Below are 57,671 nucleotides of genomic sequence, written 5' to 3' on the forward strand. Positions count from 1 at the left end.
TATAGGTCGCCGGGTTAGAACGCGGAGTACGACCAATTGGGCTTTGGTCGATATCGATCACTTTATCGAAATGCTCCAGCCCCTGAATATCGCGATACGGTGCCGGTTCGGCGATGGTCGCACCATTCAACTGGCGTTGGGCAATCGGGAACAGTGTGTCGTTAATCAGCGTCGATTTACCGGAACCTGAAACCCCTGTGATGCAAGTAAACAGACCAACTGGCAGCGTCAGCGTCACGTCTTTCAGGTTGTTGCCGCGTGCGCCTGTCAGCTTCAGCACTTTTTCCGGATTCGCTGGAACGCGTTTCTTCGGCACTTCAATTTTGCGTTTGCCGCTCATGTATTGTCCGGTTAACGACTCTGGCACGGCCATAATCGCTTCCAGCGGACCTTCCGCGACCACTTCACCGCCATGTACACCCGCACCAGGACCGATATCGATCACATGATCAGCCGCGCGAATCGCGTCTTCGTCGTGCTCCACCACAATCACGGTATTACCAAGATCGCGCAGATGGATAAGCGTACCCAGCAGGCGTTCGTTATCGCGCTGGTGCAGGCCGATAGACGGCTCATCCAGCACGTACATCACGCCAACCAGGCCCGCACCAATCTGGCTCGCCAGACGGATACGCTGGGCTTCACCGCCGGAAAGCGTTTCTGCCGAGCGGGAAAGTGTCAGATAGTTCAGACCGACGTTAACGAGAAATTTCAGGCGGTCGCCAATCTCTTTGAGGATTTTTTCCGCAATCTTCGCTCTTTGCCCGGCGAGTTTGAGATTGTTGAAAAACTCCATCGCATGACCAATGCTCATGTCGGAGATAGCAGGCAGCGGCGTATTCTCGACATACACGTGGCGCGCTTCGCGACGCAGACGCGTTCCTTCGCAGCTGGCGCACGGGCGATTGCTGATAAACTTGGCTAATTCTTCACGTACCGCACTGGATTCCGTCTCTTTATAACGGCGCTCCATATTGTGCAGCACGCCTTCAAACGGATGACGACGAATGGAGGTATCGCCGCGATCGTTCATGTATTTGAATTCAATGTTTTCTTTGCCTGAACCGTACAGCACCACTTTATGCACGTTCGCGCTCAGGCTGCCCCACGGCGCTTCGACGTCGAACTTATAGTGATCTGCCAGCGATTTCAGCATCTGGAAATAATAGAAGTTGCGGCGATCCCAGCCACGGATCGCACCGCCAGCCAGCGACAGTTCCGGGTTTTGGATCACACGATCAGGATCGAAATATTGCTGTACGCCAAGGCCGTCACAGGTCGGGCAGGCACCCGCCGGGTTGTTAAACGAAAACAGTCGCGGCTCCAGTTCACGCATACTGTAGCCGCAAATTGGGCAAGCGAAGTTGGCTGAGAAAAGCAGCTCTTCCGCTTTTGGATCGTCCATATCGGCAACCACCGCTGTACCACCGGAAAGCTCCAGCGCGGTTTCAAACGACTCGGCAAGACGTTGGGTAAGATCGTCACGCACCTTGAAACGATCAACCACCACTTCAATGGTATGTTTCTTTTGCAATTCCAGTTTCGGCGGATCGGAAAGATCGCAGACTTCGCCATCTATGCGCGCACGGATGTAGCCCTGACTTGCCAGATTCTCCAGCGTTTTCGTGTGTTCGCCTTTACGCTCTTTAATGATTGGCGCCAGTAGCATCAGACGCTTACCTTCCGGCTGCGACAGCACGTTATCCACCATCTGGCTGACGGTTTGTGCCGCCAGCGGAACATCGTGGTCCGGGCAGCGCGGCTCACCAACGCGAGCGTACAGTAGACGCAAATAGTCGTGGATTTCAGTGATGGTCCCCACCGTAGAACGCGGGTTATGAGACGTCGATTTCTGCTCAATTGAGATGGCAGGAGAAAGCCCCTCAATATGGTCGACGTCCGGCTTTTCCATCAGTGACAGAAACTGCCGCGCGTAGGCGGAAAGGGATTCAACGTAACGACGCTGCCCTTCGGCATATAAGGTGTCGAAAGCGAGCGAGGATTTGCCAGAACCCGAAAGCCCGGTGACGACAATCAGTTTGTCGCGGGGGATAACGAGGTTGATATTTTTGAGATTATGGGTGCGGGCGCCCCGAACTTCGATCTTATCCATTCACCTTTCCCGGATTAAACACTCTCTTGCCCGGCGGCATGGCGCTACCGGCGATCACAAACGGTTAATTATGACACAAATCGACCTGAATGAATATACAGTATTGGAATGCAAAACCCAGAGTGCTGTGTAACAATGTCGGGCCATGTTTGTTTACCGGAACCGAGGTCACATCGTGGTAAAACCGCTATTGGTAATGCTACAATCGCGCGTTTACACTTATTCAGAACGATTTTTTTCAGGAGACACGAACATGGCCAGCAGAGGCGTAAACAAGGTTATTCTCGTTGGTAATCTGGGTCAGGACCCGGAAGTACGCTACATGCCAAATGGTGGCGCTGTTGCCAACATTACGCTGGCTACTTCCGAATCCTGGCGTGATAAAGCGACCGGCGAGATGAAAGAGCAGACTGAATGGCACCGCGTTGTGCTGTTCGGCAAACTGGCAGAAGTAGCCAGCGAATATCTGCGTAAAGGTTCTCAGGTTTATATCGAAGGTCAGCTGCGTACCCGCAAATGGACCGATCAATCCGGTCAGGATCGCTACACCACTGAAGTTGTGGTAAACGTTGGCGGCACCATGCAGATGCTGGGCGGCCGTCAGGGCGGTGGCGCACCTGCAGGTGGCAATATCGGTGGTGGTCAGCCGCAGGGTGGTTGGGGTCAACCTCAGCAGCCGCAGGGTGGTAATCAGTTCAGCGGCGGCGCGCAGTCTCGCCCGCAGCAGTCCGCTCCGGCAGCGCCGTCTAACGAGCCGCCGATGGACTTTGATGACGATATTCCGTTCTGATTTGTCATTAAAACAATAGGTTATATTGTTTTAATGTGGATGATTAAAGCATCCGCCAGCCATAAAAAAGAAGCCTCCGTTATGGAGGCTTCTACATATCAGGTCATAATCATTGGCCATTCGGGTGGCGCCTGATTCATGACTTCTACCATCACTGATTCAATATTGTGCCAGATGGCAGAAATATCCATCATCGTGATGCCCAGCAAGCCTGTGGCAAACCAACATGCTGATACAACACCAAGCCCGCTGCTGATCACTGCCAGTCCGATGTAATCAGATTTGCGAAAACGGATGTTGAGCGTACTGGCCAAAAACATCAAAACCGCACTCAGTAACTGCCAGCGAAGAAGCACCACGCCAGTGGTTATGGTCGCCATGAAAGAAATCCTCTGAAGTTCGCAGGCCCTGGACAGCGCGGCGTTGCTCACTAAAGAGGCTTTACACTCTGGCTATCTACGGGCGTTCACATTGAATGTAATGAAACATTCATTAGTTTCATTATTTTGTGAACTATATCACATTGGTTTATTTGTTCGCCAGCATGGAGCCTGGAAAAACATCAATTTGTGGTGGTGAGGCGGGGGTGAGAATGCCCGCCATCATACCGGCGGACATCAGGTTTACAGGCGGTGGCGATAATCGCTGGGTGTACGATCAAATTCGCGGCGAAATACGCGGGAGAAAGTTTGCTGAGATACGTAGCCCAGATCCATAGCAATATCAAAAATGGGGCGCTCAGTCGTGCGCAGTTCAACGGCGGCCAGTAAAAGACGGCGCTGGCGAATATATTCACCCAGCGTCTGGTGCATCACTGTGCGGAACATCCGCTGCAAATACCACTTCGAGTAACCCGATTTTTTAGCGACCACATCAATGTTCAGCGGTTGGTCGATATGTTCATCAATCCATTCAATAAGTGCCTGAATAATTTGCTGATGGGACATAAAGCTGCCTCTTTTTCAGTGTTCGATTCGTCGTTTAGTCTGTGGGCGAGTATAATTCCTCAAGTTAACTTGAGGTAAAGCGATTTATGGAAAAGAAATTACCGCGTATTAAATCCCTGCTTACACCTGGTGAGGTGGCAAAACGTAGTGGTGTTGCAGTTTCAGCACTGCATTTTTATGAAAGCAAAGGGCTGATAACCAGTATTCGCAATAGTGGCAATCAACGGCGATACAAGCGCGATGTGTTGCGTTATGTCGCAATCATCAAGATTGCGCAGCGGATTGGCATACCTCTGGCAACCATTGGCGAAGCGTTTGGCGTTTTACCGGAAGGGCACACATTAAGTGCAAAAGAGTGGAAACAACTCTCCTCCCAATGGCGAGATGAGTTGGATCGGCGCATCAATACACTGGTGGCGTTGCGTGATGAACTTGACGGCTGTATTGGTTGCGGATGTCTTTCCCGAAGTGACTGTCCGTTGCGTAACCCCGGTGACCGTTTAGGAGAAGAAGGGACTGGAGCACGCTTGCTGGAAGAGGAGCAAAACTAAAGCGCCACAAGGGCGCTTTAGTTTGTTTCCGGTCTTTGTCTTTCTCTCTATCCCGTTGGTTCACGGGAGGGTTTCCCCCGACTTCAACACACCTCATTCGAGCACGTGGTGGAGGTTCCGGCTTGCGTTGATATTTTAATTTTATGCCACCTCCGAATATTCGCCAGCCAACTCTTACTCTTTTTAGCCGCAAAATTTGCGCTATCTTGCGCAATTTTTTGCCGCAACGAAATTCACAGTTTGTCGATTTTATCGATCGATTTGCTACTTAATCGCAGGAAAAATGTTGCAACATTGCGCACCGACGATAACGTTTGCGCATCGCTTGTGTTTTTTTTCATCACGGGTATAAGGAAAGGGCAAAAAAATCGCAATATCAGGTTGAAAATGCCTCTTTGATCGCTGGATAATCGTTTGCTTTTTTTTATCACCCGTTTTGTATGCGCGGAGCTAAACGTTTGCTTTTTTGTGACGCCCCTTATTGTCGCAAACCTGGACCAGGAAGATAACGTGACGCTGGCAGTGGATTGTCCACCTCGCATACCGACGAAATAATAAACTCTCAGGGGATGTTTTCTATGTCTACGCCATCAGCGCGTACCGGCGGTTCACTCGACGCCTGGTTTAAAATTTCACAACGTGGAAGCACTGTCCGTCAGGAAGTGGTTGCCGGGTTAACGACCTTCCTGGCGATGGTCTACTCCGTTATCGTCGTTCCGGGAATGCTGGGTAAAGCGGGCTTCCCGCCAGCAGCCGTTTTCGTTGCTACTTGTCTGGTTGCGGGAATCGGCTCGATTGTGATGGGGCTGTGGGCTAATTTGCCGCTGGCTATCGGCTGTGCGATTTCCCTGACCGCATTTACTGCGTTCAGTCTGGTGTTAGGGCAACAAATTAGTGTTCCGGTGGCGCTGGGTGCGGTATTCCTGATGGGGGTGCTGTTTACGGTAATTTCCGCCACGGGTATCCGTAGCTGGATTTTACGTAACTTACCGCAAGGTGTGGCGCATGGTACGGGGATTGGTATCGGCCTGTTCCTGTTATTGATCGCAGCCAACGGTGTTGGCCTGGTTATCAAAAACCCACTGGATGGTTTGCCTGTTGCGCTGGGTGATTTCGCCACTTTCCCGGTGATTATGTCACTGGTAGGTCTGGCGGTGATTATCGGCCTGGAAAAACTGAAAGTACCGGGCGGCATTCTGCTGACCATTATCGGGATCTCTATTGTTGGTCTGATTTTCGATCCTAATGTGCATTTCTCCGGTGTTTTCGCCATGCCGTCGCTGAGCGATGAAAATGGTAATTCACTGATTGGCAGCCTGGACATTATGGGCACGCTAAATCCACTGGTTCTGCCGAGCGTGTTGGCACTGGTGATGACCGCAGTCTTTGACGCCACCGGGACAATCCGGGCTGTTGCCGGACAGGCGAATCTGCTGGATAAAGACGGGCAAATTATCGACGGCGGGAAAGCGTTGACAACCGACTCCCTGAGCAGCGTTTTCTCTGGTCTGGTTGGGGCCGCTCCAGCTGCGGTTTATATCGAATCGGCCGCAGGTACGGCAGCAGGCGGTAAAACCGGTCTGACGGCGATCACCGTGGGCGTATTGTTCCTGCTGATACTGTTCCTTTCTCCGCTTTCTTATCTTGTGCCGGGTTATGCAACAGCTCCGGCGCTGATGTACGTTGGCTTGCTGATGCTGAGCAACGTGGCGAAAATTGATTTTGCTGACTTTGTCGATGCGATGGCAGGCCTGGTGACAGCGGTGTTTATCGTGCTGACATGTAATATCGTGACCGGCATTATGATTGGCTTCGCGACGCTGGTGATTGGTCGTCTGGTTTCCGGTGAATGGCGTAAACTGAACATTGGTACAGTCCTGATTGCTGTCGCTCTGGTTGCTTTTTATGCAGGAGGCTGGGCAATCTGATTCTGATTTTATACAGAAATCCGAAAACGGGCGGCTTTTGCTGCCCGTTTCTATTTTCTGCGCACATCGCGGGAGCTTTTGCGATATTCTGAAAACGCGAGAAATCAGGCATAACGCCTTTCTCTGATCATAAGAAACATTGCAAACAGGGAACGCATGGAAATTTTCTTTACCATACTCATCATGACCCTTGTGGTCTCGCTGTCCGGGGTGGTCACACGTGTACTGCCCTTCCAGGTCCCCCTTCCATTAATGCAAATTGCCATTGGTGCGCTACTGGCGTGGCCAACGTTTGGCCTGCATGTGGAGTTCGATCCCGAACTTTTCCTGGTGTTATTTATCCCGCCACTGCTGTTTGCTGATGGCTGGAAAACACCAACCAGAGAGTTTCTGGAACACGGGCGAGAGATATTTGGCCTGGCACTTGCGCTGGTACTGGTCACTGTGGTCGGTATCGGTTTTCTCATCTACTGGGTGGTGCCGGGGATCCCGTTGATTCCAGCCTTTGCCCTGGCAGCGGTACTTTCTCCTACTGATGCGGTCGCTCTTTCGGGGATTGTCGGTGAAGGGCGTATCCCGAAAAAAATCATGGGCATTTTGCAGGGCGAAGCGTTGATGAATGACGCCTCTGGTCTGGTGTCATTGAAATTTGCTGTTGCGGTGGCGATGGGCACAATGGTGTTTACTGTTGGTGGTGCCACCGTTGAGTTTCTTAAAGTCGCCATTGGCGGCATTCTTGCGGGCTTTGTGGTGAGCTGGTTGTATGGGCGTTCACTGCGCTTCCTGAGCCGCTGGGGTGGTGATGAGCCGGCAACGCAAATAGTATTGCTGTTCTTGCTGCCGTTTGCCTCTTACCTGATTGCAGAACATATTGGTGTTTCTGGCATTTTGGCTGCGGTCGCCGCCGGGATGACGATTACTCGCTCTGGAGTAATGCGCCGGGCGCCGTTGGCAATGCGATTGCGTGCTAACAGTACCTGGGCGATGCTGGAGTTTGTCTTTAACGGCATGGTGTTCCTGCTGTTAGGGCTGCAATTGCCAGGAATTATGGAAACCTCACTGATTGCTGCAGAGGCCGATCCCAACGTCGAAGTCTGGATGTTGTTTATGGATATCGTCCTGATTTATGTCGCTCTAATGCTGGTGCGTTTTGGCTGGCTGTGGACGATGAAAAAACTCAGCAAGCGCTTCCTGAAGAAGAAACCGATGGAGTTTGGTTCGTGGAGTACGCGCGAAATCCTGATCGCTTCTTTTGCCGGCGTGCGTGGGGCGATTACCCTTGCGGGTGTGCTCTCAATACCGCTGTTATTGCCGGATGGCAATGTCTTCCCGGCACGCTACGAACTGGTGTTTCTTGCGGCGGGTGTCATCCTCTTCTCGTTGTTTGTCGGCGTGGTGATGTTACCGATCCTGTTGCAACATATTGAAGTTGCTGATCACTCACAGCAACTGAAAGAAGAGCGTATCGCCCGCGCAGCGACTGCAGAAGTCGCAATTGTTGCGATCCAGAAAATGGAAGAACGTCTGGCGGCAGATACCGAGGAGAACATTGATACGCAGCTACTTACGGAAGTGAGTTCGCGTGTTATTGGTAACCTGCGGCGTCGTGCTGATGGGCGAAACAATGTAGAAACGTCGTTACAGGAGGAAAACCTTGAGCGCCGTTTCCGCCTGGCCGCATTACGCTCTGAACGAGCTGAACTTTACCATTTGCGCGCCACACGTGAGATCAGTAATGAGACGCTGCAAAAGCTGTTGCACGATTTGGATTTGCTGGAAGCGTTATTGATAGAGAATCAATAAATTTAATCTGCCGGAATGGGCGTTAATACGCCCTCCGGCATTTTTAATCAGTAGGTGGTGAGATTAGTTCTTCTTCACAAATTCAGATTTCAACTTCATCGGGCCAAAACCATCGATTTTGCAATCAATGTTGTGGTCGCCTTCAACCAGACGAATGTTTTTCACTTTCGTACCGATTTTCAGCATTGAAGAGCTACCTTTTACTTTCAGATCTTTGATAACGGTGACGCTGTCGCCGTCTGCCAGCAAATTGCCGTTCGCATCTTTTACGATCAGCTCATCGCTTTCTTGTGCCGGTTCTGCATCGTTCCATTCGTGAGCGCATTCCGGGCAGATATACATGCCGTTATCTTCATAGGTGTATTCGGAGTTGCATTTAGGGCAGTTTGGTAATGACATGGTGATTTCCTCAAAAGTCAGTAGGGCAAAAGCACCTAAAATGGGGCAGATTGCCGCAAAAGGCCGCAATTATACACAAAATCCCTGTAGTTGTCGGGGATAATTATTGATTTAAGGTTACGCTATTTGGGGCCGATAATGAGAAAAAGATGTAAATAAATTATTTTAGACCTTAAATTGCCTATCTTTATTATTTGCGTTATGGTTGTCATTTATAAGTAATTTGATGTCTTGCATATGATTTTATTACAATCATAAATTATAGAATTTATTACTGAATAACCATAAAGCCATATATAACAAAAACTTAGTTAAATTATTTAATTCCAGGCGTAATTATCAAAGCTGTAAACACAATATTAATAATAAACGGCTTAGTAAAATAATTAAAATTTGCGTTAAGGAAGTATTTTATGTACACACAAACAATATATGAATTAAGCCAGGAGGCTGAGCGATTATTGCTGCTAGCCATTGAACAGCTTGATGGCGCGCAACATTCATCTGCCAGCCAGCAAGATACGGGTGTACCCACGGTAACTGAAGTAAAAGCCCAACGAGAAATGCTGCAAAACGAGTTATGCAAAGTGACGCGGCTTGAAATGGTGTTAGCCATTGTAGGCACGATGAAAGCAGGTAAATCGACGACAATCAATGCCATTGTTGGCACAGAAGTATTACCTAACCGCAACCGGCCAATGACCGCGCTTCCTACTCTTATTCGCCATACTCCAGGGCAAAAAGATCCCATACTGCATTTTTCACACGTTGCCCCTATCGATCAGTTAATGGCGGAGTTGCAACAGCGAATGCACACTTGTGATTATGCTTATCTGACCGAAGTCCTTGAGATCGATAAAGATATGCAGGCATTGCTGCAGCGAATAGAAACCGGGCTGGGGTTCGAAAAGCATTATCTTGGCGCACAGCCTATTTTTCAGTGTCTGAAAAGTCTTAATGATCTGGTGCGCTTATCAAAAGCGCTACGGGTGGATTTTCCCTTTACCGACTATGCCACCCTTGAACATATTCCAGTAATAGAAGTGGAGTTTGTTCATCTCGCCGGGCGTGCAGATTATCCGGGGCAATTGACGCTTCTCGATACACCTGGGCCAAACGAAGCCGGGCAACCTCACCTGCAAAAAATGCTGAGAGAGCAACTGGCGCGAGCATCTGCGGTACTGGCGATTATGGATTACACGCAACTTAAATCGGTGTCGGATGAAGATCTCCGCCAGACAATTGCCGCTGTTGGAAAATTGGTTCCGTTGTATGCGTTAGTGAATAAATTCGATCAACAAGATCGTAACAGTGATGATGAAGATCAAGTCAAAGCATTAATATCGGGCACGCTGATGAAGGGCTCGATTTCCCCAGGGCAAATTTTTCCAGTGTCGTCGATGTGGGGGTATCTGGCGAATCGTGCACGGTACGAACTACAGCAATATGGGCGATTACCGGATCCTGATGAACAGCGTTGGGTGCGAGACTTTGCAGATGCAGCGTTGGGCAGGCGTTGGCGTAATACTGATTTGACCGATAGCACCGCTATTCGCCAGGCTGCTGACCAGTTGTGGGAGGATTCGCTACTGGAATGCCCCATTCAGGCATTACTTCACGCAGCTTATGCAAACGCCTCGCTTTTTGCCTTGCGCTCGGCATCACATAAGATATTGAATTATGCGCAAACGAGACGTGATTCGCTTAATTTTCGTGAGCGAGCACTCAGTGTGGCCACTGAACAGTTACAGCAGCACATTGCACAGCTGGAAGATGATTTGCAGTTATTGAAAGTGAATCAGATGCAGGTTAACGATGAAATTAACCATGAAATCGTGCTGGCGCTGGCAGCTGCGGACCACTATTTGCAGCAACGCCAGAGCGATATTTTGCGTCAGTTCGTCGCGTTGTTTAATCGGAAAAATGTTCACGATAAGGCCATGCGAGAAGGCTGGCTGCCGCAAGCAGACATCACTGACGAGACCTTAGTCTTACCCGACGAAGGCCAGGCGCAGATCGTGCTAAGTAAAATTCGCGCGTCGTGTGAAGGCGTTTTGCTGGCGGCACAGGACGAGATTAGCCGTGATATGACGCTTCGATTCACCCAACTGGAATCGACCCTTAACCGGACCTTAACTGAAGCCGTGCGTCCCATTGAACAGCGGGTGGTATCAGCGTTGAATCATTCAGGATTTCATGCCCGTATACGTTTAGCACCATTGCACAGAACGATATTTAACTTCAATATCCGGCCATTTTTCGTGGAGGCGATAGCGGAGGAAGCTCCTCCTGATCGCCAGGGACGAATGCGTGAAACCTTCTCCCGTTGGTTAAATCAACCAGACTGGAGTGGTAACGAATATCTCAAAGAGAAGAGACGCTATACCCTGGAAATAACACGCCTGCACCAACACCTGGCAGACTATGTTCAACTGTTTTGCCAACAAATCAGCAAAGCTTTAACCGCTCACATCGATGTTTCTGTTACCGCCGCAATGGCAGCTTTCTTTAGCGATTTCACGCGCGAACTGGCTGAAATTCAGCAAAACCTGCGCGAAAGCCTGGTTGTGCGTCAGCACAATGAATCAGCACTCAATGTGTTACGAGAACAGTTAAAACAGACAATTTCCTCTACCGGATGGATGTTCGAAGATGCCCGTTTGCTTCGTGATGATATCCAGACACTTTTATTAACCGGGCATAATGATGACTAACGCGATACTGACCGGGCCTGGACGCGTACTGGAATCGGTGCAGCCAAAGTTTATGGTCTCGCTGCTACAGGATGATGACGCTACGGGTGAGATGCCGCAGCAGCAGTTTCGCCAGCGTTTAACGCAGGAGATCCTTGTCCAAACGCAACAACAGTGGGTTGCGCCCGGTGTCTACAGAAAGCAACTGGCGATGTCACTGCAATTGATGGAAAAACTGGTCGCGATACATGATCCCGGGCATCTGGCACTCACTCTGATTAACCAGCGTTTGCAGCATCTGTTGAATACAGAAAGCCCAGGCGCACTGCATTACCCAATGCTTATCCTGCTTCATGAAAAATTCGTAGCCCGTTGTGCCTGGAAAGAGAAAGCACTGATGCAGCGTGGGCTGACAGTTCAGGCGGGTAACCACTGCGAGCAAATTTTCACGCGCTGGCGTGCAGGTGTGTATGACACATGGTCTTTGTCCGGGCGCTGTTTTATCGCCCTGGAGGAGCTGCGCTGGGGAGCGTTTGGCGATGCTTGTCGTCTGGCGGGGCCTGATGTGGCGACCCTGCTGATTGATAATTTGCGTTCGATGGCAACGGAGTATCTGGCACTCAGTATTCATGCCGCGCCTGCAACACGCCATTTTTATCACCACTGGATAACGCCGATGAACGGGAAAGGGGAATATAGCGAGTTATTAAGCTGGATGGGTGACTGGTGTGATGTGGACAAACATCCGGTGTGCTGGTCGGTGAGTCAGCGTTGGCAAAACGTTGCGTCGGGGATGCCCCGGCTCTGTTCCGCCGGGCGTCTTGCAGCTGCCATGATTGAGGAAATGTTTTAACTGTAAACTCATTGTGAATAATTGTTTACACCACTGAAATTGAATACGGTTTTTGGTGTGAAGTTGATCACAAATTTAAACGCTGGTAGGGTAAAAAGGTCATTAACCGCCCGCCTCAGGCGTCAACAGGTTCGGTTGTACAGTCCTTAACCGGACCGTGTAAGTAAACCTGCTACGCTTGTTTCAACGATTGCACCCTGCAATTCCCGCTTACCGTTAGCGGACGCCACGCTGAGTCATTTGGCGTGTGCGTACTCGGGCTTAGTCTGCGAGGACAGCTATGCTGAAAAAGAAAAAAGTAAAACCCATTACGCTTCGTGATGTCACGATTATCGATGACGGAAAATTGCGAAAAGCCATTACCGCAGCCTCGCTGGGTAACGCAATGGAATGGTTCGATTTTGGTGTTTATGGTTTTGTTGCTTACGCATTAGGTAAAGTGTTCTTTCCGGGAGCCGACCCCAGCGTGCAGATGGTTGCCGCACTTGCCACTTTCTCCGTTCCCTTTCTGATTCGACCGCTTGGCGGACTTTTCTTCGGTATGTTGGGCGATAAATATGGTCGCCAGAAGATCCTTGCGATCACCATTGTGATTATGTCGGTCAGTACTTTCTGTATCGGTTTAATTCCTTCCTATGCCTCCATTGGTATTTGGGCGCCGATCCTGTTGCTGCTCTGTAAGATGGCGCAAGGTTTCTCCGTCGGTGGCGAATATACCGGGGCATCGATATTTGTTGCGGAATACTCTCCTGACCGTAAACGTGGCTTTATGGGCAGCTGGCTGGACTTCGGTTCCATTGCCGGGTTTGTGCTGGGGGCAGGCGTGGTGGTCCTTATTTCGACCATTGTTGGCGAGGAGAATTTCCTCGACTGGGGCTGGCGTATTCCGTTCTTTATCGCTCTGCCGTTAGGGATTATTGGCCTTTACTTGCGTCATGCGCTGGAAGAGACACCCGCGTTCCAGCAACATGTTGAGAAACTGGAGCAGGGCGACCGTGAAGGTTTGCAGGATGGCCCAAAAGTTTCATTTAAAGAGATCGCCACTAAACACTGGCGTAGTTTGCTGGCATGTATTGGTCTGGTGATCGCGACGAACGTCACTTACTACATGTTGCTGACTTACATGCCGAGTTATCTTTCGCATAACCTGCATTACTCGGAAGATCACGGCGTGTTGATTATCATCGCTATTATGATCGGTATGCTGTTTGTGCAGCCAGTGATGGGGCTGCTTAGCGACCGGTTTGGCCGTCGTCCGTTTGTTATTCTCGGCAGTATTGCGCTGTTTGTGCTGGCGATTCCGGCGTTTATTTTGATTAATAGTAATATTATCGGCCTGATTTTTGCCGGGCTGTTGATGCTGGCGGTGATCCTCAACTGTTTTACCGGGGTCATGGCCTCCACGCTTCCGGCGATGTTCCCGACGCATATTCGCTACAGTGCACTGGCAGCTGCGTTTAATATTTCGGTATTGATTGCTGGTTTGACACCAACCGCAGCAGCCTGGTTGGTGGAAAGCTCGCATAATTTGATGATGCCAGCGTACTACCTGATGGTGGTGGCGGTGATTGGTTTAATTACTGGCATTACCATGAAAGAGACGGCGAATCGTCCGCTGAAAGGTGCGACACCAGCGGCGTCAGACTTGCAGGAAGCGAAGGAAATTCTTGGTGAGCATTACGATAATATTGAGCAGAAAATCGATGATATCGATCTCGAAATTGCCGATTTGCAGGCGAAACGTTCTCGCCTGGTGCAGCAACATCCGCGCATAGTGGAGTAACCTGACGCGATGCTGCACGCTTAAGGTTCACTTAATCTCCAGGATGCATACTCTCCTCCAGTTCAACGGAGGAGAGTGTCATGAAAAACCGTGTTTATGAAAGTTTAACGACTGTGTTTAGCGTGCTGGTGGTCAGCAGCTTTCTCTATATCTGGTTTGTGACTTACTGATTTTTTTAACTTGACCCAGGCTCTTGTGCCGCTGGCATCTTTACGATTTTGCAGGAAAAATTGCCCGTGATGCAGTTGCGTAATGCGGCTGACAATACTTAATCCCAGGCCAATTCCACCATAGCGGCTGTCCATGCGCACAAATGCTTTGCTCAGTTCCCCACATTTACTTTCGTCAATGCCGGGGCCTTCATCTTCTACCGCCATAATGACACCATCATCAGCATCATCGAGATAAATCGTAATACTGGTTTCTTGTGGGCTATAGCGGTACGCATTTTCCACCAGATTTCGCAACAGCATCCGTAATAACGTTGCATCTCCTTGCACCACAAAATCAACTGCACTTTCCGGGAGTAACAGCGTTTGCTGGCGTTGATCCAACATGGTGCTTAGCTCCTCGTAAGAAGGCACAATCACATCCTCAAGCAGTTTTACTTGTTGATAATTGCCCGAAGAAAATGACTGCCCGGCACGCGCCAGTTGTAGTAGCTGCGAGACGCTGGCCATCATTTGATCAAGGCGTGCCAACAGAGGGGATACATCCACATGATGCGTTTTTGCCAGTAACTCCAGATGGAGGCGCACGCCAGCCAGTGGAGTGCGCAGCTCGTGAGCGACATCAGCAGTGAATAACCGTTCATTATCCAGCGTGTTGGTCAGGCGAGTGACAAGGTCATTCAGCGCCGTCACCACTGACATAATCTCCAGAGTCGAACTTTGAATATCAATAGGAGCCAGGTTATCTGCCGTGCGGGCATCCAGCTCTTTTTGCAACTCAGCCAGTGGGCGAGTAATACGATGAACGGCCTGATAACAAATAAACAGTGTCAGACCCACCATAAACAAGCCGGGAACGATCAGGCTGGCCACTGCCTCACGGACTTCTTCCATAATACGATGGTCATTATTACGGTTGTCGCGGATGGCTTGCTCGAAAAACTGAATTTGCTCAATGCTTTCATGCCATAGCCAAATAGAACTAATAAGCTGAAAGACAACCAAAATCAGCCCAACGGTGATCATCAGCCGTTGACGGAGTGTCATTGGGTGATTCAAAAAGCGCTTCAGATTCACTTAGCTTCCTCAGAGGTAACCAGCATATAGCCAAAACCGCGCACGGTGCGGATTCGCTCCTTGCCGATTTTGTCGCGCAGGTTATGGATATGCACTTCCAGCGTGTTGGTGGAAGGCTCGTTATCCCAGTTATAAATATCGTTGTAGAGAATTTCCCGGTGTACAGGGCTACCTGCTTTGAGCATTAACCGCGACAGCAGCGCGTACTCTTTTGGCGTCAGGATCAGTTCTTCATTCCCCATCCACACCTGGCGTCGTCCCATAATCAGCTTAAGATTGCCAATATTGAGTTCACTTTCACCCTGGGTATTGTGTCGGCGTAACAAGGCGCGGATGCGGGCATGTAGCTCCTCCAGCGCAAAGGGTTTCACCAGATAATCATCTGCACCGACATCCAGCCCGGCGATTTTGTCAGTGAGCGTGTCGCGTGCAGTCAGAATCAGAACTGGCAGAGTGTGTTTTTTCTGCCGGATACGAGCAAGAAAGTGCAGGCCATCTTCGTCGGGCAAGCCGAGATCGAGCACAACCAGGCTGTAATGCCCGCTCTCCAGAAACTGCTCGGCAGCGCGAGCCGTTGAAACACCGTCGCAGGCATAACCTTCGGTTTGCGCAGCAAGGATTAATCCCTGTAGTAACAATGTATCGTCTTCAACAATTAAGATTTTCATCGAGCGTTTCTCCGGCATTGCTGCAAAATATCATCTGTGGCCTGGTAATACGATGTTTGTACGCCCGTAAGTCCCAGCATGGTTGAGAATAAATTGTCCTGCGAATAATGCTGTGTCGCGGCCTGTTTTTGCAGGCAACTCTGGTCGACACCATAGCGTTTTTGATAGTCCTCTGACAGCCAGAGCAGCATCGGTACCTGTTTTTGCACATCCGGGGCGATGGCATATGGCAACCCATGCAGGTAAACACCGTTATCCCCCAGAGATTCCCCGTGGTCTGAGAGATAAACCAGGCTGGTGGTGAATTTGTCCTGATGCGCTTTCAGAAAATTAATCGCTTTATCAACAATATAGTCAACATACACCAGCGTATTGTCATAGGTATTCACCAGTTGTTCCTGCGAACAAGTCTGGATTTCGTTGGTATCGCAGGTGGGGGTAAATTTCCTGAACTGCGGTGGGTATCGGTTGAAGTAGGTGGGGCCGTGGCTACCAATAGTGTGTAACACGATGACGCCATCGCCTTGCAGATTATTTATGTAATCTTCAAGCCCATGGAACAGCACTTCGTCATAGCATTCGCCGTTAATACATTGACCGGGCAAATTCAGTGCAGTCATATTCTGATGCGGCACACGGTCACAGGCACCTTTACAGCCACCATCATTGTCATTCCACAAAACATTGATACCCGCACGCTGAATCACATCCAGCAGACCTTCCTGATGCTGCGCCAGTTCTTCATCATAATGTTTGCGCGGCATATCTGAGAACATGCAGGGTACGGATACTGCTGTCGCAGTTCCGCAGGATGCAGTATTCGGGAAGTAGACGACATTATCTTTTGCCAGACGAGGGTTGGTATCACGGGGGTAACCGTTAAGTGAGAAATTCTCCGCCCGCGATGTCTCGCCAACGATCAGAATGGTCAGGTTTTTACGCTCCCCTTGTTGCATCAGTGGGTTGCGATGCGCATCTTCGCCAATACGCACCAGCGGCAAGTGCGCCAGGCGCTGATGAGAGTACCATGACCAACTGGCAACGATGCTGTTCGACGGGCTGAGCGATTTCACCAGCTCTTTATTATTGCGAAAGAGTGACGCGTAATCTTTATAGAACAAGGCTGCAATAAGCAGAATGATTAGCACTGAGACCAGTACATTTGCACCACGAATTAGCCCGCTGCGTAACCGTGATGGCGCTGGCGTAATTTTGATCCAACACGCAATGAACACGGCCAGAATGCCACTCAGACCCAGAGTCAGCAGCATTTGTGGTGTCATTAATGCAAAGGATTCGGCGGGAGTGGTATCGACGATATTGGCAATCATTGAGCGGTCAATGACGATACCGTAAGTCATGATGAAATATTGTGCTGATGCTGCAACCAGAATAAACACACAAGCCAGCAGGCGGTGCAACCACAAGAACGACGCCAGTGTCAGTACTATATTGATCACGCTAAAAGCGACAAACGGCATGGAGATGAAGACCAGCACATTACGCGTTGAATCGAGGGGCAGCACCCGCATCACCTGGTTGTAAAAGGCGACGTTCAGGCACACGGAAATATAGACTGAAACCAGAAGTAGCCAGCTTGTCAGGCTAAGAGAAGGTCTTTTTAACAGGAGCTTAAACATTACGGTCTTTCCATCGAATAGATGGCGATATCTTTTCAGAGTAAAATTAAGCCAACCTTAAGATCTTAAGGTTGGCTTAAAGACAGCTTTCAATAACACGTTGCTTACTGACGAATCCGATGTTCGGCAACGTAGTGCAATGGCGTCATACCATAAAATTCTTTAAATACGGCAATAAAATAGGATGTGCTGTTGTAACCGCAGGACTGTGAAACCTGAGAAATATTTTTATCATCCATCAATAATTGATTTACCGCATAGCGCATTCGGCAGGTGGTGATTATTTGACTGTAACTGGTGTTTTCACTTTTAAGCTTTTTCTTTAACAAACTTGGACTGAGACATAAACAGCTGGCTACCATACTAAGATTCCAGTCTTTATGGATATCGCTCTCGATAATATGATAAACGCTGTCACTGACGCAGCTGCGTAGCATATACATCAACAGCGGGATAAATTTTTTACTTTCGAGGAAACGGGATAAAACAGTGAATAACAGTGAGCGGGTACGTTCTTTTTCAACTTCGTTCTCGGGGTCTTTTGCGCTGTGCTGCGCGGCGACACGAAAGACGTCGGGAGTCAGGCTGGTCGCGGTGAGAAGCGGGGTTGCACTTCGTTGCCAGAGAGGAAACTGAGAGAGGTCTTTATTCAGAAAGCGGAGATAATCTTTGATGATGTCGAGACTTATGTGGGCAACAAGCTCATTATTCAGTGAGGAGATATCGACAATATTATTATCACAAGCGATTAACGCCATGTTATTCGCTTTTAAATTTACAGGCTCCTTGCCATTTACCCTAAGCCAAACATCCTTCTCGGTTAATACCACGACACAAGGTTGACTGCTGCAAATTCTCATACCCGAACTCCAGGAATAAGTATTAAAAAGTGATCTCACCAGAAGGATAAGATAACAAAATGTTAGATTTGTATGATGATTCAAAGATGCATAAAATAGCGCGTTAATTTTTAAATGCAATATTAAAAAAGGCAAATGTTCTGTACAAAAATTTTTACGCTATTGGCAATGCATTAATATCAGGCAAAAAAAAGCGCGGGGTGGGACCGCGCAAAGAGGTATGACGTGTGATGTATTTGCAGCAATACTCAGGACATGCTTGTCATACCAAAATCGTCTTTACCAGGTTTGAAGGAGTGTTTATTGTTGGCAATTATTAATCGCTAATTTTTAGCTGTAAAGTGGTTGAAATTAAAGCGTTTTTATATATTTGTTATTATTTACAGCGAGTTAAATCGAAATTAATGGCTATTTCATTCGAAGATTTTCGACAGCAAAACTATTTTTTTATCTGATAGTGATATTAAAAATCAGGCGACGTTGTTGGTTAAGTTTTACCGGCGACTGACTGCACCGCTAAGGTGCAGTCACTTCTGGTGCTCAGGTGATTAAGCCATAGCGCAGGAGCTGGCGGCAATGAAGGCGGGCAAGCAATAACACCGTCGTTAATGCCCCCAGCAGTGCGCAGAACATATCGGATTGCGTGTCCCACTGGTCGCCCTGTGTACCGAGAAAATCATCCGCTCCCTGGCCCATTGCCAGCGCCGCCCACCACTCGATTAATTCATACATCGCGCTTATCGCCAGTGCCACGCAGCAGACCAGAAACGCTACCATCTTACGTCCGCGAACGTACATCCCACGCACGAGGATCTCTCGTGCCACCAGTGCAGGCACCAGCCCCTGGAAAAAATGCCCCAGCTTGTCATACGGATTACGGCTCAATCCCAACCATTCTTGCACCTCAAAACCAACGGGGACTTTCGCGTAGGTGTATTGTCCGCCGACCATCAGGATGATGGCGTGAAAGAAAATGAGCGTATAGAGCAGCGGCGTTAACGGATAACGTCTGGCGGTGGCAAGCAGTAGCGGCACCACGATAATCACCGGTGTCACTTCCATCAGCCAGGTGAGTTTGTCATGGGTCGAAATGCCGGTATAAATCAGGATTAACGTTAGCGCCAGTGCGCCGGTGTTAAGAATTAATGGCTTGAGTGAGCGGGTCATGGTGAGTTCGCAAGTCAGGAAAAATACTGACTATTCACCAGCAAGCGTGAAATTACAATCGCAAAAGAGGTGGCCCAGGGGGATCACCTGGCAGCGTGCCGCCAGGCGCTGGGCCGAAGAGGTTACTTAGTGCAGTTCGCGCACTGTTTGTTGACGATTTGCTGGAAGAAGTCGTTACCTTTGTCATCGACCAGGATAAACGCCGGGAAATCTTCTACTTCGATTTTCCAGATAGCTTCCATACCCAGCTCCGGATAGGCGACACATTCCAGATGCTTGATGCTCTGCTGTGCCAGTACCGCCGCCGGGCCGCCGATGCTGCCGAGGTAGAAGCCGCCGTGTTTATGACATGCGTCGGTGACCTGCTGACTGCGGTTACCTTTTGCCAGCATGATCATGCTGCCGCCGTGGGATTGCAGCAGATCCACGTAGGAGTCCATCCGGCCTGCGGTGGTTGGGCCAAGTGAACCTGATGGATAACCGGCAGGCGTTTTCGCCGGACCCGCATAGTAGATTGGGTGATCTTTGATGTACTGCGGCAGTTCTTTACCGGCGTCGATCAGCTCTTTCAATTTGGCGTGTGCAATATCGCGACCCACGATAATGGTGCCGGTGAGCGACAAGCGGGTGGATACCGGGTATTGCGAAAGCTGGGCGAGGATCTCTTTCATCGGGCGGTTAAGGTCGACTTTCACCGCTTCGCCTTCACCTGCCTGACGCAGTTCTTGTGGAATGTACTGGCCTGGATTGTGTTCCAGTTTTTCGATCCAGATACCTTCGCGGTTGATTTTCGCTTTAATGTTACGGTCAGCGGAGCAGGAGACGCCCATACCTACCGGGCAGGATGCGCCGTGACGTGGCAGACGGATCACGCGGATATCGTGCGCGAAGTATTTACCGCCAAACTGCGCACCAGGGCCGAGTTTCTGTGCTTCTTCTAACAGTTCCTGTTCCAGTTGCACATCGCGGAACGCCTGGCCGTGTTCATTCCCTTCCGTCGGCAGTTCATCGTAATAGTGAGCGCTTGCTAACTTGACGGTTTTTAGGTTGGTTTCAGCAGACGTACCGCCAATCACAAACGCGATATGGTACGGCGGGCAGGCTGCAGTACCGAGGGTACGCATTTTCTCAACGAGGAAGTTTTTCAGTTTGCCGGGAGTCAGCAGAGCTTTGGTTTCCTGGTAGAGATACGTTTTGTTGGCAGAACCACCGCCTTTCGCAACGCAGAGGAATTTGTATTCGTCGCCATCTACCGCGTACAGGTCGATTTGTGCAGGCAGGTTCGTGCCGGTGTTGACCTCTTTGTACATATCCAGCGGCGCGTTTTGTGAGTAACGCAGGTTATCTTCGATATAAGTGTTATAGACACCTTTCGACAGCGCTTCTTCATCGCCACCGCCGGTCCAAACTCGCTGACCTTTTTTACCGACGATGATCGCGGTGCCAGTATCCTGGCAGGTTGGCAGCACGCCTTTGGCGGCGATTTCTGAGTTTCTTAAGAATTGCAGCGCCACGTACTTGTCGTTTTCGCTGGCTTCTGGATCGTGAAGAATAGCAGCAACCTGTTTCTGGTGTGCCGGGCGGAGCATGAACGAAGCGTCATGGAAGGCTTGCTGCGCCAGCATGGTCAGGGCTTCTGGTTCCACTTTCAGGATAGTTTCGCCGTCGAATTCGGCAACGCTGACGTAATCGGAAGTGAGCAGATAATACTCAGTATTGTCTTTCCCCATCGGGAAAGGTTCCTGATAGATAAAGGGTTTGTTTGACATAGCTTCCAGCCTGTAACTCTGTATCTGTTATACGAAAAATGACGTGCCGCGTGGTGACGAGCGGCACGCAGAGTGTTTTATAAAAAACCGTACATTGCGGCGAAGATCCAGCCAAAGACACAGGATACGCTCACGCCGATCAACCCTGGCAGAATAAAGCTGTGGTTGATAACGAAGCGTCCGATGTGGGTAGTACCGGAACGGTCAAACTGAATCGCTGCCAGATCGCTCGGATAAGTCGGCAAGATGTAATAACCGTAACAAGCCGGAGCGGAAGCGACGATATAAGCCGGGTCAACACCGATTGCCAGGGCTAATGGCACAATCGCCGCCAGCGCTGCCGCCTGCGAATTAACAAACTTGGAGACCAACAGCAGGACAATGGCGTAGGCCCACGGGTACTCTTTCACCATTTCGCCCAGCACTGACTCGATTTCAGCCATATGTGCGCCAAACATGGTTTCTGCCATCCAGGCAATTCCATATACCGCCACGATAGCGATCATACCGGAGCGGAAAACCTCATTTTTTGAAATTGCCGCAGGATTGGTTTTAGTGAGGATGATAATCAGCGCCCCGGTCAGCAGCATAAACATCTGAATGACCAGAACCATCGACAATGCTTTGCCACCAAAGACAGGGCGTAGCTCAGAAAACGCCCCCAGCAGTGCTACCACAGCAATTGCCGCCAGGAAAATCCACATTGCCAGCCAGTTGCTCTTCGGCAGTTTTTTATCCAGCAGCGTAGCGGTATCGCCGTAAACATACTGATAGTTTTCTGGTACAGAGATAAATTTCTGAAACTCTTCGTCTTTATCCAGATCTTTACCACGGAACCAGCTAAAGATACCGATCGCCAGGATACCTAACAGTGTCGAGGGAATAGTAATAGAAAGCAGGTCGAGGAACTCAAGATGACGACCATCGAAAGTGACATTGCCCAGCATTGCGACCAGTGACACGACCGCAACCGACACCGGGCTTGCGATAATCCCCATTTGCGCGCCAATAGAACTTGCCGCCATCGGGCGTTCCGGGCGAATGTTGTTCTTGATAGCGACGTCATAGATGATTGGCAAAATGGTGTAAACCACGTGACCCGTACCGCAAAGAATGGTCAGCGTGCAGGTTACAAACGGTGCGACGATGGAGACATATTTCGGATTGCGGCGCAGCATTTTCTCTGCGATTTGCAGCATCACGTCCAGCCCGCCTGAGGCCTGAAGTGTCGCAGATGCTGCCACCACCGCAATAATTACCAGCATCACATCAACGGGCGGTTTACCCGGCTGAAGATGAAAAACGAAGACCAGAATAACCAGACCGATACCGCCTAATAAACCCAGAGCGATCCCGCCTTTTCTGGCGCCATAGAAGAGACAGATTAATATTATGAGTAGCTGTAATGTAAATAACATTTATAAACCCTCGCGATAAGCATGTAATTTTTGTTAAATAGATCACAGTCTCTTTTTGTCGGTTATGCTTTGTAATGAAGAGACTGGTGTTTATATTTTTATCGTTTTGTGATTAATATCTGCCCTGGTGTTGAGAGATAATAAAAATATTCTGGCGATGGATTTATAAACGAAGGCAGGAGATGCATTGTCTTCTATCTGGCTGAAAACTAGTGATTATTATTGTGTATGTTGTGTTGTTGGCATTGTTCTGTCATACCAGATGAATTAAAGACTACTCCTTTGGGATTAAAAATAAATGCCAAAACGATGCTAAAATAGTTAATTAACTTTTGTTAGCGATTTTGTAATTAAAAACAGCATGAAGAATGAGCCGCTTCTACTAATAGAAATAGTGCGACAGGTTTTTTGATCTGCCGCAATATTTCCCCAGGAGTTGAATTAAGGATATAACAGAATATATACGCTAAATAATTCAAGTTGCAGGAACGCAGTCGCAGCACATGCAACTTGAAGGATGACGAGTATGCGTAATGTTAGGAGTGGTTTTGCTGTTGATTATTATCCCTGACAATATTGTTTCAGCAACGAATAATGTTCAGGTTGAACGCGATAACGATAAACCGGGCGGCCCGTCACACCGTAGTGAATACTGGTAAATAAAATATGGCAATTCACCAACCAGATAAGGTACTTACGGCATGAGACGCGGGAGATATTCACTTCGTTAGCCAGTTCATCAGTGGAAAACTCGTAGTCCTGATGAGCATCTATCCATTGACAAAGGGTACGTAAGGTTTGTGATGTTAATCCTTTTGGCAGGCGGCGGGCATCTTGTTCTTTGTTTGTGCTGCCATGGATTAACTGATCTAATTCCGCCTGGTCGAAATACTGATGCTTCTCCATTGCCTGTTTCTTTTGCCGCCAGTTATTGAGCGCTTCTTCAAAACGGGTCGCCTGAAAGGGCTTGATCAAGTAATCGACGACACCGTAATGCAGTGAATCCTTGATAGTTGCTGCATCTGCCGCAGAAGAGATCACGATAACGTCTATTTTACGGCGTGCGCCATGCAGTATTGGCAGCAAATCAAGACCATTTTCTTTATGCATATAAATATCCAGCAGAATCAGATCAATGTGGATATCGCTGTTGAAAATAAGGTCTTCTGCCTGGACGAGTGTTGATACTGTGCCACAACACTGAAACCCAGGGATCTGCGTGACATAGCGGCGATTTAATTCCGCAACCATCGCATCGTCATCGATAATTAATACATTCATCATCTACTGGTTCTCTCCCTATCCCAGGGTATCTGAACAAAAAACTGGGTGAAAACACCGGGCTCGGATTCAACGGTAATACTTCCGCCAAGCCCTTCGACCTGCTGTTTGACGAGTGCCAGACCGACACCTCGTTCGCTTCCTTTTGTTGAGATACCTTTCTCAAAAATATGACTAATACGATCAGCCGTAATACCCGGACCATCATCACTCACTTCGCAGTGCAGCCAGCCATGGCGATAATGCAGGGCAACACTGATTTCACCACCCTTTTGTGAGCCTGATGCCTCCAGCGCATTTTCAATCAGGTTACCCAGTACGGTAATCAGGACTGCTTTTTGCTCCTCACTGGCGGTGTCCGGGACCAGGCTTTCATTGCTGATAATCAGCGAATGCCCGGCATCGGTAGTACGACTGATTTTGCTGATTAAGAATCCTGCAATCTCTGGCGGTTTAATTTTACCCAGTAGAGAACCGATCTCTTCCTGGTAATTATTCGCCGTTTTGAGAATGTACTCTTCCAATTGTTGATAACACTTCAGATGTAATAATCCGAGGATCACATGCAATTTATTCATAAATTCGTGGGATCGTTCACGAAGTGCATCTGCGTAGTTCACCAGGCCATCCAGACGCTGCATCAACTGCCGAACTTCGGTTTTATCCCTGAACGTTGAGATGGCGCCAATAATTTCGCCATCGATCCGTATGGGAACGGTGTTGATCAACAACAAACGGTCTTTTACTGTTTTTTCTTCATCCCGACGTGAAATCCCGTCGCGCAGCACATCGCTTAAATCAACGACCTGTGCCCAGGCATGGCTTAAAGTTGAAAGATGCGCATCATCCTGCGATGTGTGATAGTTGAGTAGCTGCTGCGCGGCGTCGTTTATCAGCGTAACTTCACCTTTATGATTAACAGCAATAACCCCTTCTTTCATGGATTGCAGCATCGCCTGACGCTGTTCGAAAAGGGCTGATATTTCATAAGGTTCAAGACCGAAAAGAATACGTTTGAGAACTTTTACCAATACCAGGGAGCCAATTAATCCAACCAACATGCCGAATAAAATCGACCAGATAATGCTCCAGCGACTATTGTTAATTTGCTCAGCAACGCGACTCAACTCCATGCCGATAGCGACGACACCAATCTGACGGTGATTTTCGTCATACACCGGGGTAAACACCCGTAACGCCTGAGCGAGAAATCCACGATTAACATCAACGTTTTCCTGGCCTTTTAACGCCAGTAAAATATCGTCGCCTTTAAATGGCTGACCAATCCGTTGAGCTTCCGGATGGGAGTGGCGCAATCCTTGCATATCAGTGACCACAATAAACAGTAGATCGTTACGTTTGCGTACTGCTTCGGCGAATGTCTGGATGCCACTTTCAGTGGGAGATTTCTGTAAACCATTACGAATTTCAGGCGAATGAGCTAAAGAACGTGCCACCGCCAGCGCTTTGTCGGTCAGCGCATCTCGGGTCATGTCGCTGATTTGGGAAAAATAGATCAGATGGACGACTAGCAATACGGAAAATAGTACGGCGCTGACCATTAACATCACCGTCGTACCGAGTTTCATCGGTCGCTTACGTAACATACGGCAGGGTAAGGAATGTCTCATCGCGATCCCGAAAATTCTTATCGTGAGGGTATTATCACTGATGAATCACGTAATTCAAAGGGAGTACGCCGTTTCTATGCGCCAGCGCATATCCCCGCCATATATCAGGATGCATATGCTGCAAAGACGTCAGTTCACCCTGGTCATTGGCTAATGTAAGATTCTGAAGACCTGCCTGTAACACGAATTGCTGAGAGCATAATAAGACAAGATTTCATACGAAAATTTCACTTTGCGGGAGATTACACTTTTTAAATTATCACCTGCAGGATAATTAATTGAAATTTAGATTAACGCTGCGTGATATTTAATCTCAAATGATAATAAAGATGCGTTATCATTTATATTTTGATAATGACCACAAATATTTATATTTGTGCTAAGCACCAAATCTCACTTGATCATAATCAATCATGATGAATTACTAATTCTTTATGATTACCTCATATGTCGTATTAATAATAATTATGAAAACAATGTGAGAAAATAAAATGAAAGAGTTGTTAAATACAACAATCTCCCGACGTGATGCGGTGACTACAACTGCAAAACTGGGAGCTGCCGTTGCACTAAGCAACGCCATCACTTTGCCTTTTTCCACAACCGTCAGGGCCGAAACATCGGATACCGGTAAAACCAACGAAAATGCTGAAACCGTCAGGCATAGTGCTTGCCTGGTGAATTGCGGAAGTCGTTGTCCATTAAAGGTTATCGTAAAAGACGGACGCATTGTTCGTATTGAAGCCGAGGACGCTAAGGACGACTCTGTTTTTGGTGAACATCAGATTCGACCTTGCCTACGTGGTCGTTCCAGCCGCTGGCGTGTTTATAGCCCCGACCGTATTAAATATCCCATGAAACGAGTAGGAAAACGTGGCGAGGGGAAATTCCAAAAAATTTCCTGGGATGAAGCGACAGCATTAATCGCTGCTGAATTAAAACGTATCACTGAAAAATATGGCCGAGAGGCAATTTATTATAATTATCAATCTGGCGCTTACTATCAGACTCAGGGTAGCCCGGCATGGAAACGTCTGCTGAATATTACCGGCGGTTATTTGCGTTACCATAATACTTACTCGACTGCGCAAATTGGTGCTGCAACACCTTATACACACGGTGTATATGTTGGCAGCCATTTCACCGAAGTTGCTAATTCCGATTTAGTGGTACTTTTTGGTCTTAACCTGTCAGAAACGCGTATGTCCGGTGGTGGACAGGTGGAAGAGCTGCGTCGTGCGCTCGATAAATCCAAAGCCCGTGTCATTATCATTGATCCTCGCTATACCGACTCTGTTATCACTGAACATGCTGAGTGGTTACCTATTCGTCCAACTACTGACGCCGCACTGGTGGCGGGTATTGCACACACACTGATCACCGAAAACCTGATCAACGAAGAGCAGGTAAATAAGTACTGTGTGGGTTATGACCGCTCTACACTGCCAGAATCGGCGGCACCGAACGCCAGCTATAAAGACTATGTGCTGGGAACCGGGGAAGATGGTGTGGAAAAAACACCTGAATGGGCGGCAAGTATCACCGGATTACCCGCGACGCGTATTCGCCAGTTAGCAAGGGAAATGGTTGCGGCGAAAGCCTGTTATATCTGCCAGGGCTGGGGGCCGCAGCGTCATGCCAACGGTGAACAAACTGTTCGTGCAATCCAGACTTTGCCAGTACTAACCGGTCATTTCGGCTTACCTGGTACGAACAATGGCAACTGGCCTTACGGTACGCCGTATGGTGTTCCTTCACTGCCTGTGGGCGAAAACCCGATTACCACCTCTATTCCGTGCTATCTCTGGACCGATGCGATCCAAAATCCTGAAAAGATGACGGCCAATACAATGGGCGTAAAAGGCGCGGAGAAACTCAAAACTGGGATCAAGCTAATTGTTAACCAGGCGGGTAACGCTCTGTTAAACCAGCATGGAGAAACCAATCGTACCCGTAAGATTCTCGCCGACGATACATTGTGTGAAACCATCATCGTTATCGAAAACCATATGACCCCAAGTGCAAAATATGCAGATATTTTGCTGCCGGAAACCAGCTACCTTGAGGCCGAGGATCTGGTAGACAGTTCATACTCTGCAGGATCGCACAACTATATGATTGCGCTGCAAAGAACCATCGAGCCGATGTGGGAAGTGCGGAGTACTTATGATATTTGCGCCGATATTGCCGGGCATCTTGGTTTGCGCGAGCAATTCACTGAAGGAAAAACTCAGGCGCAATGGGCAGAGCTGCACTATCAGCAAATCCGTGAAAAACGCCCGTACCTGCCGGAATGGCAGGTAGCAAAAGAGATGGGCGTTATCGACCAGCGTATCGCGACAGAGAAAGAGAGCATTGCTTTTGCCGATTTCCGCGCTGATCCGCAGGCGAATCCGCTAAAAACGCCATCCGGTAAAATCGAAGTGTATTCCCAGGCACTGGCTGATCTGGCGCAGAAATGGATCTTGCCAGAGGGCGATCGTATTCCTGCTGTGCCTGAGTTCTGTGTGGTGAAAGAGTCACATCTGAATAAAGAACTGACTGCGAAGTACCCGTTACAACTCAGTGGATTCCATACCAAAGGCCATACTCACTCAACTTACACCAACGTGCTAATGCTGCACGAAGCGGTGCCAGATGAAGTATGGATCAACCCGATCGATGCCAGTGCGCGGCAACTGTCGTCTGGTGATCTGGTACACGTGTTTAATGATCGTGGTGTGGTTGAGATCCCTTGCAAAGTGACCCAGCGTATTTTACCTGGCGTTGTTGCCATGCCTCAGGGAGCGTGGACGCGTCTGGACAGCAATGGTGTTGATGTTGGTGGCTGTATTAACACGCTGACAACTCACCTGACCTCGCCGCTGGCGAAAGGGAACCCGCAACATACCAACCTTGTTGAAATTAAACGCGCTTAAGGAGTGATCCACAATGAAACAGTATGGTTTTTACGTTGACTCCTCGCGTTGCTCTGGCTGCAAAACCTGCCAGGTAAGCTGCAAGGATAATAAAGATTTGGATGTCGGACCGAAGCTGCGCCGCGTGTATGAATATGGTGGCGGTAGCTGGGTGAAAGAAGGTGAAAGCTGGCACAACAATACCTTCACTTACTATTTGTCGATTGCCTGCAATCACTGCGATGAACCGACCTGTGTGGCAGGTTGCCCAACCGGCGCGATGCACAAACGCGAAGAAGATGGCCTGGTGCTGGTGGATGACAGTGTTTGTGTGGGCTGTCGTTACTGCGAAATGCGCTGCCCTTATGGTGCACCGCAGTTTGATACACAAGCTAAAGTGATGCGTAAGTGTGATGGTTGCCTTGACCGACTGGAGAAAAATCTCCCGCCTATTTGTGTTGAGTCCTGTCCACAGCGAGCTTTGGATTTTGGTCCTATCGACGAATTGCGGGCGAAATATGGCAGCGAAAATGAAATCGCACCGTTACCTGCCGCTTCGTTTACGCATCCTAACCTGATAATTAAACCGCATCCGCTGGCGCGACCTACGGGCGACAAAGAAGGGGCGATCATGAACATTCGGGAGGTGCGCCATGCATGAGTTACCACTGGTCTTTTTCACCGTATTTACCCAGAGCGCAGTGGGGGCGTTTATTCTGCTGCTGATTGGCGGTGCCATGGGGTTAATTGAGCCACGTCGTATGGCGATTGGTCTCTTTTCGGTGATGTGCTTGTTTGGTGTGGGTGTTGTGCTTGGCACCATTCATGTCGGGCAGCCGCTGCGAGCGCTGAATATGCTATTCCGTGTCGGCAGTTCTCCTATGAGTAACGAAATCGTGCTTTCGGCATGTTTTGCCGCAGCCGGAGGACTGGGATCTCTCGGTTTGCTGTTAAATCGCGGTGGTGCAATGCTTTGTAAAGTACTGGTATGGCTGGCCGCTGCGATTGGAGTCGTGTTTATCTTTGCCATCCCGCGTATTTACCAGTTGGCAACGGTAGCGACCTGGAGTACCTCTTACACCACCATGATGATGGTGCTAACTGCACTTATCGGTGGCGGCATGTTGGCGGCGTTGTTTGGCGTTCGTCGTCTGGGGCTGCTGGTAAGTGTACTGGCGATTCTGGCGAGTTTCTGTTTGCGTCCGGGTTATATTTCCACGCTAATGAGTGCTGATGGCGTTATTACCGCTGCGCAGTCCACCTGGTTTACCGCTCAGGCCATTCTGTTGGCGCTGGGTGTTATTGGGGCACTGCTCTATGCACGCATGAAAAGTGGGCAAGCTGTGCTGGTGATGACTGCACTGGTGGTTATTGCTGCTGAACTGGTTGGTCGGATCGGTTTCTACAACCTCTGGACCATCCCTATGTAACCTGTGAGTGGCCGGTGTCTGCCCGGCCACCTCTGCTTTCAGGAGTGTTTAATCATGCCTTCCCCAGCCGTACTGGTGCGTATTCTTGGTGCCCTGTTTTACTATTCTCCCACGCGTCCTGAAGTTCGGGCACTGTTTGACTGTCTGCCGACATTGGATGAGATATACGCCTGGCGCGATCCCCGCCAGGTGGCTGAATTATGCTCTGACTGGTCAATCCCGGATGAGGAGCAGCATCTCTGGCAATTTTCTGTTCTTTTTGAAGGACAGGGTGAAATGCCAGCACCGCCCTGGGGTTCGGTATATCTCGAAAAAGATAATCTGTTGATGGGTGACAGCACTGCCGAGTACCGGAAGTTCCTTCGTGATCAGGGAATGACGTTTGATTCCTGTATAAATGAACCGGAAGATCAGTTTGGCCTGATGCTGCTTGCCTGTAGCGCCTTGCTGGCAGAGGGGAAAGAACGTGCAGCTAATCAATTGCTGGAAACGCATTTGCTGCCGTGGGGATATCGTTATCTGGAGTTATTACAGCGCAACCCTGTCAGTGCGTTTTACGCGAAGTTGGCGCAGATTGCGACACTGTTTCTGCAGGATTATCAGCAGCAACAGGCACTAAATCCTCCAACCAAACGGCTCTTTCTTGGATGAGTAAGTCAGAAAAATATTATCAGGAGTTAATGTCTCATCGGTATGTTAGCCGACGTGGGCTATTTCGGGCCTTTGTCAGCGCGGCACGCCCGGTAACAACACCGATATTACCTGTGCACTCCTTACCTCCCGGCGCGTTACCTGATGCGCAGTTTCGTGTGCAGTGCACGCAGTGTGATTTGTGTATTAATGCCTGTCCCATGGGCATTCTCAACCGGCATGAAGATGGCTATCCGCAATTGGTGATTGAATTTGCCAGTTGTGACGGCTGCGGCTTATGTATCGCTGCATGTTCTACTGAGGCATTACGTCCGCAGGCTCGTTTCGACACCGGATTGCGTCCCGTTTTTAAAGCAAATTGTGTTAATCCGGTGCGCAGTTGCAAACAGTGTGTCGATCTATGCCCACTTCAGGCGTGCTCAATCAACGAAAGCGGAATGCCTGTAATCGATGCTGCAATATGTAATGGTTGCGGTGAATGTTTGGTTCAGTGTGGTTATGACGCGGTAAAACTTGAGATGGTGTGAGGGGCAGGGAGGAACACTCTGTGTATTAATAGATTTCACTTGATGACCTGGAAATTATTATTTTTAGGAATGAGGATTCTTATCTGCATGGAAAATATGTGCACAATTATCCTGCGATAATAATGAAAATCATCTGCTTTTTTTAGCAAAAAACATCACAATAATTACGATAATAATTAACTCAAGTAACATATTGTCATGTGACTCCTCTTTTTGAGTGTGGCGTATTGTTGTTGTTAAATCGGCATGACAGATTGAAAAATATTAGTAAATAGCTGATGATAAAAGCAATAATCCTTGCTGGCATTTTTATTTTCTTATTTTCAATCTTTTTCCGTTGAAGGCCTTATATTATTTCTTATGTGGGAGGACGGGAATAAATTACTTAAATTTTTGCTCTAAATAATTCGCGATGCAAGATTATCCGACGTGAATAATTTGAGCGTGGTTATCGGCCTTTTGGGATTTTTGTCTTTGGCTAAGGGCGTTGGTTTGAATTATTCCAGATACGATTCCATGGGTCCAGAAAGCAAAAACCCGCCTTGTGGGCGGGTTTTCAGGAATTAGTGGTGCCCGGACTCGGAATCGAACCAAGGACACGGGGATTTTCAATCCCCTGCTCTACCGACTGAGCTATCCGGGCAACGGGGCGCATTAAACCGTAATCTGCACATCTCGTCAACTCAATTTCACGTTTTACTGTCTGGTTGCTTATCTTTGCGGCAGTTTGTACAGTTCTGGACCACTATTGCGGAAAATTACATCACTCCCATATCACCTTAACCATGATGGCTGGCAACGGTGCCTATGTAATATTTGTTATTCAACCAGACGGGAATGACGGCAACACGTTCAAAGGCGTAATGCAGAGGCTTTCCAAAGCGGTAGTTATCACCATAGCCCGCTGCGCGGCAAGTGCCGGTGTTGTTGCAGGCGAGTTTCTGGTCTTTATGGCTGAAAGTAAGGCCACTTATGGCATTGGCAAAAAAGGGTATAACGAAAAGACCGGCAAGTGTGGCGTGGTGAAGCAGGCGCATATAATTCCCTTTTACCTATCCGTGTTGGTGGAATTATATGCGTATACGAAAGGACCAGAAATCCGAATTACGTCAGCGCTCCACCCTGGCGGCAGCGGGCGAAGCGCAGGATATCTTCCGCCAGCCGATGTGCGGTATCGACATCGGCCTGGCTGCGATTTACCAGCATCCGGCTCAGGCAACCTTCCAGTACCAGTTCCATCTGCTTTGCCACCATGGCGGGATCATCTACCTCCAGGGTAGTTAATAGCTCGTGAGTGAAATCAAAAGCTGCCTTTTTTTGTTGCTCCGCCAACTGATGAATAGGGTGATCCGGATCAGGATAGAAGGTACAGGCAGCGATAAACAGACATCCGGGGTAGCGGTTATTACTCACGCACTCCGATAATGCCTGGTAACGGGCCAATAGTTTTTGTTCAGTAGACAGCGTTTCATCCAACATTAACTGACGACGCCAGATATCTACCTTTTGGCTAAGGTAGCGCAGAGCATCGTACAGAATGGCCTCTTTGTCTGGCCAGAAACGTTGCAATTCATCAAGTGGATAATCAATGCGTTCAGCGACCATTTCTGGCGTCGTGTTAGCAATCCCTTGAATTTCTAATAATTTCAGGGCTTCTCCCAGAACATCTTCACGTTGCACGCTATTTTCCTCCGTCTTTCCTTTTGCAAGTGTTGCTCACGGTTGGCGATCACGCAAATGTGCGTCAAAGGTTGTCGCGTCCATATAGCCCGTAACTCTGGCATTTGGTTGTTCATTTCCCTGAGTGTCAAAAAACAGAATTGTGGGTAAACCCAGAACGTTCAGATGTTTCAATAGTGCGACATCCTGGGCATCGTTGGCTGTTACGTTGGCCTGAAGTAAGACCGTGTCTGCTAACGTTTTTTGCACCTGCGGGTCGCTGAAGGTGTATTTCTCAAACTCTTTACAGGCGACGCACCAGTCGGCATAGAGATCTAACATCACTGGTTTGCCTTTAGCTTCAATGAGCGCCTGATTTAACTCATCTACCGTTTTGATTTGTGTAAAGTTGAGATGCGCCTGCGTTTGCGCGGTATGCGTCGCACCAAATGCCCAATCCTGGAGTGGGCGCACGCTAACCAATGCTGCCGCCAGCAGGATAATTTGCACGATACGCATCCAACCGCGTTTGGCCTGTAAGCTGGTGATAAAGGCCCAGCCAAAGAACGCGACACTAAGCACCGACCACAAGCGTAATCCCCAGACATCACCAATCACACGCTCCAGCAGGAAAACTGGCAGTGCGAGGATCACAAAACCAAACGCGGTTTTGACCTGTTCCATCCACGGGCCGCTTTTCGGCAGCAGGCGGTTGCCAAAGACGGTAATTAGCATCAGTGGCAAGCCCATGCCCAGCGCATAAAGATAAAGCGTGCCGCCGCCCAGCCACATGTTCCCGCTTTGGGCGATATACAGCAGAATCGCGCTAAGCGGTGCGGTGGTGCATGGTGAACAGATCAGCCCGGCAATCGCCCCCATAACAAACACACCGCCGGGTGAACCGCCCTGTTGGCGATTGCTCATCAGCGTGAGGCGCGTTTGCAGCGAGGAGGGGAGCTGTAAGGTGAATAAGCCAAACATCGACATCGCCAGCAAAGTAAAGACGATGGCGAGGCCGATAAGCACGTAAGGGTGCTGTAGCGCCGCCTGGAACTGTAATCCTGCTGCGGCAACCACCAGACCCAGCGCCGTGTAGGTCAGCGCCATCCCCTGCACATAAATAAAGGTTAGCAACAATGCTCTGGCAGTAGAGAGCCGCTGTTTACCGCCCAGCACGATGCCGGAAATCAGTGGGTACATCGGCAGCACGCAGGGGGTGAAGGCGATACCGATACCGATTAACAACGCCCAGAGTGCGGAAAAGGGCAGTTGTGCATCGGTTTGCTGTTGTTGAGCAGGAGCCGGTTGCGGTGCGTTTTTACTGGCAATGACCGCGCTTAACGGCACTATTTTGGTTTCTGGTGGATAACAAAAACCCGCCTCGGCGCAGCCCTGATAAGTGACGGTCAACGTTGCACCAGCACTCGCCTGGTCGATGGTCACGGGAAGCGTCAGCTTGTCGCGGTAAATCTCACTTTTGCCGTAAAACTCATCTTCATGCCAGACACCTGGCGGCAGTTGCACATCGGCAATCTTCGCCTGCTCGGGCGTGATGTGGATCTGTTTACGATAAAGGTAATAACCGTCTTTAATCTGCCAGCTCAGATTAAGCTCATGTTGGTTTTGCTGAAAATCGAAAGCAAAAGCCTGATCAGCAGGCACAAATTGTGAACGTCCTGGCGCGTCAAATAATCCAGCAAAAACGGACGTGCTGCAAAGTAGCAGGATCAGCGTAAAGATGCGTTGAGCCATGAGAGGTAATCAGTGTCTCCATGAATAACAGGTAAAACCAGAAGCTCAGGTGTTTGATAAGGATGATGAGACTTCAGGCAGTCCAGCAGTGCCTGCTGGTGGGATTTGTCGGTTTTGAAGATCATCTGTACTTCAGATGCTTCTTCAAGCTTACCTTCCCAGAAATAAAAGGACGTTACTCCGGGGATGACTGTGGAGCAAGCGGCCAGTTGCTCTGCCAGTACTCTGGCGATCAATTCCCGGGCTATCGCTTCATCTGGCGCGGTACAAAGCACTACTACGGCCTCAGTATGCGAATTTTTTTCGGCAAGCATAAACACCTCGCAACAACAGATGGAACCGCAAGAGAGAGGTCACTATACAACGGTCGGGGGAAGGATGTTAGTCGGCGGGAAAGAAAGCGGGGCGTGAACGCCCCGCGATTGGTCATTACAGCATTACACTGCCCAGCAGGAAGCCGAAGCAAACGGCCAGAGCAACACCCAGAGTACCCGGGATGAAGAACGGATGGTTGAAGACGAATTTACCGATACGAGTCGTACCCGTGTCATCCATCTGTACCGCAGCAACCAGCGTCGGGTAGGTCGGCAGAATGAACAGACCAGACACCGCAGCGAAAGAAGCAACAGCAGTCAGCGGAGAAACGTTCAGTGCCAGAGCCATCGGCATCAGTGCTTTTGCGGTTGCCGCCTGAGAGTACAACAGAGCAGAAGCAAAGAAGAAGATGACGGCCAGCAGCCACGGATGACCCTGAATCACTTCACCAGCGGTATCTTTGATCCAGTCGATGTTGTTGGAAACGAACGTATCGCCCAGCCACGCAACACCCAGGATACAAATACAGGCGCTCATCCCTGCTTTGAAGGTGCTGGAGTTGAGGATATTGTCAGTGTCCACTTTGCAAAGAACAGTGGTCAGAGTCGCAACGCTCAGCATGATAATCAGAATAGCGTTAGTGGTGTTCATCAGCGGCTTCTCAACCAGACCCATGCTTGGGCTGTTGATAATCGCATAGATAACTACGCCAACTACGCCCAGCAGGAACAGCCAGACGGATGCTTTCGCGCCTTGTTTGATTTCAATTTGCTTTTCGCCGCGCAGCTCAATCAAACCTTCTTCCAGACGCTTGAGATAAATCGGATCGTCAGAAAGTTTAGAGTTGAACAGCATGGTGACGATGAAGGACATCACCAGAACAGCCAGCAGAGTGGACGGGATGACTACAGAAAGCAGATGGATGTAGCTAATACCATGACCTTCCATTACAGAAGACATGTACACCACCGCCGCAGAGATCGGTGATGCAGTAATCGCGATCTGCGCGGAAACCACCGCCGTTGACAGCGGACGGCACGGCTTAACCCCTTGTTCCTTAGCCACTTCTGCGATAACAGGCAGCGTTGCCAGGGAGATGTTACCTGTCCCGGCAAAAATGGTCAGGAAGTAGGTCACGATGGGCGCGAGGATCGTGATATATTTCGGGTTACGGCGCAGCAGCTTTTCTGTCTGGTTAACCAGATAGTCCAGACCGCCAGCAACCTGCATGGCAGAAATAGCAGCAATAACTGCCATGATAATGGAAATGACATCGAATGGGATGTTACCGGGTTTGACGCCAATGGCAGCAAGAACCAGAACACCTAATCCGCCTGCAAAACCAATACCTATGCCCCCAAGTCTGGCACCTAAAAAGATTGCCAGCAATACGATAATAAGTTCGACAACTATCATACTAGCCTTCCTTGTTTATTGATTAATTGATATCAATTTGTTGTTATTTGGTTACTACCTTTAAATAAAAAGGCACGTTATTAAACGTGCCTTTTTGGTCCTACACAATTCGATTATTGTTCACTTTCATCAGTATAGCGTTTTGCTTTATAAGCAGGGTGCATCAGGTTCTGTGCAGAGAAAATATCATCAAGCTCTGCTTCAGTCAGAAGCCCGCGCTCCAGAACGACTTCGCGCACGCTCTTACCGGTTTCAGCACAAATTTTACCGACGATATCGCCGTTGTGGTGACCGATGAACGGGTTCAGATAAGTGACGATGCCGATAGAGTTAAAGACGTAGCCTTCGCAGACTTCTTTATTGGCAGTGATGCCGTTAACGCATTTTTCCAGCAGGTTGTAGCAAGCGTTGCTCAGGATATGAATGGATTCAAACATTGCCTGACCAATCACCGGCTCCATGACGTTCAGCTGCAGCTGACCCGCTTCTGCTGCCATGGTAACAGTGGTGTCGTTACCGATAACTTTGAAGCAGACCTGGTTTACGACTTCCGGTACTACCGGGTTAACTTTAGCAGGCATGATGGAAGAGCCAGCTTGCAGTTCCGGCAAGTTGATCTCGTTCAGGCCGGCACGCGGGCCAGAGGAGAGCAGACGCAGGTCATTACAGATTTTGGACATCTTCACAGCCAGGCGTTTCAGTGCGCTGTGTACCATTACGTAAGCACCGCAGTCAGAGGTTGCTTCGATCAGGTCTTCAGCAGGTACGCACGGGAAGCCAGTGACTTCAGCCAGTTTCTTCACTGCCAGCGGAGAGTACTCTTTCGGCGTGTTCAGGCCTGTACCGATTGCGGTCGCACCGAGGTTAACTTCCAGCAGTAGTTCAGCGGTACGCTGAATGTTTTTAACTTCTTCTTTCAGCAGGATGCTGAAAGCACGGAATTCTTGACCGAGAGTCATCGGAACTGCGTCCTGCAGCTGGGTACGACCCATTTTCAGGATGTCCTGGAATTCGACAGCTTTACGTTCAAAGCCTTCACGCAGTTGGTTAATCGCGTCGATCAGTTTGATGATGGAAGCATAAACAGCGATACGGAAACCGGTCGGGTAGGCATCGTTAGTAGACTGACATTTGTTAACATGGTCGTTCGGGTTCAGATACTGATACTCACCTTTCTGGTGACCCATCAGTTCCAGACCAATATTGGCCAGCACTTCGTTAGTGTTCATATTAACGGAAGTACCTGCGCCGCCCTGGTAAACATCTACCGGGAACTGATCCATGCATTTTCCGTTATTCAGGACTTCATCACATGCGGCAATGATGGCATTCGCTACACTTTTAGGAATGGTTTGCAGCTCTTTGTTAGCTAAAGCCGCTGCCTTTTTCACCATTACCATCCCGCGGACAAACTCAGGAATATCACTGATTTTGTTGTTGCTAATGTAGAAGTTTTCAATCGCTCTCAGAGTGTGAACACCATAGTAGGCTTCAGCTGGAACTTCCCTGGTACCCAACAGATCTTCTTCGATACGAATGTTATTTGACATGTGAACCTTCTTTTTCAAGCTGCCAATGATTTGTTCTAAACGCGCAGAATATATGCGGTTATGAATGTTTTTCGACCGACGATTATCCCCTGCATCGACCGAATACCTGAGATCATATGCTGCTATGCGATTTCTACCGTAATCTGGATCACTTTAAGCGGCGGAAATTGGGGCTGATTTATTGATTTGTGAAATGGATCACCCCTTTAGGATTAATACCATAAATATATCCGATACCCCCTTGAAATTTTGAAAATCATCGCTATATCAGGCGAGTGCGTAACGCAAATTTAACGCGCAGCTGTGGTCAACAGTTGCGAATAACAGGAGAATCCTTTGCGCTGGATACCTTTACTTGCTCTCTTTCTCTACGTTTACATTGAGATTTCGATTTTTATTCAGGTCGCCCATGTCTTAGGCGTTCTGCTGACTCTTATACTAGTAATATTCACCTCAGTTATTGGTATGTCACTGGTTCGCAACCAGGGCTTTAAGAATTTTGTGCTGATGCAGCAGAAAATGGCTGCTGGGGAAAATCCGGCAGAGGAGATGATCAAAAGCGTATCGCTGATCATTGCTGGTTTGCTGTTACTGCTCCCAGGCTTTTTCACCGATTTCCTCGGTTTGCTTCTTTTATTACCGCCGGTGCAAAAGCATCTGACAGTGAAGTTGATGCCGCATTTGCGCTTTTCTCGCATGCCAGGCGGTGGTTTTAGCGCCGGGACCGGTGGCGGTAATACTTTTGATGGTGAGTATCAGCGAAAGGATGATGACCGCGACCGCCTTGATCATAAAGACGATCGCCAGGATTAATGTCGAAACGCCGGATTATGTGGTTATGCCATTTTCCGGCGATTTTCGTTTTGGCAGAAACAGCCATAACCCCGCCAGCATGATCAGCGCATAGAAACTTTTCCAGCCGACCATCGTCAATAACAGAACGCATAACAGCCCGCCAGTCACCGCCAGTAGCCGATAACGTCCTTGCAATAATTTACAACCAGCCAGCATGCATAACAGGTAAATCATAATAAAGATGCCATTGGCATAAATAATAAGAGCGTCCAGATTGATTTCTAAAGCATGGATCACCAACGTGCTCACCACGCAGCAACCGAGCACAGCATTAAGGGCATTATTCGGGATATGGCGAGAAGAGAGGCGTGCCAGGTAGTGGTCAGGATTATGTTGCGCCTGCGACCAGACCAGGCGGGCGAAGCTCTGTATATAAATGTTGAGACTGGCAAAGCAGGCCAGATAGCCAATCACGCAGGCAATCCATAACGCTCCTACACCGAACAGTTGAACTACAATTTTTGGAAGCGATGCTGCCGCCGCCATTTTTTCACCATAGGCGTCGAAGTGTAAGACGACTACCGTACAGCCCCAGTAGACTAATCCTGCCAGCAGCAGACCAATCATCAACGCGCGAGGAAAATCACGCTCTGGATTTTTAAATTCCGAGGCGAGATGGGCAAATGCCTCCAGACCGACAAAGCACCAGAACATCACTGATAACGCAGCAAATAACCCGGTAAGTTCGATATTACCTGGTGCAGGGAAGGGGATATTCGCAGGTTTGATATCACCCGCCCACCAGATGGTGATAATCAGCGTGACGATAAGCCCGGCAATGACCGTTTGTAGATTAGCACTGGAACTGGCACCGCGAGTACCGATATACCACACCAGCGCCAGCGTACCGAGTTCTGCCAACAACAGTTGCCAGCTATGCCAGCCAAACATCGCCTGTCCGAACCCGGCAGCAATTTGTAGCGCGGCAGGTAAACCTACGGGAATGACCGATAAAAACAGCCAGCCGGTGACTCGCTCAAGCCGCGAACCAAACGCCATACCGACGAAGTGTGCGACGCCGCCTGCACTGGGATAGTGGCGCCCCAGAATCGCAAACACAATCGCAATCGGGAACACTAAGATAATCAAAACGGGCCACGCCCACAGGCTGGTATTGCCTGCTACCAGTGCAGCTAACGCAGGAACGGCAAACACGCCGGTGCCTAATAATGACGTCGATAGCAGGCCGATGCCCTGGGCCAGCCCCAGTTCTTGTTTGAGTCCACTCATGGGTTGATATCCGATTGCGCCCAAATTTTGGGCAACTGCGTAGATTTTCGATGGTAGCACAATCAGATTCGCTTATGACGGCGATGTAGAAATTGTGATGAAACGTGAGGTGAATCAGGATTTTTACCCGATTTTGTGCTGATCAAAATTTTTTTTCATTTTCCCCCTTGAAGGGGGATAAGCCCATCCCCATTTCTCTGGTCACCAGCCGGGAAACCATGTAAGGTCCGGCGTCACCCATAACAGATACGGACTTTCTCAAAGGAGAGTTATCAATGAATATTCGTCCATTGCATGATCGCGTGATCGTCAAGCGTAAAGAAGTTGAAACTAAATCTGCTGGCGGCATCGTTCTGACCGGCTCTGCAGCGGCTAAATCTACCCGTGGCGAAGTGCTGGCTGTTGGCAATGGCCGTATCCTTGAAAATGGCGAAGTGAAGCCGCTGGACGTGAAAGTTGGCGACATCGTAATTTTCAACGATGGCTACGGTGTGAAGTCTGAGAAGATCGACAATGAAGAAGTGTTGATCATGTCCGAAAGCGACATTCTGGCAATTGTTGAAGCGTAATCCGCGCACGACACTGAACATACGAATTTAAGGAATAAAGATAATGGCAGCTAAAGACGTAAAATTCGGTAACGACGCTCGTGTGAAAATGCTGCGCGGCGTAAACGTACTGGCAGATGCAGTGAAAGTTACCCTCGGTCCGAAAGGCCGTAACGTAGTTCTGGATAAATCTTTCGGTGCACCGACTATCACCAAAGATGGTGTTTCCGTTGCTCGTGAAATCGAACTGGAAGACAAGTTCGAAAACATGGGTGCGCAGATGGTGAAAGAAGTTGCCTCTAAAGCGAACGACACTGCAGGCGACGGTACCACCACCGCAACCGTACTGGCTCAGGCTATCATCACTGAAGGTCTGAAAGCTGTTGCTGCGGGCATGAACCCGATGGACCTGAAACGTGGTATCGACAAAGCCGTTACCGCTGCAGTTGAAGAACTGAAAGCGCTGTCCGTACCGTGCTCCGACTCTAAAGCGATTGCTCAGGTTGGTACTATCTCCGCTAACTCCGACGAAACCGTAGGTAAACTGATCGCTGAAGCGATGGACAAAGTCGGTAAAGAAGGCGTTATCACCGTTGAAGACGGTACTGGTCTGCAGGACGAACTGGACGTGGTTGAAGGTATGCAGTTCGACCGTGGTTACCTGTCTCCTTACTTCATCAACAAGCCGGAAACTGGCGCAGTAGAACTGGAAAGCCCGTTCATCCTGCTGGCTGACAAGAAAATCTCCAACATCCGCGAAATGCTGCCGGTTCTGGAAGCCGTTGCAAAAGCAGGCAAACCGCTGCTGATCATCGCTGAAGATGTTGAAGGCGAAGCGCTGGCAACTCTGGTTGTTAACACCATGCGTGGCATCGTGAAAGTCGCTGCGGTTAAAGCACCGGGCTTCGGCGATCGTCGTAAAGCTATGCTGCAGGATATCGCAACCCTGACCGGCGGTACCGTAATCTCTGAAGAGATCGGTATGGAGCTGGAAAAAGCGACCCTGGAAGACCTGGGTCAGGCTAAACGTGTTGTAATCAACAAAGACACCACCACCATCATCGATGGCGTGGGTGAAGAAGCTGCAATCCAGGGCCGTGTTGCTCAGATCCGTCAGCAGATTGAAGAAGCAACTTCTGACTACGACCGTGAAAAACTGCAGGAGCGCGTAGCGAAACTGGCAGGCGGTGTTGCAGTTATCAAAGTTGGTGCTGCTACCGAAGTTGAAATGAAAGAGAAAAAAGCACGCGTTGAAGACGCCCTGCACGCGACCCGTGCTGCGGTAGAAGAAGGCGTGGTTGCTGGTGGTGGTGTTGCGCTGATCCGCGTAGCGTCTAAACTGGCTGACCTGCGTGGTCAGAACGAAGAGCAGAACGTGGGTATCAAAGTTGCACTGCGTGCAATGGAAGCTCCGCTGCGTCAGATCGTACTGAACTGCGGTGAAGAACCGTCTGTTGTTGCTAACACTGTTAAAGCTGGCGACGGCAACTACGGTTACAACGCAGCAACCGAAGAATACGGCAACATGATCGACATGGGTATCCTGGATCCAACCAAGGTAACCCGTTCTGCTCTGCAGTACGCGGCTTCTGTGGCTGGCCTGATGATCACCACCGAGTGCATGGTTACCGACCTGCCGAAAAACGATGCAGCTGACTTAGGCGCTGCTGGCGGTATGGGCGGCATGGGTGGCATGGGCGGCATGATGTAATTGCCCTGCACCTCGCAGAAATAAACAAACCCTCAGGCAGAAATGTCTGGGGGTTTTTCTTTTAGTCATCTTTTTAGTATAAGATTCACACACAGACGCGAGTGGCGTCCAGCTCATTGATTATGGGGAATAACATGCACGTAAAATACTTAGCAGGGATTGTCGGTGCCGCGCTACTGATGGCGGGTTGTAGCTCCAGCAACGAATTGAGTGCTGCCGGTCAGAGTGTACGCATTGTAGACGAGCAGCCAGGTGCAGAGTGCCAGCTGATTGGTACTGCGACAGGTAAGCAAAGTAACTGGCTTTCCGGGCAACACGGTGAAGAAGGCGGTTCTATGCGTGGTGCGGCAAACGATCTGCGCAACCAGGCAGCTGCAATGGGTGGTAACGTGATTTATGGTATCAGCAGCCCGACACAAGGTATGTTGTCCAGCTTTGTTCCGACTGACAGCGAAATCAGCGGTCAGGTTTACAAGTGCCCGAACTGATTAATGTGAGAGATGATGAACCCCATCGCTGGGGTTCATTGGTATATCTGCTATTACTTTTGTTCAGCAGCTTTTTGGGCAGTTTGGACTCGCAAATGATGCAGGGCACGTAAACACTGCTCCTGAGTCAATTGTTGCGAACTGTTAGCCGTTAACGTTCTGACAGACACCTGGCACGGTGTTTGCGCGATTTTCTTCAGACGTGGGCTAAAATCAAGCAGTCGACGGGTGATGCCCTCAACTTCTTTACCGCCTGAGGGCGCGCGGGATTTCACAATAGAACCGCAAAACTGTTCTTTGCCTTCCTGATCCTGATAACGATAAATAACTGCCAGATAATGGCTAAATAAATTATGTTTCCACTCTGGCTGATCATAAGAGTCATATTCCAGATTACCGTTATCCTGACAATCGACATCAAATAAAGGTAAGAAATCTAATAAAGAAGTCATTCTCTGAGCCAGTTCGAGCATTTCAGCATTATTGATGGCATGAATGATCGCTCTTGCTATCATTTCAATTTGCAGTTCATTCACCTGTAATTCACATTGACTTCCGTCATGTAAAGTTAATGCGAAAATTAAATCTTCACCCTGATTACTGATTAATGAAAGCGTTTTAATTCGACGATTAATATCGGCATTTTTCAGTTCCTCTACCTGAAGTTCCGGGATGTTTTCAACCATCTTTTTGTTGGCTTTATCGCGGGCTTTCTCGTAGTTCTGTCGCTCATCAGCATTTATCTGCTGTTTTTGCCAGAGTCTGCTTTCAAGCGCGATCAGCAGGTCACGCAGCTCCATAACGGAAAAGAAAAATAATGATTCTTTATTGCGTGGTTCGCGAATTTTTAATGCCAGCGCAATAAAAGTATCTTTTTGACGAATAACACCAGTATTTACGCCTTTAATACTTATGGCCATTGTAGGTTCTCCCTAACCATTACTAAATCTAATTATTATTGAAGATTTATATAGTTAATGAATGATGTAGTGGTAAAGGCGATTAAAATAACACAAATTTGAATGTTTACTCTATGGGTTGAGTAACAAAAAGCATCCAGCAAATTTAATGGTTAAGTTGCAAGCCATAAATAAAGGCGCCTGAAAAAGACTCCTTATATTGAGGACAAAGTGCATTGTACCCATTGCCGGATGCGGCAGAAATGGCTTATATGGCCTACAAATCTAGAAAATTCAATATATTGCAGAAACCATGTAAGCCCGATAAGCATAGCGTATCGGGCAATTTCGCGTGTGTCATTAGCTGTAGGTGACTGAAAAATCCATCTTTTGGTTTAATGCTGACGTAATTGCAGATCCAGCGGCGTTTTACTGGGTTCGCCGCCAATTTCACGCGCCAGTTTCGGCACCAGATATCCCGACACCAGTGTCAGCAACTCACGCATAATCTGCCGTGCTTCGTCATCACTCACCATAAAATGCGCCGCGCCCTGTACTTTATCGAGCACATGCAGGTAATACGGCATCACGCCCGCATCGAACAACGCATTACTCAGGTTTGCCAGCGTTTGTGCGTTATCGTTCACACCACGTAACAGAACGCTCTGGTTCAGCAAAGTAACGCCTACCCGGCGCAACTTAGCCATAGCCTGGCGGAATGTTTCATCTACCTCATTGGCATGGTTGATGTGATTCACCAGCAAGATTTGCAGCGTAGAATGTGAAAAGCGTTCAACCAGCGCATCTGTGATGCGTGCCGGGATCACAATCGGCAGACGGCTGTGAATCCGCAGACGTTTGATATGCGGGATGGCTTCCAGTTGTGTAAGCAACCAGTCCAGTTCGTGATCTTTCGCCATCAGCGGATCGCCGCCGGAGAAAATCATCTCGTCCAGTTCCGGATGCGCAGCAACATACTCAAGTGCAGTCTGCCAGTTACGCTTGTTGCCCTGATTTTCGGCATACGGGAAATGGCGACGGAAGCAATAGCGGCAATTTACCGCGCAGCCGCCTTTGACCAGCAAAAGCGCCCGGTTGTGGTATTTATGCAACAAACCAGGCACTACGCTGTGCTGTTCTTCCAGCGGGTCGGTGGAGAATCCGGGCGCGACGACAAACTCATCTTGCGAGGTAAGTACCTGACGCAAAAGCGGATCGTCCGGATTGCCTTTCTCCATGCGATCGATAAATGAGCGGGGCACACGCAGGGCAAACAGCTTTTTGGCGCTGCGTCCGGCCAACAGTTTTTCGTCCGCGTCTATATTCAAAAGACGCAGAAGTTCATCAGGATCGGTCACAACATCGGCAAGTTGCGTTAACCAATCTTCTCTGGATGGGGTATTTAGGGTTACAATATGCGCCATTTTGTGGCTTAGCTACCAATTAACAAATTTCAGAGGGCCTTATGGCAACGTACTATAGCAACGATTTTCGTGCTGGTCTTAAAATCATGTTAGACGGCGAACCTTACGCGGTTGAAGCGAGTGAATTCGTAAAACCGGGTAAAGGCCAGGCATTTGCTCGCGTTAAACTGCGTCGTCTGCTGACCGGTACTCGCGTAGAAAAAACCTTCAAATCTACTGATTCCGCTGAAGGCGCTGATGTTGTCGATATGAACCTGACTTACCTGTACAACGACGGTGAGTTCTGGCACTTCATGAACAACGAAACTTTCGAGCAGCTGTCTGCTGATGCAAAAGCAATTGGCGACAACGCTAAATGGTTGCTGGATCAGGCAGAGTGTATCGTAACTCTGTGGAATGGTCAGCCGATCTCCGTTACTCCGCCGAACTTCGTTGAACTGGAAATCGTTGATACCGATCCGGGCCTGAAAGGTGATACCGCAGGTACTGGCGGCAAACCGGCTACCCTGTCTACTGGCGCTGTGGTTAAAGTTCCGCTGTTCGTGCAGATCGGCGAAGTCATCAAAGTGGATACCCGCTCTGGTGAATATGTCTCTCGCGTGAAGTAATACGGTTGTGGTGCGGCCTGCAGGCTGCACCATCACTTATTCTGGTCAGAGATGATGAAACGCCTTATCGTTCTTGTTTTGCTTGCCAGCACGCTGCTCACGGGCTGTAACACCGCTCGCGGTTTCGGCGAAGACATCAAACATCTCGGCAACTCCATTTCCCGCGCTGCCAGCTAATTTTTCTTCTCTTCCGAAAAATCATCAGATTTCCGTCATTTTTGGCGATGTTGTCTATTATTAATTTGCTATAGGCAAACATAAATAACATTACCTAAAAGGAAGACGTTATGGTGAAGAAGACAATTGCAGCGATCTTTTCTGTTCTGGTGCTTTCAACAGTATTAACTGCCTGCAACACCACGCGTGGCGTTGGTGAAGACATTTCTGATGGCGGTAACGCGATTTCTGGCGCAGCAACGAAAGCGCAGCAATAAGCAATAACGGTACGACAGGTGTGTCGTGCCGTTTGTTTTTTCTGCGATAGTCACTAAGGTAATAGTTGAAATTCCCCTGCCACCTGGCAAAATATTCGTTCAACCAACCGCTTTGCAGGACGACCTGCAAACGCGTCTTTTCACCGGGGACGGCCCCAATTCTCCGGAGCCTGATATGTCCTGGATTATCTTAGTTATTGCTGGTCTGCTGGAAGTGGTATGGGCCGTTGGTCTGAAATATACCCACGGTTTTAGTCGTTTGACGCCAAGTGTTATTACCGTGACGGCGATGATTGTCAGTATGGCGCTACTTGCCTGGGCGATGAAATCGTTACCAGTAGGGACAGCTTATGCCGTGTGGACGGGTATTGGCGCAGTCGGCGCGGCCATCACCGGTATTGTGCTGCTCGGTGAGTCCGCTAACCCGATGCGCCTGGCGAGCCTGGCGTTAATCGTATTGGGGATTATTGGTCTGAAACTCAGCACTCACTAACTACCGGGTTGCTGTACCCAAATAAACTTACTGACATCAAACCCTTCCCGGGTCGCGACTGCCAGCATCTCCTGTTTCACTTCGTCAGAAATGGTTGGCGTGCGGGAGAGTATCCACAGGTAGTCGCGGTCCGGACCGCAAACCAGCGCATGGCGGTATTCCCGATCGAGTGCAATAACGTTATAACCGCCATAGAAAGGACCAAAGAATGATACTTTCAGCGCAGCGCGAGTTGGTGCGCCGGTAAAGTACGCTTTCCCTTCACTCTGTTGCCACATTTCTCTGTCAGGGTTATAGCCTTTATTAATGACATTCAGGCCGCCGTCATCCCGTAGGCTGTATGTTGCGGTGACTTTTTCCAGTCCACGTTCAAAGCGGTGATCAAAACGGGCAATCTCATACCAGGTACCGAGATAGCGTTTAGCGTCGAAATTATTCACTACGGTCACGCCACGCGGTGGCGTAGGAGAACTGCAGGCAACGACCAGAAATGCAGCTGTCGCTGCGGCAACGAGAGGGAGCAGGCGCATAAATGTTTCCTTACTGGTTTTTTTCTAAGTGTAGATGACAGCAAGGAAAAGCGGAGAAAAGGTCCGAAAATTCGGACCCGATGAAATTTTACTGTAGAGCGTTGAGAATCTGCCAGGCGGCGGTAACTCTCGCTGGATTGGGATAATTTTTGTTAGCCAGCATCACGATACCCAGCTCTTTTTCTGGAATAAACGCGACATAGCTACCAAATCCGCCGGTCGCCCCCGTTTTATGTACCCATGATGCGCGCACTGCAGGAGTTGGGGGCGTAATCGCTTTTACGGGGCGTGCTGCCAGTGCAATTTTATTGTCACTGCCGTTAATGATAATGTCAGGATTTACCGGCCAGTCCAGCATTTCCCAGCCCAGGCCCTGATACATATCGCCGGTTTGCCAGTAGCGAGATTGTGCCAGTTGTATCCCTTGTTGAAGTGTTTTCTCATTGATATTTCGGGGGTTTAAATTGCTTTGCACCCAGCGGGCCATATCTTCAATGGTCGACTTCACACCATAAGCTTCAGCGTCTAATTCCCCTGGCGAAACATGCACTGCCTTACCTTCGCGATATCCCCAGGCGTAATGCTTTTCTTCTGCGGGCGGCACATTAATCCACGTATGGTTGAGTTTGAGTGGCTGGAAAACACGAGTTTGCATCGCCTGTTCAAAGCTCAAATCGGATGGTTTCACAGCCAGTGCACCGAACAAACCAATACTGGCGTTGGCATACAGACGTTGTGTTCCTGGAGCCCATGCAGGCTGCCAGTTTTGATAGAAGCGCAGCAAGTCGCTTGAGGATTTAACATCATCCGGCACCTGTAACGGCAGGCCGCCAGCGGTGTAGGTCGCAAGATGTAATAGTGTGATCCCATTCCACTGTTTAGCGGTAAGTTCAGGCCAGTATTTTGTTGCGGGATCGCTTAGGTTGATTTCCCCTCGCGCAATAGCGTCGCCACCAAGCACGCCCGTAAATGTTTTGCTGACCGAGCCTAACTCAAACAGCGTTTGCTGCGTGACGGGCTGCTTTTTATCTACGTCCGCATAGCCCCAGGTAAAGTAATAAGGTTTGCCCTGATAAATCACCGCCACCGCCATACCGGGGATCTTTTGTTGCTCTATAAGCGGGGTAATTGTGCGATGCACAATCTCGTTGAGCTGTTGCGGGGCGGAAAGTGCGGAGCAAGAGGCGGTAATTAATAAGGCGCAGAGCGTCGTTTTGAACATAGGGTCTGGTTTCCATACAAAACGGCCCGCCATAGGCGGGCCGGATTTACATTGGCGATGCGTTAGATTGTAACGACACCAATCAGTGTGACAACTGTCAGGATAGCAGCCAGACCGTAGAAAACCCATTTGCCCGCAGGTACGTGGATTTTCAGATCGTGCATCGCGTGGTGCATACGGTGTAAACCACACCACAGTGGCAGAACGATCATCAGGAACAGGAATACGCGACCAATGAAGCTTTGCGCGAACGCCAGAACGCGCTCGTAGCTTAGCGCATCACCCGGAAACAGCCCCAGCGGCAGCAGAATACCCACCAGCAGGATCATCACCGGCGCAATGATGGCGCTCCACATACCACCGGCCCCGAAGAGGCCCCAGAATACCGGTTCGTCAGAACGCTTTGGATTTGGATTAATCATCTCAGGCTCCTTACCAGTACAGGGCAACAAACAGGATTACGATGGTGGCAACCACGGTTACCGCCCAGAGACTTTTGATAATTGGCTCTGGTCCCATTTTTTCGTCTTTTACAATGATATTGGCCGCTTTCGGTGCCAGCTCAAACCAGGTTTTGGTGTGCAGCAGAGCTGCTGCCAGAGTGATCAAGTTAATGATCACGATAACCGGGTTTTGTAAAAAGTCGACGAATCCCGCCCAGGCTTCCGGGCCATTTTTCAGGGCAAACAGCCCGAAAATCAGTTCAATGCTGAACCACACAGCCGGAACTGCCGTGCCTTCGCGCAGCATGTAAAAGCGATAAAACGGCAATTTTTTCCACCAGGTGGACGTCATTGGCCGTACATACGGTTTACGTTTAGTCGTCATGTTGCACTCCTTAGCGTGGTTTCAGGGTCGCGATAAGAAAGTCTTTCGAACTTTCTACTTTGCCCTGCTGAATGGCCGCAGCCGGATCGACGTGTTTCGGACAGACTTCGGAGCAGTAGCCCACGAAAGTACAGCTCCATACGCCGTTCTGGCTGTTCAACTGCGCCATACGCTCCTTCTTACCGTGGTCGCGGCTATCTTCGTTATAACGATGCGCCAGCGTAATGGCAGCCGGACCGATGAACTCGGGGTTCAGGCCAAACTGCGGGCACGCGGCGTAGCACAGACCACAGTTGATGCAACCGGAGAACTGGTGATACTTCGCCATCTGCGCCGGGGTCTGGATGTTAGTACCCTGATCCGCGGTGCGGGAGTTGCCGATGATGTACGGTTTGATCGCTTCCAGACTTTCGATGAAGTGGGTCATATCGACCACCAGATCGCGTTCAATCGGGAAGTTAGCTAACGCTTCAACCTTCATACCGTCGGTGTAGTCACGCAGGAAGGTTTTGCATGCCAGTTTTGGCACGTTGTTAACCATCATGCCGCAGGAACCACAAATCGCCATACGGCAGGACCAGCGGTAGCTCAGGTCCGGTGCCAGGTTGTCTTTGATGTAGCCCAGCGCATCCAGTAATGAGGTAGTTGCGTCATAAGGCACTTCATAGAATGCGCTATGCGGTGCGGTATCGACTTCCGGGTTATAGCGCACCACCTCAATTTTCAGGTTTTTCATCTCAGCCATTCGCCTTCTCCTTCTTATTGGCTGCTTCCGCCTTATCGGCTGCATCCGCTTCGCCACCGTAAACGCGTTTAGCTGGCGGCAGCGTAGTAATCTTCACGTCGCTGTACTCCAGGCGAGTAGTGCCATCAGCATCGCGGAAGGCGAGGGTGTGTTTGAGGAAGTTGACGTCGTCACGCTCGGTGCAACCTTCGTCCAGACGCTGGTGCGCGCCGCGAGACTCTTTACGTGCCATTGCGGAGTGCGCCATACATTCAGCAACGTTCAGACCGTGGCCCAGTTCAATGGTGTAGAGCAGGTCGGTGTTGAACACGCTGGAGGTGTCGGTGATGCGCACGCGCTTGAAGCGTTCCTGTAGCTCAGCCAGCTTGTCGATGGTTTTCTGCATCAGTTCCGGCGTACGGTAGATACCGCAACCTTCTTCCATAGCCAGGCCCATTTCGTCGCGGATCTTCGCCCAGTTTTCGCCGCCATCCTGGTTAACCAGATCTTTCAGACGTTGTTCAACGCCAGCAGCCTGCGCTTCAATTGCCGCTTCGTTGCCATTACCGGCAGTTGCTGCACGTTCTGTCGCTTGTTCACCGGCCAGACGACCGAAGACCACCAGTTCCGCCAGGGAGTTGGAGCCCAGACGGTTTGCGCCGTGCAGACCAACAGAGGAACATTCACCCACGGCGAACAGACCTTTAATGCGGGTTTCACAGTTCTGATCGGTTTCGATACCGCCCATGGTGTAGTGTGCGGTCGGACGTACTGGAATCGGTTCTTTAACCGGATCGACGCCAACGTACGCTTTCGCCAGTTCGCAGATGAACGGCAGACGTTCATGCAGTTTTTTCTCGCCGAGGTGACGCAGGTCGAGATAAACTACATCGCCACGCGGCGTGGAGATGGTGTTGCCTTTACGCCATTCGTGCCAGAAGGCCTGAGAAACTTTGTCGCGTGGACCCAGTTCCATATATTTGTTTTTCGGCTCGCCCAGCGGAGTTTCCGGGCCCATGCCGTAATCTTGCAGATAACGGTAGCCATTTTTGTTGACCAGAATACCGCCTTCACCGCGGCAGCCTTCGGTCATCAAGATACCGGAACCTGGCAGACCGGTTGGGTGATACTGAACGAATTCCATGTCACGCAGCGGAACGCCGTGGCTTAGCGCCATACCCATACCGTCACCAGTAACGATACCGCCGTTGGTGTTGTAACGATAAACGCGACCCGCACCGCCGGTAGCCATAACGACCGCGTTAGCGCGGATCTGCACCAGCGTGCCTTCCATCATGTTCATTGCCACCAGGCCGCGAACATGACCATCATCAACCAGAATATCCAGTACGAAGTGCTCGTCAAAACGCTGGATCTGCGGGAATTGCAGAGAGGTCTGGAACAGCGTGTGCAGCATATGGAAGCCGGTCTTATCGGCGGCGAACCAGGTACGCTCAATTTTCATGCCACCGAAGCGACGTACGTTGACGCTACCATCCGGGCGACGACTCCACGGGCAGCCCCATAACTCAAGTTGAGTCATTTCAGTAGGGCAATGATGAACAAAATAGTCCACGACATCCTGTTCACACAGCCAGTCGCCACCGGCTACTGTATCGTGAAAGTGGTATTCAAAGCTGTCATGATCTTGCGCGACAGCGGCAGACCCCCCTTCTGCAGCAACAGTGTGGCTGCGCATTGGGTATACTTTTGAGATTAGTGCGATTTTTGCATTAGGATTTGCCTGCGCGGCAGCAATTGCAGCACGTAATCCCGCGCCACCGGCGCCTACAATGGCAAGATCGGCTTGAAAGGTTTGCACGACATTCCTCCAGATTATTGTTACTTCGCAGCCTCATAATTCCAGGCAAAGCGCCTGAAAAATACCGACTACGAACGCTATTCCACTGCTCCTTTATAGGTACATCAGTATAGTCTTACGCACTCCTGGAAAATTTGACGTGTTCGAATTTTTTGGCAGGCAAGTGGCCTGAATTATCACTGATTTTGATTAATTTAATTACGAAACCAGCGGTTTGCACTTTTTTTAATCTTTCTTTTTCATCTGAATAATAACGTGCAAAATTTGTCTCCCCGACGCGATACGAGTAGACTTCCTGCCCTTGTCATAAACAGGAGAAAGCATCATGAGCGAAACGGCAACCTGGCAGCCGAGCGCATCCATCCCAAACCTTTTAAAACGTGCAGCGATTATGACGGAAATTCGGCGTTTCTTTGCCGATCGCGGCGTACTGGAGGTGGAAACGCCTTGTATGAGCCAGGCAACGGTTACAGATATTCATCTCGTCCCGTTTGAAACGCGTTTCGTAGGCCCTGGGCACTCTCAGGGGATGAATCTTTGGTTAATGACCAGCCCGGAATACCACATGAAACGCTTGCTGGTAGCCGGTTGCGGGCCAATCTTTCAGTTGTGTCGTAGTTTCCGCAATGAAGAGATGGGGCGACATCACAATCCTGAATTCACCATGCTGGAGTGGTATCGTCCCCACTATGACATGTATCGACTGATGAATGAAGTGGATGATCTACTGCAACAAGTTCTTGATTGTGCCCCTGCGGAAAGTCTTTCATATCAGCAGGCCTTCCAGCGTTATCTGGAGATTGATCCTCTCTCTGCCGACAAAGCGCAGCTTCGGGAAGCGGCAGCAAAACTCGATTTGAGTAACGTGGCTGACGAAGAAGAAGATCGTGACACTTTGCTACAACTGCTCTTTACCTTTGGTGTAGAACCAAATATTGGTAAAGAAAAACCGACATTTGTGTATCATTTTCCGGCCAGTCAGGCATCACTGGCGCAAATCAGTACCGAAGATCATCGGGTCGCTGAACGCTTTGAGGTTTACTATAAAGGTATTGAGCTGGCGAATGGTTTCCATGAATTAACGGATGCTCGTGAACAAGAGCAACGATTCGAGCAGGATAACCGCAAACGTGCCGCGCGCGGGTTACCGCAGCATCCTATTGATCATAACCTGATTGAGGCGCTGAAAGTTGGGATGCCTGACTGCTCTGGCGTGGCGCTGGGGGTGGATCGCCTGGTCATGCTGGCGTTGGGGGCTGAGCGTTTGTCTGACGTTATTGCCTTTAGTGTCGATCGGGCGTAATTCCGAAAATCACTTCATTAAGAGACAAAATGGCGTTTTGAACGCCATTTTGTAGCATATATTTTCATTTTCGCGCGAAAAGCCACAATTTCAGGCTGGATATTTGCTATCATCCTGCCCCAATTTATCTTGTTATTGAATGTCGATCTTCTTTAGGGAAATTGACATTAAACAGTGGGCGCTTTTTAAGGGTGCTCGTGAGTGTGAGAGTAACTTAATGAATCAATCAATAAAAAAGATGAGCCTTATGGGGCTCATACTTATGATCTTTACATCCGTATTTGGATTTGCAAATAGCCCATCTGCTTTTTATTTAATGGGTTATAGTGCAATACCCTTTTATATTTTATCTGCATTGTTATTCTTTATTCCATTCGCCTTAATGATGGCTGAAATGGGAGCCGCCTACCGTAAAGAGGAAGGGGGAATCTATTCCTGGATGAATAATAGCGTAGGGCCACGCTATGCCTTTATTGGTACTTTTATGTGGTTCTCTTCTTACATCATCTGGATGGTAAGTACCTCTGCAAAGGTTTGGGTTCCATTTTCCACTTTTCTTTTTGGTAGTGACATGACACAACACTGGCGCTTTGCGGGGCTGGAGCCTACGCAGGTGGTAGGTTTACTGGCTGTTGCATGGATGATCATCGTTACCACCGTTGCGTCAAAAGGGATTAATAAAATCGCACGTATTACGGCGGTAGGCGGTATTGCCGTAATGTGTCTTAATTTAGTATTGCTGTTAGTGAGTATTGCCATTTTGTTATTAAATGGTGGTCATTTTGCGCAGGATATTAATTTTGTCACATCGCCAAATCCGGGATACCAGTCTGGACTGGCAATGTTGTCTTTTGTCGTATTTGCCATATTTGCTTACGGCGGTATTGAAGCTGTCGGTGGACTGGTGGATAAAACGGAAAACCCGGAAAAAAACTTTGCCAAAGGTATTGTGTTTGCCGCAATTGTTATTTCTATCGGTTATTCATTAGCAATATTCCAGTGGGGAGTTAGCACTAACTGGCAGCAAGTATTAAGTAACGGTTCCGTTAACCTGGGCAACATTACTTATATTTTGATGAAAAGTCTGGGAATGACGCTAGGTAACGCGATGAATCTGTCCCCGGAATCAGCATTGACCCTGGGCGTATGGTTTGCGCGTATTACCGGGCTTTCAATGTTCCTCGCCTACACTGGCGCGTTCTTTACGCTCTGCTATTCGCCACTGAAAGCTATTATCCAGGGAACGCCGAAAGCATTGTGGCCGGAACCGATGACTCGCCTGAATACGATGGGTATGCCTTCTATCGCAATGTGGATGCAGTGCGGATTGGTTACTGTCTTCATCCTGCTGGTTTCGTTTGGTGGTGGCACCGCATCGGCATTCTTTAACAAGCTAACGCTGATGGCGAACGTGTCTATGACGCTTCCTTACCTGTTCCTTGCACTGGCTTTCCCGTTCTTTAAAGCACGTCAGGATCTCGACAGACCGTTTGTGATTTTCAAAACGCGTATGTCGGCAATGATTGCGACAGTGGTTGTCGTACTGGTGGTGACATTTGCGAACGTCTTCACCATCATTCAACCTGTGGTTGAAGCCGGAGACTGGGACAGCACATTGTGGATGATTGGCGGCCCTGTCTTCTTCTCGCTGTTAGCGATGGCGATTTACCAGAACTATTGCAGCAGAGTGGCAAAAAATCCGCAGTGGGCGGTGGAATAACCCGATGCCCTATCGTCTGCCTGACGATAGGGCGCAATGACAGGGAATTAGCGGGATTTCGTATGCGCTATAGCGAAATTAAGCGACCGATTATCTCATGAGTGCGCGCATGTTTGTCTTGTGCTGCATCTGGTTTGTTGTAGCGATCCCCTGGATAGTCATCACTTCCACGCTGGACAAAGAGTGGATGATTGATGAAGGTGGGGTTAAAAATATCTGCCATGTGCTGGAGTATCTGGAAAATGACGATACCCGTGATGTCGGTGTGATAATGACGTTACCGCTCTTTTTCCCCTTTTTCTGGTTCGCGCTGTGGCGAAAAAAACGCGGTTGGTTTATGTATGCCACCGCACTGGCTATTTTCGGCTACTGGTTGTGGCAGTTTTTTCTGCGCTATCAGTTTTGCTTGTGAGCCGGATGGGTTCATCCGGCCACAAAGACCTTACAAACTTCCCGTCTGACGACCTCTGCCCGCAGAAGTTAATGTTCTCCCCGTTTGCTTACCGTTGAGGCTTTCCAGACGCATCTGGAAGGGCGGGAATGGCATATCGATACCGTGGGCATGGAATCCTGCCAGAATCAGCTGGTGAATCTCATGGCGTAGTGGCATGCGGTGACCCATCTCAGCGGCGTAAATACGCAGCTCGAAAATCTGAATACCCTGTTGCAGATCCACCAGGAAGACTTCCGGTGCTGGGTTATCGATTACCAGCGAGCAGCGACGCGCTGCGGTGAGCAGGATTTCCGTCACTTCTTCACTGTTGGCATCGGCAGGGGCCGGAATCGTCAACACCACGCGCGTGACCGAGTCAGAGAGCGACCAGTTGATAAACTGCTCGGTAATAAACGCCTTGTTCGGCACGATAATTTCTTTGCGGTCCCAGTCGCTGATGGTGGTGGCGCGGGTGTTAATTTTCGTCACACTACCGGTAAGATCGCGGATCGTTACCGTATCGCCAATGCGAATCGGTTTTTCGAACAGGATTATCAGGCCAGAGATAAAGTTGGCGAAAATTTCCTGCAAACCAAAACCGAGACCAACACCGAGCGCGGCGACCAGCCACTGCAATTTCGACCACTCAATACCAATCATTGAGAAGCCGACCAGCCCGCCAATCAGCATCAGCAGATATTTGGTGATGGTGGTGATGGCGTAACCAGTGCCCGGCGTTAAATCGAGGTGCTGCAAAATCGCCAGTTCCAGCAGCGCGGGCAGGTTGCGCACCAGCTGCGTGGTGATGATAAACACCAGAATGGCAATCAGCACCGCACCGAGGGTAATCGGCTCCAAACTTTCTACGCCCTGTACCGTGGAAGTGACATCCCACAGCGAAATATTTTCAAGGAAGCCGAAAGCGGAATGGATTTCTGACCACAGCACAATGACCGAAAGCAAGGCGATCAACATCAAAATTGAGCGCACCAGCCGCAAGGATTGCGCACTGATGGCATCGAGATCGACTTCGCTTTCATCGACTTCAATTGCCCCTTCCGGGCTACTGTGATGATGCGCTTCCTCTTCGCCACGCGCACGCTGCGCTAACATCTCTGCCCGGCGATGCTTCGCCCGGTCAAACGCCAGCCTGCGGCGTTGGATCAGCATCCAGCGGCGGATAACGTGATAAACCACCAGTAGCAGGAACCAGATGGCAACTGAGGTTTCAAGCCTTGCTAACAGTGCCTGCGCCGTTGCCAGATAACCCACCGCCGACGCCAGAATGGCAACCAACGGCGCGCCAATCATCATGTTCCACAGCATATGGTTGGTAATGTTGTCGCCGCTGCCTTCTTTGTTGAGATACAACGGAATCCCGGCCTTTTTCAGGCTGAGGGTGACTACCGCCAGTGCACCGCAAATGAGGATAAAACAAAGCCGTCCCAGCGAACCGGAGAATTCACGGTCGTCGAGGTTATCGAACATCATCAGCGCCATAATCAGCGGCACAATAAGCCCGATGCTCATCAGGTAGTAACGCATCCCACGGGAAACCCGTTCGCGTGGCCAGCCGAAATGAGCGATAAACAAGCCGTTCGGACGGGCAAAGGTGGCACAAATCATCACTACCCACAGCAGCGGTACGGTGGCCGTTACGCCATCACCAATTGCGACCGCCAGCGGATAAGGCCACGCCTCGCGCAAGCCGTAACCCAGCGTCATCCACAGCACCGGTAGCGGTGATGCGACGAGAATCGACCAGAAAAGGGTGCGCAACGTCAGCCAGAAGTGATCCTGAGTCACTTTGCCGACTTTCGCCGCCGAACGTTCAAGAAAACGGGTGAAATAGCGGCGCGAGTAAATACTGCAACCGACCAGAATCAACGCGCCAAACAGCGGCAAAATCGTCTCTTTGCTGGTCAGCATCATTACGCTGGCTTTGCCCAACTGACTGAAGGTGTCCAGCGAAATGAGACGACGCAGATCCTGGGCGATCTCCAGCGGCCAGGCGATGGTCATCGGGCGCACGTCAGAAGTCCAGAACAGGTATCGGTGCGTCGCTTCATTCACTTCTTTCAGCGCATCTTCCAGTTGCCCGTTGGAGACTTTCAGCTTGGTCAGCTCCAGCAGTAACGTGTCGCCGCCCTGTAACAATGAGTTAAGTAACTCACGCTGAGTGCGCAGCTGTGCTTCAAGAATACGGTTTTGCTCGGCGGTCAGCGGCTGACCGTCGGCCTGATGGATTTGTCGTAGCAGCGGCTGTTTATTAAGCAGATCCTCATAACGTAACCGTTGCACACGCAACTGCGCCATTTCGGTATCAAGCTGTTGTGGTTTTGGCATTTCCGGCAGCCGTGCCACCTGCGCCCGCAACGCTTCGCCGAGCAGGTTGGACGATCCCAGCCATTGTGATTGTTCACGCAGCGTATTCAACGCCTGCCGGACCTGTAACGTCTGGCTGGCAGCCTGACGCTGTTGCGAGGCAACGAGATCCATCCGCTGCGCCTGTTGATTCAGCGCTGCCGACAGCTCGCGGTTAATTTTGAATTGCGCGACGATATCTTTCGGCAAATCGGCACTGTTTTCCGCCAGCAATTCGGTGCTTTCCAGCGCCCGCTCCGCCTCAAGCTGGCGTTGGCTGTTCAACTGATTACGCAA

At 49.5% G+C, this 57,671-nt stretch carries 52 protein-coding genes, 1 tRNA gene and 1 pseudogene (2 of these 54 running past the window's edge); 24 read left to right on the top strand and 30 right to left on the bottom strand.

Going from position 1 to position 57,671, the window contains the following annotated elements; all coding sequences use genetic code 11:
• A protein-coding gene (uvrA, locus tag EFER_RS20750) for an excinuclease ABC subunit UvrA (RefSeq protein ID WP_000357763.1) crosses the window boundary here: on the bottom strand, window positions 1–2,113 show its 5' portion. Its footprint begins 710 nt before the window's first position; 2,113 of the gene's 2,823 nt are visible here — the first part of the coding sequence; it begins with the start codon at window positions 2,111–2,113; its stop codon lies off the left edge, out of view.
• Between the two features lie 253 nt (window positions 2,114–2,366).
• Here uvrA and ssb1 point away from each other — a divergent pair, with 253 nt between their 5' ends.
• A complete protein-coding gene (gene ssb1, locus EFER_RS20755) occupies window positions 2,367–2,903 on the top strand; it encodes a single-stranded DNA-binding protein SSB1 (protein ID WP_000168305.1) in 537 nt (178 codons plus the stop codon).
• Between the two features lie 98 nt (window positions 2,904–3,001).
• Here the strand turns inward: ssb1 and EFER_RS20760 are convergent, their stop codons facing one another.
• Entirely contained in the window at window positions 3,002–3,283 is a 282-nt protein-coding gene (locus tag EFER_RS20760) for a YjcB family protein (protein ID WP_000201427.1), read from the bottom strand.
• A gap of 243 nt (window positions 3,284–3,526) precedes the next feature.
• Window positions 3,527–3,850, bottom strand: a complete 324-nt coding sequence (gene soxS, locus EFER_RS20765; protein ID WP_000019480.1) for a superoxide response transcriptional regulator SoxS — start codon at window positions 3,848–3,850, stop codon at window positions 3,527–3,529.
• An 86-nt stretch (window positions 3,851–3,936) separates the two neighbouring features.
• Between soxS and soxR the strand changes: the two genes are divergently transcribed.
• The 3 genes from soxR to EFER_RS20780 all read left to right on the top strand — a co-directional run bounded on the left by soxR (window position 3,937) and on the right by EFER_RS20780 (window position 8,132).
• Window positions 3,937–4,401, top strand: coding sequence for a redox-sensitive transcriptional activator SoxR (gene soxR / locus EFER_RS20770; RefSeq protein WP_000412441.1), 465 nt, complete (start codon window positions 3,937–3,939; stop codon window positions 4,399–4,401).
• Window positions 4,402–4,979: 578 nt separating this feature from the next.
• The gene (ghxP, locus tag EFER_RS20775; protein WP_000106867.1) at window positions 4,980–6,329 is read left to right on the top strand and encodes a guanine/hypoxanthine transporter GhxP; all 1,350 of its coding nucleotides are present in this window, start codon (window positions 4,980–4,982) and stop codon (window positions 6,327–6,329) included.
• 156 nt (window positions 6,330–6,485) lie between these two features.
• Window positions 6,486–8,132: a Na+/H+ antiporter gene (locus EFER_RS20780; protein WP_000402191.1), complete on the top strand. Its 1,647-nt coding sequence runs from the start codon at window positions 6,486–6,488 to the stop codon at window positions 8,130–8,132.
• Between the two features lie 63 nt (window positions 8,133–8,195).
• Here EFER_RS20780 and EFER_RS20785 read toward each other — a convergent pair whose 3' ends face one another.
• The gene (locus tag EFER_RS20785; protein WP_002431746.1) at window positions 8,196–8,531 is read right to left on the bottom strand and encodes a zinc ribbon domain-containing protein YjdM; all 336 of its coding nucleotides are present in this window, start codon (window positions 8,529–8,531) and stop codon (window positions 8,196–8,198) included.
• A gap of 413 nt (window positions 8,532–8,944) precedes the next feature.
• On the opposite strand from EFER_RS20785, the gene crfC reads away from it, so the two are divergent.
• The 4 genes from crfC to pmrR all read left to right on the top strand — a co-directional run bounded on the left by crfC (window position 8,945) and on the right by pmrR (window position 14,030).
• On the top strand, window positions 8,945–11,245 hold the full coding sequence (gene crfC, locus EFER_RS20790; protein WP_000288527.1) for a clamp-binding protein CrfC: 2,301 nt from the start codon (window positions 8,945–8,947) through the stop codon (window positions 11,243–11,245).
• Window positions 11,238–12,077: a diguanylate cyclase regulator RdcB family protein gene (locus tag EFER_RS20795; RefSeq protein WP_000180152.1), complete on the top strand. Its 840-nt coding sequence runs from the start codon at window positions 11,238–11,240 to the stop codon at window positions 12,075–12,077. The genes crfC and EFER_RS20795 overlap by 8 nt, the downstream gene beginning before the upstream one ends.
• A gap of 280 nt (window positions 12,078–12,357) precedes the next feature.
• Window positions 12,358–13,860, top strand: a complete 1,503-nt coding sequence (proP, locus tag EFER_RS20800; RefSeq protein WP_000914141.1) for a glycine betaine/L-proline transporter ProP — start codon at window positions 12,358–12,360, stop codon at window positions 13,858–13,860.
• 80 nt (window positions 13,861–13,940) lie between these two features.
• A complete protein-coding gene (pmrR, locus tag EFER_RS24680) occupies window positions 13,941–14,030 on the top strand; it encodes an LpxT activity modulator PmrR (RefSeq protein ID WP_169710673.1) in 90 nt (29 codons plus the stop codon).
• Here the strand turns inward: pmrR and pmrB are convergent.
• From pmrB to EFER_RS20845, 9 genes and pseudogenes are all read right to left on the bottom strand, one after another.
• Window positions 14,031–15,107, bottom strand: a pseudogene (gene pmrB, locus EFER_RS20805) (two-component system sensor histidine kinase PmrB); the annotation flags it as partial.
• Entirely contained in the window at window positions 15,104–15,775 is a 672-nt protein-coding gene (gene pmrA, locus EFER_RS20810; protein ID WP_000697902.1) for a two-component system response regulator PmrA, read from the bottom strand. The pseudogene pmrB and the gene pmrA, both read right to left, overlap by 4 nt.
• A complete protein-coding gene (gene eptA / locus EFER_RS20815) occupies window positions 15,772–17,415 on the bottom strand; it encodes a phosphoethanolamine transferase EptA (protein ID WP_000475522.1) in 1,644 nt (547 codons plus the stop codon). The genes pmrA and eptA overlap by 4 nt, the downstream gene beginning before the upstream one ends.
• Window positions 17,416–17,519: 104 nt before the next feature.
• Window positions 17,520–18,275 (bottom strand): AraC family transcriptional regulator, encoded by a 756-nt coding sequence (locus tag EFER_RS20820; RefSeq protein WP_001217094.1) that lies wholly within the window; start codon window positions 18,273–18,275, stop codon window positions 17,520–17,522.
• Window positions 18,276–18,815: 540 nt separating this feature from the next.
• On the bottom strand, window positions 18,816–19,442 hold the full coding sequence (locus EFER_RS20825; RefSeq protein ID WP_000198586.1) for a DUF2238 domain-containing protein: 627 nt from the start codon (window positions 19,440–19,442) through the stop codon (window positions 18,816–18,818).
• A gap of 122 nt (window positions 19,443–19,564) precedes the next feature.
• Complete coding sequence (fumB, locus tag EFER_RS20830; protein WP_000066715.1) at window positions 19,565–21,211, bottom strand: class I fumarate hydratase; 1,647 nt, start codon at window positions 21,209–21,211, stop codon at window positions 19,565–19,567.
• A gap of 77 nt (window positions 21,212–21,288) precedes the next feature.
• The gene (gene dcuB / locus EFER_RS20835; RefSeq protein ID WP_000899617.1) at window positions 21,289–22,629 is read right to left on the bottom strand and encodes an anaerobic C4-dicarboxylate transporter DcuB; all 1,341 of its coding nucleotides are present in this window, start codon (window positions 22,627–22,629) and stop codon (window positions 21,289–21,291) included.
• A gap of 561 nt (window positions 22,630–23,190) precedes the next feature.
• Entirely contained in the window at window positions 23,191–23,913 is a 723-nt protein-coding gene (gene dcuR / locus EFER_RS20840; RefSeq protein ID WP_000982280.1) for a two-component system response regulator DcuR, read from the bottom strand.
• A complete protein-coding gene (locus EFER_RS20845) occupies window positions 23,910–25,541 on the bottom strand; it encodes a sensor histidine kinase (RefSeq protein ID WP_001216441.1) in 1,632 nt (543 codons plus the stop codon). Before EFER_RS20845 ends, dcuR begins: the two co-directional genes overlap by 4 nt.
• Before the next feature lie 491 nt (window positions 25,542–26,032).
• Here EFER_RS20845 and EFER_RS20850 point away from each other — a divergent pair, with 491 nt between their 5' ends.
• Genes EFER_RS20850 through EFER_RS23540 form a run of 5 tightly spaced genes read left to right on the top strand, consistent with a single transcriptional unit; the run spans window position 26,033 to window position 31,046 of the window.
• A complete protein-coding gene (locus EFER_RS20850; RefSeq protein WP_000661393.1) occupies window positions 26,033–28,459 on the top strand; it encodes a DMSO/selenate family reductase complex A subunit in 2,427 nt (808 codons plus the stop codon).
• A 13-nt stretch (window positions 28,460–28,472) separates the two neighbouring features.
• The gene (locus EFER_RS20855) at window positions 28,473–29,099 is read left to right on the top strand and encodes a DMSO/selenate family reductase complex B subunit (RefSeq protein WP_000816147.1); all 627 of its coding nucleotides are present in this window, start codon (window positions 28,473–28,475) and stop codon (window positions 29,097–29,099) included.
• Window positions 29,092–29,868 (top strand): dimethyl sulfoxide reductase anchor subunit family protein, encoded by a 777-nt coding sequence (locus tag EFER_RS20860; RefSeq protein ID WP_000544913.1) that lies wholly within the window; start codon window positions 29,092–29,094, stop codon window positions 29,866–29,868. The genes EFER_RS20855 and EFER_RS20860 overlap by 8 nt, the downstream gene beginning before the upstream one ends.
• Before the next feature lie 54 nt (window positions 29,869–29,922).
• Window positions 29,923–30,519, top strand: a complete 597-nt coding sequence (gene dmsD / locus EFER_RS20865; protein ID WP_001139854.1) for a Tat proofreading chaperone DmsD — start codon at window positions 29,923–29,925, stop codon at window positions 30,517–30,519.
• Between the two features lie 29 nt (window positions 30,520–30,548).
• Complete coding sequence (locus tag EFER_RS23540) at window positions 30,549–31,046, top strand: 4Fe-4S dicluster domain-containing protein (protein WP_000019701.1); 498 nt, start codon at window positions 30,549–30,551, stop codon at window positions 31,044–31,046.
• A gap of 567 nt (window positions 31,047–31,613) precedes the next feature.
• On the opposite strand, the gene EFER_RS20875 is transcribed toward EFER_RS23540, so the two are convergent.
• The 7 genes from EFER_RS20875 to aspA form a co-directional block, all read right to left on the bottom strand.
• Window positions 31,614–31,689, bottom strand: a tRNA-Phe gene (locus EFER_RS20875).
• A gap of 136 nt (window positions 31,690–31,825) precedes the next feature.
• Complete coding sequence (locus EFER_RS20880) at window positions 31,826–32,083, bottom strand: hypothetical protein (protein ID WP_001237785.1); 258 nt, start codon at window positions 32,081–32,083, stop codon at window positions 31,826–31,828.
• Between the two features lie 67 nt (window positions 32,084–32,150).
• Window positions 32,151–32,726, bottom strand: coding sequence for a transcriptional regulator (locus tag EFER_RS20885; RefSeq protein ID WP_001188518.1), 576 nt, complete (start codon window positions 32,724–32,726; stop codon window positions 32,151–32,153).
• A gap of 36 nt (window positions 32,727–32,762) precedes the next feature.
• Window positions 32,763–34,457 carry a protein-disulfide reductase DsbD gene (dsbD, locus tag EFER_RS20890; RefSeq protein WP_000068962.1) on the bottom strand — a complete coding sequence of 565 codons (1,695 nt, stop codon included), beginning with the start codon at window positions 34,455–34,457 and terminating at the stop codon, window positions 32,763–32,765.
• Window positions 34,433–34,771: a divalent cation tolerance protein CutA gene (gene cutA / locus EFER_RS20895; protein ID WP_000879045.1), complete on the bottom strand. Its 339-nt coding sequence runs from the start codon at window positions 34,769–34,771 to the stop codon at window positions 34,433–34,435. Before cutA ends, dsbD begins: the two co-directional genes overlap by 25 nt.
• Before the next feature lie 115 nt (window positions 34,772–34,886).
• Window positions 34,887–36,188, bottom strand: a complete 1,302-nt coding sequence (dcuA, locus tag EFER_RS20900; RefSeq protein ID WP_000637590.1) for an anaerobic C4-dicarboxylate transporter DcuA — start codon at window positions 36,186–36,188, stop codon at window positions 34,887–34,889.
• A gap of 113 nt (window positions 36,189–36,301) precedes the next feature.
• Complete coding sequence (aspA, locus tag EFER_RS20905) at window positions 36,302–37,738, bottom strand: aspartate ammonia-lyase (RefSeq protein ID WP_002431743.1); 1,437 nt, start codon at window positions 37,736–37,738, stop codon at window positions 36,302–36,304.
• Window positions 37,739–38,074: 336 nt separating this feature from the next.
• Here aspA and EFER_RS20910 point away from each other — a divergent pair, with 336 nt between their 5' ends.
• Window positions 38,075–38,551: an FxsA family protein gene (locus tag EFER_RS20910; protein WP_001267295.1), complete on the top strand. Its 477-nt coding sequence runs from the start codon at window positions 38,075–38,077 to the stop codon at window positions 38,549–38,551.
• Between the two features lie 15 nt (window positions 38,552–38,566).
• On the opposite strand, the gene yjeH is transcribed toward EFER_RS20910, so the two are convergent.
• Window positions 38,567–39,823, bottom strand: coding sequence for an L-methionine/branched-chain amino acid transporter (yjeH, locus tag EFER_RS20915; RefSeq protein ID WP_000015864.1), 1,257 nt, complete (start codon window positions 39,821–39,823; stop codon window positions 38,567–38,569).
• A gap of 275 nt (window positions 39,824–40,098) precedes the next feature.
• On the opposite strand from yjeH, the gene EFER_RS20920 reads away from it, so the two are divergent.
• The 3 genes from EFER_RS20920 to EFER_RS20930 all read left to right on the top strand — a co-directional run bounded on the left by EFER_RS20920 (window position 40,099) and on the right by EFER_RS20930 (window position 42,570).
• Window positions 40,099–40,392: a co-chaperone GroES gene (locus EFER_RS20920; RefSeq protein WP_001026276.1), complete on the top strand. Its 294-nt coding sequence runs from the start codon at window positions 40,099–40,101 to the stop codon at window positions 40,390–40,392.
• A gap of 43 nt (window positions 40,393–40,435) precedes the next feature.
• Window positions 40,436–42,082: a chaperonin GroEL gene (gene groL / locus EFER_RS20925; RefSeq protein WP_000729132.1), complete on the top strand. Its 1,647-nt coding sequence runs from the start codon at window positions 40,436–40,438 to the stop codon at window positions 42,080–42,082.
• Between the two features lie 134 nt (window positions 42,083–42,216).
• Window positions 42,217–42,570 (top strand): DUF4156 domain-containing protein, encoded by a 354-nt coding sequence (locus EFER_RS20930; RefSeq protein WP_002431742.1) that lies wholly within the window; start codon window positions 42,217–42,219, stop codon window positions 42,568–42,570.
• 53 nt (window positions 42,571–42,623) lie between these two features.
• Here the strand turns inward: EFER_RS20930 and yjeJ are convergent, their stop codons facing one another.
• Together yjeJ and epmB are read right to left on the bottom strand one after the other, a co-directional pair.
• Window positions 42,624–43,490, bottom strand: coding sequence for a YjeJ family protein (yjeJ, locus tag EFER_RS20935; RefSeq protein ID WP_001008087.1), 867 nt, complete (start codon window positions 43,488–43,490; stop codon window positions 42,624–42,626).
• A gap of 374 nt (window positions 43,491–43,864) precedes the next feature.
• Window positions 43,865–44,893, bottom strand: a complete 1,029-nt coding sequence (gene epmB / locus EFER_RS20940) for an EF-P beta-lysylation protein EpmB (RefSeq protein WP_000940515.1) — start codon at window positions 44,891–44,893, stop codon at window positions 43,865–43,867.
• Between the two features lie 41 nt (window positions 44,894–44,934).
• Between epmB and efp the strand changes: the two genes are divergently transcribed.
• The 4 genes from efp (at window position 44,935) to sugE (ending at window position 46,428) form a co-directional block, all read left to right on the top strand.
• Window positions 44,935–45,501, top strand: coding sequence for an elongation factor P (gene efp, locus EFER_RS20945; protein ID WP_000257278.1), 567 nt, complete (start codon window positions 44,935–44,937; stop codon window positions 45,499–45,501).
• Between the two features lie 51 nt (window positions 45,502–45,552).
• Entirely contained in the window at window positions 45,553–45,678 is a 126-nt protein-coding gene (ecnA, locus tag EFER_RS20950; RefSeq protein ID WP_000977757.1) for a lipoprotein antitoxin entericidin A, read from the top strand.
• Window positions 45,679–45,788: 110 nt separating this feature from the next.
• Complete coding sequence (ecnB, locus tag EFER_RS20955) at window positions 45,789–45,935, top strand: lipoprotein toxin entericidin B (protein ID WP_000239596.1); 147 nt, start codon at window positions 45,789–45,791, stop codon at window positions 45,933–45,935.
• Between the two features lie 175 nt (window positions 45,936–46,110).
• A complete protein-coding gene (gene sugE, locus EFER_RS20960) occupies window positions 46,111–46,428 on the top strand; it encodes a quaternary ammonium compound efflux SMR transporter SugE (RefSeq protein ID WP_000118482.1) in 318 nt (105 codons plus the stop codon).
• Here the strand turns inward: sugE and blc are convergent.
• From blc to frdA, 6 genes are all read right to left on the bottom strand, one after another.
• Window positions 46,425–46,958 carry a lipocalin Blc gene (gene blc / locus EFER_RS20965; protein ID WP_001238369.1) on the bottom strand — a complete coding sequence of 178 codons (534 nt, stop codon included), beginning with the start codon at window positions 46,956–46,958 and terminating at the stop codon, window positions 46,425–46,427. The genes sugE and blc overlap by 4 nt on opposite strands.
• 88 nt (window positions 46,959–47,046) lie before the next feature.
• Window positions 47,047–48,180 (bottom strand): BlaEC family class C beta-lactamase, encoded by a 1,134-nt coding sequence (locus EFER_RS20970; protein ID WP_015953934.1) that lies wholly within the window; start codon window positions 48,178–48,180, stop codon window positions 47,047–47,049.
• A 62-nt stretch (window positions 48,181–48,242) separates the two neighbouring features.
• Window positions 48,243–48,602, bottom strand: coding sequence for a fumarate reductase subunit FrdD (gene frdD, locus EFER_RS20975; protein ID WP_000609663.1), 360 nt, complete (start codon window positions 48,600–48,602; stop codon window positions 48,243–48,245).
• A gap of 10 nt (window positions 48,603–48,612) precedes the next feature.
• The gene (gene frdC, locus EFER_RS20980) at window positions 48,613–49,008 is read right to left on the bottom strand and encodes a fumarate reductase subunit FrdC (protein ID WP_000208757.1); all 396 of its coding nucleotides are present in this window, start codon (window positions 49,006–49,008) and stop codon (window positions 48,613–48,615) included.
• A 10-nt stretch (window positions 49,009–49,018) separates the two neighbouring features.
• Window positions 49,019–49,753, bottom strand: a complete 735-nt coding sequence (frdB, locus tag EFER_RS20985; RefSeq protein WP_000829498.1) for a fumarate reductase iron-sulfur protein — start codon at window positions 49,751–49,753, stop codon at window positions 49,019–49,021.
• Entirely contained in the window at window positions 49,746–51,554 is a 1,809-nt protein-coding gene (frdA, locus tag EFER_RS20990; protein WP_001192973.1) for a fumarate reductase (quinol) flavoprotein subunit, read from the bottom strand. The genes frdB and frdA overlap by 8 nt, the downstream gene beginning before the upstream one ends.
• A 325-nt stretch (window positions 51,555–51,879) precedes the next feature.
• Between frdA and epmA the strand changes: the two genes are divergently transcribed.
• The 3 genes from epmA (at window position 51,880) to EFER_RS21005 (ending at window position 54,989) form a co-directional block, all read left to right on the top strand.
• A complete protein-coding gene (gene epmA, locus EFER_RS20995; RefSeq protein WP_000004800.1) occupies window positions 51,880–52,857 on the top strand; it encodes an elongation factor P--(R)-beta-lysine ligase in 978 nt (325 codons plus the stop codon).
• Window positions 52,858–53,074: 217 nt separating this feature from the next.
• On the top strand, window positions 53,075–54,577 hold the full coding sequence (gene yjeM / locus EFER_RS21000) for a glutamate/gamma-aminobutyrate family transporter YjeM (RefSeq protein WP_015953935.1): 1,503 nt from the start codon (window positions 53,075–53,077) through the stop codon (window positions 54,575–54,577).
• A gap of 97 nt (window positions 54,578–54,674) precedes the next feature.
• A complete protein-coding gene (locus EFER_RS21005; protein ID WP_001276181.1) occupies window positions 54,675–54,989 on the top strand; it encodes a YjeO family protein in 315 nt (104 codons plus the stop codon).
• Window positions 54,990–55,019: 30 nt separating this feature from the next.
• Here the strand turns inward: EFER_RS21005 and mscM are convergent, their stop codons facing one another.
• Window positions 55,020–57,671, bottom strand: the 3' portion of a protein-coding gene (mscM, locus tag EFER_RS21010) for a miniconductance mechanosensitive channel MscM (protein WP_001236836.1). 672 nt of this gene lie beyond the right edge of the window; the window shows 2,652 of its 3,324 coding nt (coding positions 673–3,324); the start codon falls outside the window, past its right edge — the gene reads right to left on this strand; its stop codon occupies window positions 55,020–55,022.

The sequence above is a fragment of the Escherichia fergusonii ATCC 35469 genome (assembly GCF_000026225.1).
Taxonomy (GTDB): Bacteria; Pseudomonadota; Gammaproteobacteria; order Enterobacterales; family Enterobacteriaceae; genus Escherichia; species Escherichia fergusonii.

What these genes read in the sequence shown, in the direction of transcription:
- dmsD (WP_001139854.1), top strand. Translation starts at nt 29,923, where the DNA reads ATGCCTTCCCCAGCCGTACTGGTGCGTATTCTTGGTGCCCTGTTTTAC.
- frdC (WP_000208757.1), bottom strand. Translation starts at nt 49,008, where the DNA reads ATGACGACTAAACGTAAACCGTATGTACGGCCAATGACGTCCACCTGG.
- EFER_RS20785 (WP_002431746.1), bottom strand. Translation starts at nt 8,531, where the DNA reads ATGTCATTACCAAACTGCCCTAAATGCAACTCCGAATACACCTATGAA.
- yjeM (WP_015953935.1), top strand. Translation starts at nt 53,075, where the DNA reads ATGAATCAATCAATAAAAAAGATGAGCCTTATGGGGCTCATACTTATG.
- EFER_RS20930 (WP_002431742.1), top strand. Translation starts at nt 42,217, where the DNA reads ATGCACGTAAAATACTTAGCAGGGATTGTCGGTGCCGCGCTACTGATG.
- ghxP (WP_000106867.1), top strand. Translation starts at nt 4,980, where the DNA reads ATGTCTACGCCATCAGCGCGTACCGGCGGTTCACTCGACGCCTGGTTT.
- EFER_RS20820 (WP_001217094.1), bottom strand. Translation starts at nt 18,275, where the DNA reads ATGAGAATTTGCAGCAGTCAACCTTGTGTCGTGGTATTAACCGAGAAG.
- fumB (WP_000066715.1), bottom strand. Translation starts at nt 21,211, where the DNA reads ATGTCAAACAAACCCTTTATCTATCAGGAACCTTTCCCGATGGGGAAA.
- dcuR (WP_000982280.1), bottom strand. Translation starts at nt 23,913, where the DNA reads ATGATGAATGTATTAATTATCGATGACGATGCGATGGTTGCGGAATTA.
- epmA (WP_000004800.1), top strand. Translation starts at nt 51,880, where the DNA reads ATGAGCGAAACGGCAACCTGGCAGCCGAGCGCATCCATCCCAAACCTT.
- EFER_RS20780 (WP_000402191.1), top strand. Translation starts at nt 6,486, where the DNA reads ATGGAAATTTTCTTTACCATACTCATCATGACCCTTGTGGTCTCGCTG.
- EFER_RS20825 (WP_000198586.1), bottom strand. Translation starts at nt 19,442, where the DNA reads ATGACCCGCTCACTCAAGCCATTAATTCTTAACACCGGCGCACTGGCG.
- sugE (WP_000118482.1), top strand. Translation starts at nt 46,111, where the DNA reads ATGTCCTGGATTATCTTAGTTATTGCTGGTCTGCTGGAAGTGGTATGG.
- EFER_RS20850 (WP_000661393.1), top strand. Translation starts at nt 26,033, where the DNA reads ATGAAAGAGTTGTTAAATACAACAATCTCCCGACGTGATGCGGTGACT.
- pmrR (WP_169710673.1), top strand. Translation starts at nt 13,941, where the DNA reads ATGAAAAACCGTGTTTATGAAAGTTTAACGACTGTGTTTAGCGTGCTG.
- dcuA (WP_000637590.1), bottom strand. Translation starts at nt 36,188, where the DNA reads ATGATAGTTGTCGAACTTATTATCGTATTGCTGGCAATCTTTTTAGGT.
- dcuB (WP_000899617.1), bottom strand. Translation starts at nt 22,629, where the DNA reads ATGTTATTTACATTACAGCTACTCATAATATTAATCTGTCTCTTCTAT.
- epmB (WP_000940515.1), bottom strand. Translation starts at nt 44,893, where the DNA reads ATGGCGCATATTGTAACCCTAAATACCCCATCCAGAGAAGATTGGTTA.
- ecnB (WP_000239596.1), top strand. Translation starts at nt 45,789, where the DNA reads ATGGTGAAGAAGACAATTGCAGCGATCTTTTCTGTTCTGGTGCTTTCA.
- EFER_RS23540 (WP_000019701.1), top strand. Translation starts at nt 30,549, where the DNA reads ATGTCTCATCGGTATGTTAGCCGACGTGGGCTATTTCGGGCCTTTGTC.
- EFER_RS20970 (WP_015953934.1), bottom strand. Translation starts at nt 48,180, where the DNA reads ATGTTCAAAACGACGCTCTGCGCCTTATTAATTACCGCCTCTTGCTCC.
- frdB (WP_000829498.1), bottom strand. Translation starts at nt 49,753, where the DNA reads ATGGCTGAGATGAAAAACCTGAAAATTGAGGTGGTGCGCTATAACCCG.
- crfC (WP_000288527.1), top strand. Translation starts at nt 8,945, where the DNA reads ATGTACACACAAACAATATATGAATTAAGCCAGGAGGCTGAGCGATTA.
- frdD (WP_000609663.1), bottom strand. Translation starts at nt 48,602, where the DNA reads ATGATTAATCCAAATCCAAAGCGTTCTGACGAACCGGTATTCTGGGGC.
- EFER_RS20860 (WP_000544913.1), top strand. Translation starts at nt 29,092, where the DNA reads ATGCATGAGTTACCACTGGTCTTTTTCACCGTATTTACCCAGAGCGCA.
- ssb1 (WP_000168305.1), top strand. Translation starts at nt 2,367, where the DNA reads ATGGCCAGCAGAGGCGTAAACAAGGTTATTCTCGTTGGTAATCTGGGT.
- groL (WP_000729132.1), top strand. Translation starts at nt 40,436, where the DNA reads ATGGCAGCTAAAGACGTAAAATTCGGTAACGACGCTCGTGTGAAAATG.
- efp (WP_000257278.1), top strand. Translation starts at nt 44,935, where the DNA reads ATGGCAACGTACTATAGCAACGATTTTCGTGCTGGTCTTAAAATCATG.
- EFER_RS20920 (WP_001026276.1), top strand. Translation starts at nt 40,099, where the DNA reads ATGAATATTCGTCCATTGCATGATCGCGTGATCGTCAAGCGTAAAGAA.
- soxR (WP_000412441.1), top strand. Translation starts at nt 3,937, where the DNA reads ATGGAAAAGAAATTACCGCGTATTAAATCCCTGCTTACACCTGGTGAG.
- cutA (WP_000879045.1), bottom strand. Translation starts at nt 34,771, where the DNA reads ATGCTTGCCGAAAAAAATTCGCATACTGAGGCCGTAGTAGTGCTTTGT.
- soxS (WP_000019480.1), bottom strand. Translation starts at nt 3,850, where the DNA reads ATGTCCCATCAGCAAATTATTCAGGCACTTATTGAATGGATTGATGAA.
- yjeJ (WP_001008087.1), bottom strand. Translation starts at nt 43,490, where the DNA reads ATGGCCATAAGTATTAAAGGCGTAAATACTGGTGTTATTCGTCAAAAA.
- EFER_RS20855 (WP_000816147.1), top strand. Translation starts at nt 28,473, where the DNA reads ATGAAACAGTATGGTTTTTACGTTGACTCCTCGCGTTGCTCTGGCTGC.
- EFER_RS20845 (WP_001216441.1), bottom strand. Translation starts at nt 25,541, where the DNA reads ATGAGACATTCCTTACCCTGCCGTATGTTACGTAAGCGACCGATGAAA.
- EFER_RS20880 (WP_001237785.1), bottom strand. Translation starts at nt 32,083, where the DNA reads ATGCGCCTGCTTCACCACGCCACACTTGCCGGTCTTTTCGTTATACCC.
- dsbD (WP_000068962.1), bottom strand. Translation starts at nt 34,457, where the DNA reads ATGGCTCAACGCATCTTTACGCTGATCCTGCTACTTTGCAGCACGTCC.
- EFER_RS20760 (WP_000201427.1), bottom strand. Translation starts at nt 3,283, where the DNA reads ATGGCGACCATAACCACTGGCGTGGTGCTTCTTCGCTGGCAGTTACTG.
- pmrA (WP_000697902.1), bottom strand. Translation starts at nt 15,775, where the DNA reads ATGAAAATCTTAATTGTTGAAGACGATACATTGTTACTACAGGGATTA.
- ecnA (WP_000977757.1), top strand. Translation starts at nt 45,553, where the DNA reads ATGATGAAACGCCTTATCGTTCTTGTTTTGCTTGCCAGCACGCTGCTC.
- blc (WP_001238369.1), bottom strand. Translation starts at nt 46,958, where the DNA reads ATGCGCCTGCTCCCTCTCGTTGCCGCAGCGACAGCTGCATTTCTGGTC.
- EFER_RS20795 (WP_000180152.1), top strand. Translation starts at nt 11,238, where the DNA reads ATGACTAACGCGATACTGACCGGGCCTGGACGCGTACTGGAATCGGTG.
- yjeH (WP_000015864.1), bottom strand. Translation starts at nt 39,823, where the DNA reads ATGAGTGGACTCAAACAAGAACTGGGGCTGGCCCAGGGCATCGGCCTG.
- proP (WP_000914141.1), top strand. Translation starts at nt 12,358, where the DNA reads ATGCTGAAAAAGAAAAAAGTAAAACCCATTACGCTTCGTGATGTCACG.
- eptA (WP_000475522.1), bottom strand. Translation starts at nt 17,415, where the DNA reads ATGTTTAAGCTCCTGTTAAAAAGACCTTCTCTTAGCCTGACAAGCTGG.
- aspA (WP_002431743.1), bottom strand. Translation starts at nt 37,738, where the DNA reads ATGTCAAATAACATTCGTATCGAAGAAGATCTGTTGGGTACCAGGGAA.
- EFER_RS21005 (WP_001276181.1), top strand. Translation starts at nt 54,675, where the DNA reads ATGAGTGCGCGCATGTTTGTCTTGTGCTGCATCTGGTTTGTTGTAGCG.